We start from the raw sequence: 57,671 nt of genomic DNA on the forward strand, positions 1-57,671 counted from the left end.
CGTCGCAAGCCACTGGCCTCGGTGCCAGGCAGCGGCGGCAGTTGCGAGCTGCCCAGGCCTTCGGCCTTCACCGTGAGACTGCGGGTGAGCGAGTCACCGACCTGAACGTGTTCCGGTTCCGGGTTCCAGCTTTCGCTGAGCGTCAGGCTGCGAGCCGGCAGCCAGGGCAGGTCGGCGGGGTAGGTGACGGGTTTCGCCTTGACCGTCAACAGCAGTTGGCCGGAACTGACGCGCATCAATTTGCCGGATTTCGGCGCCTGGGCGCTGGCGTCCTGGACGGGTTGCGCGTCTACCAGCGCGGCATTGAATATTTGCGCCGGGATGATCAGCTCGCCGCTGTGTTGCGGGTAGATCGCGTAGCGCATCTCGATGACGCCGTGGCGTATGCCGTTGATGTCTTTCTCGTAGGTGCGCGATTCGCCCAATTGCTCGATGCGGGCGTCAGGAATTTGCAAGGGCGGCAGGCTGCTGTCGTCGTACAGCGATACCGAATGGTAGATGCGCAAGGTCAGGATGGCCTGGGCCTGCACATACACGCTGGTTTGATCGAGGCTGGCGTCGATGAACACCGGCGCTTGTTTGTCCGGGTTCGCCTGTGGGTCGCTCTCGATCACTTGCACGGTGATCGGCTGGCTCTGCACGTCGCCCAGCTTGAGCGCGGGGATCACCACGGTGCCATTTTGCAAGGGCAGCAGGGTGATGATCCAGCGGGTAGTAGCCTGGTTGTCGCCATTGAGCGTATTCAGCTGGTTGACCTGGCGGGTGCCGCGTACTTCGAACAGTGGCTCAAGTGATGTGAGGTCGGGCTTGCCGAACTGGGTCACGTCGTTGGATTCCAGGGTCAGCTCGACCGTCTCGCCGGAATTCAGTCGAGCCCGGTCGACACTGGCAACCAGCTCGGCGGCCTGGGTCTGCACGACGCAGAGTAGCAAGGCGGGCAGCGGCACAAGCATGAAGGCGGTGAAGCGGGTCATCGAGTTTTTCCCTGATCCTGATGTTGTTGCTGTTCGTACCAGAATTTGCGCCGGAGCAATTCTCCCGGATCATCCGGAATTTGCCTTAGCCATTGCTCCAGTGCCTGCTGCTGCTCGCCGTCGATGCTGTCGCTGGCCGGGCGCATGGGCGCAACGGTGTGCTGTTCGTCTCCCAGTTCGCTTCCCGGAACCTCATTGGTGCCAGGGCGCGGGGGCGTGGTGGCGGAGGGCTCGGTGGTTGCCTGCGTTGGTTCGCCAGCCGTTTCGGGCTCACCGGCTTTCGACGGTTGCGCAGCGTCACTGGGTGGTGCTTGCTGCTCGAGATCGCTGGTCGCCTCATCGGCGGCTTTGTCAGGGGGTGGCGTTGCGGCCTTCTGCTTGAGCAGGCTCTCCACCAAGGCCTTGTTGGTCAGCGCCGGACGCAGGTCCGGTTGGCGTTCAAGGGCTTGCTCGTAAGCATCCAGTGCCGCTTCCAGCTCGCCACTCCTGGCCAGGGCGTTGCCACGATTGTAGTGGGCATGGGCGTCGTTGCCTTCGGCGAACCGCTGGGCGGCGCCACTGTAGTCGCCGGCTTCGTAGAGGGCAACGCCTTGCCACTGATGATCTTCGAAGTGCCGGGCAGCCTCGGCCGGGCGTTTCTGCTTGAGCAAGTGCAAGCCCTGCTGGTCGGGGCGCAACCACAGGTCCTGAAAGTCGAACGCATAGCCCGGTTGCGGCAGCATCAGCAACAGCGGCAGGCAGAGCAACCAGCCGCGACGACCGGCGCAGGCCGCCAGCAACAGCAGTGGCAAGAGCAACCAGTAGCCCTGGTCGGCCCAGGTATCGAGACGCAGTGTCTGGCCGTCGTTGCGCAAGTTGCGCGGACCGTCGAGCAGGCCGAGGGCGCGCAGGTCAGCGTCGCTCAGGCGTGCGTGGCGGTAGTGTCCGTCCAGGTCATTGAGGAAGGCTTTCAAGCCGGGTTCATCCAGGCGCGACACGAGAATCGCCCCCTGTTCATCCTTGAGGAAACTGCCATCTTCCTGGGTAATGGGCGCACCTTCTGTGGTACCGATGCCGATCATCAGCAATTGCGTCGATTTGCCGCTCAAGGCGCGACTGATGCCCAGGCGCTCCTGTTCACTCAGGCTGGTGCCGATCAACAGGATCCGGCCGTCGCCCAGTGCTGCCTGTTCCAACAGTGCCAGTGCCTTGAGCACCGCCAGGTCGGCACGGTGTCCGGCTTCGGGCATCAACGACGGCTTGAGTGCATCGAGCAGGTTGCGGCTGGTGGACAGGTCGTCCGACAGCGGCACCAGGGTGTGGGCGCTGCCGGCGAAGACGACGATCGCCGTCTGTGCATCGTTGCGGCTCTGCAGCAGGTCGAAGAGTTTGCGCCGGGCCTGTTCCAGGCGGTTTGGCTGAACGTCGGTGGCGAGCATCTGCGGCGTCAGCTCAAGGATCACTACCAACGGATCGGCGGGTTTCTGGCTGATCTGCTCTACGCGGGCAAAGCTCGGCCCGAGCAATGCGAGCACAGCGATCAACCACGCCACGCCCAATGCAACCCACGGCAGTTTGCTTTCGCGGCCGCTGCCGCCACTGAGCAACGCCGCATGGAACGCCGGTGGCAGGATCATCTGCCAGCGCCCGGCGCGCTTCTGCCGATGCCACAGTTGCCAGAGCAACCAGCCAAGCAGTGGCAGCAACAGCAGCCACCACGGGCGGAACCAGTACGGCCAGAGTGCGCTCATCGGCGCCTCCGCAGGCGCAGCCGATTGAGGCGCTGGCGCCAGTCAGGCAATTGCGTTTGCAAGAACAAATCCTTGGTAAACAGTCGTTGCAGCGGGTTGTCCGGCCACAGCACGCGAGCCACCAGCAGCATGCTCAGCAACAACGCCAGCGCCAGTGGCCAGTGATACAACGCCTGGGCCGGGCGGGCCTGGGTCGGTTGCTGGGTCACAGGCTCGAGTTGGTCGAGGGTGGCCTTGATCGATTGCAATTGCTTGCCATCTTGAGCGCGGAAGTACTGGCCGCCGGTGGCATCGGCGATCGCTTTCAAGGTGGGTTCGTCAAGATCCAGGCTCGGATTGATCCCCAGGAAACCCGGTGTGCCGCTTTGTTCCGGGTCCGCGCCAATACCGATCGGGTAGATTTTCACGCCTTCCCTGGCCGCCAGGCGTGCGGCGGTGAGCGGGTCGATTTCGCCACCGTTGTTGGCGCCATCGGTCACCAGGATCAGCACGCGACTTTGCGCCGGACGTTGCCGCAGGCGCTTGACGGCCAGGCCGATGGCGTCGCCGATGGCGGTGTTCTTGCCAGCGATGCCGATGCGCGCTTCGTCGAGCCAGACGCGCACGGTATGCCGGTCAAATGTCAGGGGTGCCTGCACGTACGCCCGGCTGCCAAAGAGAATCAGGCCGACCCGGTCGCCGTCGCGACTTTCGAGGAAATCGCCAAGTAAATGCTGGACCAGCGTGAGGCGGCTGACCTCATCGCCCTGCCACTGCATATCGGGAAAGTCCATCGAACCGGACACATCCACCGCCACCAGCAGATCGCGCCCACTGGCAGCAATCGGTAGTGGTTCGCCGAGCCATTGCGGACGCGCAGCGGCGCTCAGCAATAGCAACCAGAGCAGCAGGAACGGTGCCTGTTGGCGCCAGGCGGGCAGGTTGGCGCGGGCCCGGCGGCGAGCGAGGCCTTCGAGGTCGCTGAGAAAGCTGACCTTGAGCGCCGGTTCGCCACTGTCGGCTACCGGCAACAGCACCCGCATCAGCCAGGGCAACGGCAGCAGGGCGAAGATCCACGGCCAGGCGAACTCAAACATGTTTGCGAATCCAGGTGTCGACTGCCTGGGTCAAGCCGGCGATGGCCTTGTCGTCGAGCTTGCATTCGGGCTTGTAGGCGCCTTCGACCAGCACCATCCAACGGGTCAGGCCGGCAGCGGGGCAGCGGTTATCGAGAAAAGCCAGCCATTTGCGGCCATTGAGGGTATGGCTCTGGCTGTAGGGATAATGGTTGCGGCACAGGCGCTTGAGCAGGCCATTGAGCTGCTGCAGCCAGGCACCGGCGGGCGCACCGTCGTAAGGCTTGGGCATGCGCGCCAGTTCCGCCAGTGCGGCCACGCGCACCGGGTCCAGGGGTTGTTCGACGGGCGCGACCGGCGGCTTGCCTGGCCACAGGTGCCGCAGTTTCCACAGGCCGAAACCGATGGCCGGCAGCAACAGCAGCAGTAACCACCAGCCCGGGGCCGGTGGCCAGAAGTCCACGGGGGGCGGGAAAATCAGTGGCTGCAGTTGCTCGAGACCGTTCATCGACCTTTTCCCGGCTTCTGTGGGTTGAGGTACTCACGCAATTGCTCGACCATTTCACTTTGCGTGCTCAACGGCATCAGCAACACCCGCAGCTTCTGCGCCAGTAACTCCCAGCGGGCGATGCGGTCTTCGGCCTGGGCACGGTACGTTTGGCGCAGGTCGAAGTTGAGCGTGTCGAGTTCCAGTTGTGCGCCACGCTCGGCGAAGCGCAACAGCCCGGCGGCGGGCAGGGCATGGTCCAGCGGATCGGATACTGGCAGCAGCAACAGGTCGCAATGGCGCGACAGCAGGCTCAGCTGCTGTTCGGCGTTGCCGGACAAGGCACGCTCATCGCAGATCACAATCACCAGGCTGCCAGGACGCAATACTTCGCGCGCACGGCGCAAGGCAATGCCAAACGCATCGCGATCAGGCTCGCTTTCGGTGTGCAGCGACTGATTGACCCGTACCAGGCGGTTGAGCAACTGCAGCAGGCTCTGTTTGCTTCGCCTTGGCTTGATTTCGTAATGCTCGTTGTCGCCGAACACCAGGCCGCCGACCCGGTCGTTATGCCCCAGCGCGGCCCAGCCAATCAGGCTCGCGGCCTGGGCGGCCAGCACCGACTTGAACATCAGCCCCGAGCCGAAGAACAAGCGCCGACTTTGCTCGACCATGATGAAGATCGGCCGCTCGCGTTCTTCATGAAACAGCTTGGTGTGGGGTTCCTGGGTGCGCGCCGTCACACGCCAGTCGATGGTGCGCACGTCGTCGCCGGCCTGGTAAACCCGCACCTGATCGAAATCCACCCCACGGCCCCGCAGCTTGGAGTGGTGCAGGCCGATCAGCGGGCTGCGCTGGCTCGGCGTGGAGAACAGCTGCACTTCGCGCACGCGGTGGCGCATCTCGATAAGCTCGGCGAGCGTGACGCGGATGCCCGGCTGGGGCGGCAGGAGGGCGTTCATCGGACTCAAGCGACAGCAACGACGTCGAGAATGCGCTGGACCACCCGATCCTGGTCGATCCCGGCAGCCTCGGCTTCAAACGACAGGATGATGCGATGGCGCAGCACATCGAACAACACTGCCTGAATGTCTTCCGGGCTGACAAAGTCGCGCCCGGCCAGCCAGGCGTGTGCCCGGGCGCAGCGGTCCAGGGCAATCGAGCCGCGAGGACTGGCGCCGTAGGCAATCCACTCGGCCATTTCCGGGTCGAACTTGCCCGGGGTGCGGGTGGCCATGACCAGTTGCACCAGGTACTCCTCCACGGCATCGGCCATGTACAGGCCGAGAATTTCCTTGCGCGCGGCGAAGATCGCCTGCTGGCTGACCCGGCGTTCAGGCTTGGTTTCGCCATTGAGGGCTTCGCCGCGGGCCTGCTGCAGGATTCGTCGTTCGACGGCGGCATCGGGAAAGCCGATTTTCACGTGCATCAGGAAACGATCGAGCTGGGCTTCCGGCAGCGGGTAGGTGCCTTCCTGCTCGATGGGGTTTTGCGTGGCCATCACCAGGAACAGCGGCGACAACTCATAGGTACTGCGTCCGACGCTGACCTGGCGCTCGGCCATGGCTTCGAGCAAGGCCGATTGAACCTTGGCCGGGGCGCGGTTGATTTCGTCCGCCAGCACCAGGTTATGGAAGATCGGGCCTTGCTGGAACACGAAGCTGCCGGTTTCAGGACGGTAGATCTCGGTGCCGGTGATGTCGGCTGGCAACAGGTCGGGGGTGAACTGGATGCGATGGAACTGCGCTTCGATGCCTTCTGCCAATTCCTTGATGGCCTTGGTCTTGGCCAGGCCGGGAGCACCCTCTACCAGCATGTGGCCGTCGGCAAGCAGGGCGATGAGCAAGCGCTCGATGAGTTTTTCCTGGCCGAGAATCTGCGTTGAAAGAAAGGTTCGCAGCGCGAGCAGCGCTTCACGATGTTCCATCGATGACTGTTCCTGGAAAGGGTGACCGAAGACGTTCATATAACGCCAGGGCTGGGGGCGTTACTTTAATCCATCGCGGGGGGCGGCGACTAACGGCATTTTGTGCAAAGAGTGGGAAATGACTGGCAAAACTGTACAGATCGTTCCCACGCTCTGCGTGGGAACGCAGCCCGGGACGCTCTGCGTCCCATTGGAACGCGGAGCGTCCCTCGAGGCATTCTTTTGCTGCGCGTGGGAACGATCAGTGTCGGGAGGGAGGAATCAGCTCAGTTCGCTGATATAGGTCCCGGTCCCCTTGAGGATGTTCTGCAAAGTTTCTTCCACTTCAGCCAGGTCCACCATGTCCGGGTTGAAGGTGATCTCCAGCACATCATCCCCATTCAACGCATCGGCATCCGCAGCGGCGATCTCGATCTTCAGCAGCGTAGGGCTGAGGGTGACTTTCACGCCGTCGAGGGTCGAAGGTTCGCCGTCGAGGGTGATTTCCAGCTCGTCCTCGTCCGGGTAACGGCTCATGAGAAACATCTCACCCTTGTCGCTGTGGCAGCACAGCATCGCCATGTCGTCTTCTTCGTCATCGCACGGGTTGACGATCAAGAGGGCGGTGGTCATTTGCATGGGTAGTTCCTGGCTCGACGAGCGTGATGAAAAAGGCAATTCTGCCATCTCGAATGATTTTCTGCCGACTTGTGTGACTTATAGCAATCTATCGTGGACCTTCCACACTCAAATTTTATACGGATAAACTGAGTAGGAATCAGATCGTTATGTAGTGCTTGGGCGCTTAACTCTGATTGCCTTTGCGGCGCGCGCGATATCCGCGTGGTCCGAACCAACCCCGATCATTTGGGCTCGCAGCATGCCCGAGTACCTGTGTCCGGCGCTCGTCGTAGAGAGATTCAAACTGTCTTCGTTCAGCATTCGTGATGCGTCGCGCGGAGATGATGCGGATGATCTCCATCTCGTCGATATTCTCTTCGATCACGTGCACAACGAGTAGTGCCTTTGCACCGTCGACTATGCCAATGGTCTGCCAGCGAGGGCCATCTTTTTCCAATGAGACGAGTGATGTGATATTTAGCGGGTCATTGATCACTTGGGCGGCGGTCTCGAAACTCACACCATGTTTTGATTGGTTGCTCTCGTTCTTCTGTTCATCCCACACGAACACTGTTTATTCCTCCGCTCTCGGTCCGTCGGCAACCAATGTAATAGAACAACAAACCAACTAACGTCATGCTGATCAAGGCGTAGAACATTGCGCCGGGCATTGCGTGCTTCAATGCTATTCCGCACACAATTGGTCCAATGGCGACGCCCATGTAAACGAGGTTCTGCATGCCAAAGTAGATACCGCGCAAGTGGTTAGGAGCAATCTTGTCGATAAACATATATTCGGCTGGGACGATGATAATCTCTCCGATAGTGAAGATAATGATTGCTATCACCCAAATCCAAAGTTCTTGCGATAGGGAAAGGCCGATAAGCCCTACTACGAAGGCGGCCGATCCTAGCGACACCCAAGCCAGGAGCTTCTCCTCCTTGATCCAGCTTCCAAATAGATACTGCAATGAAATGACGACGACGGCGTTCGCGGCGGAGAGGTAGGCCACCGTTTCGTAGGCGACACTGGCCGTTACCACCACGATGAGATATTGCGACAGGTAGGTCAGCAATGGTCCGTAGACAGCCATGCTGAAAATGCCGCCAAGGGTGAATAATAGAAGGCGTTGGTCCCCCCGTAACACTGCAAGGGTTCCTGCGAACTTCATTCTTTCGGCATCGGCGGGGGCTGCGGGCGTGACGGGAGTGAAGACGTTACGAAAGAATAGAAGGAGTAGCAGAATCAGCAGTGTGAAAGCTGCCGCTATCCAAAAGGGTGCATTGAATACGTAGCGTACCGCCCAAGCGCCCAAAAAGGGTCCAATCGCAGCGCCAATGTTTTGGAGCGCGTAACGCAAGGAGTAAGCCTTGGCCCGAATCTCTTGGGGCAGTTGCTCCGACAGTAAAGCGTTGCCTACTACGGTGATCGTGGCCGAGGCCGTGTTAAGGAGAACGAGCAAGACAAGAAATACAATCGTATTCTGAGTTGGCGGAAGTACCAGATATAGCAACAACAGGCCTAGGTCCAATGCGATCAAGAGTTTAACCTTGTTGATCTTGTCCGCGAGATATCCACCATAAACGCTGGAAATCGTGCCGACCAATAAGCAGAGTCCGAGCAAATAGCCAATCTGCTCTATATCGAATCCAAGCACCTCATGAAGATAAATCGGTAGGAATGGCAGCAATGCAAAAAAGCTCACGGACCGTGCCAGTGAGAGAGTGAGCAAGATCTTGACCGACAAGGGGAACTCGTTGATGGTCTCTAGCAGTGATTTCATGAAACCGTTCCTCTGGTAGAGACGCGTTGGCTTACGTCTTTGGCAATAGCCTCTAGAATTCCGATTAATGCGGTCTTGATCCTCTCGATTTCGAACAGTTTGCTGTGATACCCGATCAGTAACCTCATGCGCTTGTTGGGCAAGACAGTTAGCCCGAGCGGATAATGGGACACGCCCGCAGCTCCGTTGGTCATCTCCGTGACGCGCAGAGGGAATGAATCGCCAAGCGTTACGGTTTGCTCTGGATAGTTCTGGAAGACGAAATAGGTGTCGAATAGATCTCCCATTCCTGCAAGACGCTGAATCTCTGTAAGCCCCAAGTGCTGATGGTGCATGAGATTCAGATGAGTTTTCTGAACTCGAATCAACAGACTCGCAAATGTATCGGACTCCTCAAGTACTACTCGTAGCGGGACGGTGTTGATGAAGAGCCCAACCATACTCTCGATGCCCTCGACCTCAGGTGGGCGTTCGGATACTGTGGCTCCGAAGACGACGTCGGACTTTCCGACAAGGCGCATGAGGAGTAAGCCCCAAGCCGTTTGCACTAGGGTGCTCAGGGTTACGCCAATACGTGCAGCTTGGCGCGTGAGACTCTCGGTCACCTCTGTCGTTAGTTCTATGTTTGTCATGTCTGGAACATCATGCGCAAAATTTGCTTTCGCACAGACTTTCGTCGGGGTATCGAATCCGGCAAGGTATCCCTGCCATGCGGTTCGGGCACTATTTTGATCTTGTTTGACGAGCCAGGCGAGATAGTTTTTGAAAGGGACAACTATGGGCATCGTTTCGATGCCGTACCGATAGAGTGTAAAAATATCTCTTAAAACGATTGGCATTGACCAACCATCAAGGAGGATGTGATGGTCGCTAATAATGAGATGATGCCGGGTGGCGGCAAAGCGGATTAGCATGAACCTCATTAGTGGAGGTTTGCTAAGGTCGAATCGTTGTGACAGGTCTTCTGTCAAAAGTCTTTCCAAGTGCATGTGCTGCTCAACGGGCGCCAAGGAAGACAGGTCATGGATTTTCCACGGTACCTCGAAGTCTTGGGTTACGATTTGCACCGGGTTCTCCAGACCTTGGTAGATGAAAGCTGCGCGCAGATTGGTATGTCTGAGCAGCAGATTATTCACAGCAGTCTTGAGTTGGGTTGTATCGAGCGTTCCCGCCAAGTCGAGGATTGTTTGACCTTGATAGGGGTCACGATGTGTTGAATTGTGGTTCGTATGAAGCAGCAAGCCCTGCTGCAACGGTGCGAGTGGCAGAATCTCTAGAAGTTGAGGGTACTGAGTTTTAATTGCATCGATATCGGACTGTTTTAATTTGATGAGATTGACATCAGACGGCGTCAGCCCCCCTAGAGAGGGGTGATCCGCCAGGCAAGCAAGTGACTGGAGAGTATCCACCCAATAGTTAAGTAACGACGACGTCTCGTCTTTATCGAATTGGGCATCATCCCACCCGATAGTCACAGTCAAGATTGGGGAAGTGAGGTCGCTATTTATGACGCCACTTAGGTCTAATGCGTGAAGCGAACGAGTAATTGGTTTCGGCGCCTTACCATTGGTGTAGAGCGCAAGGCAGACTTGTGAGAACGGAGATCTCTGTTGTGTGGCGTTAAAGCTGCAATCTTCATTGGGTACCGAACTTACTTGTTCTTTTATACGCTTCAACAACCGCGACAGCGCACGGGGATCTCCAAGGTGCTGTGTATTGATTCCGCCAGTATTGAGCTTGAGCGGAATGGTGTGCTGAGTTCGCGGGTTACGCCAATCCAGTCGCAGCAGAGTCTTTGTTTTCGTATCGCGACGAAGACGCCAATCTGCAAAAGCCAGTGCAAAGCCTGCTAGCAAGACAGTGTCTGCGCAGGTATGGTAAAGACGCGGAACAGTGGTAGCCAATATATGTGTGAGTTCGTTCGACAATGAGCGTTTGAAGTGACGGTGTATTCCGCATTCCGCATGTGGCGACTTCAGTGAGAGTCGTGGGTCAGGGATCTGCGATACCTTTAGCCAATATGACTGATCTTCCCCATCTTGCTCCGCAGGTGTCGGTAGCGCGGGGGTGGTGTTTAGAATGCTGATCAGTGCCTCGACACTTTGGTGTTGGAACACTTCACGTGCCGTTATTATGAAACCCTCGACACGGGCGCGGCTGACTAATTGGATTGACCGGATACTGTCACCGCCCAGATCGAAAAAGCGATCATCGAGACCGACTTGCTCTAAGCCTAAGACCTCTGCGAATAGACGAGCGAGTTTTCTTTCTGTCGGTGTACGAGGCAAGCGCACGTCTCGAGAGGTAAAGTTAGGGGTTGGTAAAGCTCTTGTGTCAAGCTTTCCGTTGGGGGTGAGTGGTAGTCGATCAAGTATCACTATTGCTGCGGGAACCATATAGTCCGGCAGCTTCTTTGCGACATAACGGCGTAGTTCAAGGCCCAAACTGCGAGCCTCCTGAGCGCGGTTTGGCGCATTAGAGAGTATGGGAGCTGCGGCAACCGTCTCAGATCGTGGCCGATAGAGATCTGTCAGCAAAAAATGATCATGAAATGAGGAGATAAAAATTGCGTCGAAACAGTCACTGTTCGCTGTGTCCGTCCAAGTGATTTTGGCTCTATATCCCAGTGAAGCTGCCAATGCGTGCATCGATTCTGGATCTACGGCTGCGTTGGTTGGGATCGTGATCGACTGCGCATTGACAGAGAAATCGGTATTGGTTTGCACCCAGATTGTCTGATCCAGGTGTATTGCTGCTGCCACCCGTGCGTTTGGAACACCTGTCACCCGCAATATCGGTGGCCGTTCTTTCGATAAAAAGCGCTGAACGACATTGAGGCCTGAGCCATCGCGGCACCACCCAAGTTCATGCGAGCCTCTTGTGGAGAGGCATGAACTACCGTGTTTATGCAAGACGACATCGAAGCGGAAGTCAGTCAGCTCATTGCGCTGCTTACCGCGCTTAAGCTGAAGGTCCACCCCCACGACTGCTTGCAGTTCTTGGCTGATCGTTGCAAAAAAATCAGGGTCGAGAAGCAACTCGCTCTCAAGGGTGACGGTATTGTCGATAATCTTGCGCAAATCGCAGACGCTCTCGTTGCGATGAAGACCTTTATATATGGCCACTGCTGTGGCGAAGCACCGCATCAACCGGTAATTGCGGATGTCACCCAAGAAGACACGGCCGCCTGGAACCAAGAGCTTCATTGCTTGGCTAAGAACGTCGAGTAGATAACGGCTGCTTGGAAAATATTGCGCTACGGAGTTAATGACAACTGTGTCAAAGCATTCCATAGGTAGTTCACCCAGTTCGTGGGCAGCAAGGTTTTTGAGGACGACGCGTTCACGTAGGAATGGTGTGACGTTTACCCGCTCCTCAAGGGCTCGGATCGCAGAAGGGGAGAAGTCGAGTCCCCAGTATGACTGACAGTGTGGGGCCACTTTCCATAAGATCAGGCCGGAGCCCACACCGATTTCGAGCACGCAACGCGGTTTCAAATCCAGAATTCTGTCGACGGTTGTTGCTTGCCATTCAAGCATGTCCTCAAGCGGGATCGGCTGGTTGTCATAGCTGCTATTCCAACCAGAGAAGTCTTGAGGCGAGGCGAGGTGGGTTTGTTCGCTATAGTCGCGCTCGTGCATGTCCTGCCATATAGAAACACGCTTGATCTCGTTGGCCCGGTCGCTAGCTATTGCATTGAGTTCATGTGGGACTACGTAGCCAATGAGTTGCTTGTGGTTGAGTTGATCCTCGCGAACTATCACCGCCGCTTGCGCAACTGTGGGGTGCGTAGTGAGTGCTGCTTCAATCTCTCCTGGTTCGATACGGAAACCGCGGATCTTGATCTGATCGTCGACGCGGCCGATGAAGTCGACAACACCGTCGTTACGCCATTTGGCAAGGTCACCTGTGCGGTACATACGCGAACCGGGTGGTCCGAATGGACAGGCTACGAAGCGTTCAGCCGTGAGCTTAGGGCGATTTAAATATCCGCGCGCCAATCCGTGTCCGGCGATGTACAGCTCACCAATAACGCCAGGAGGGACAGCCATCAAAACGGGATCTAGTATATAGACGCGTGTATTCCACAATGGATGACCGACAGGGACAGTTTCAGCATTCAAGTGGGGCTGGCATTCCCAATACAATGCGTCGACCGTGGTCTCAGTCGGGCCATAGGCATTAATCATGCGGTGGTTGCGGGACCATTTTTTAGCGAGAGCTGGCGAACACACTTCACCTGCAACCATGAGGTGGGGGCAGCTCCTGAGCGCGTCTTCCGACATGCTGCGGAGGATTGTTGGTGAGAATGTGATGTGCGTTGGCCGGTACTTAGCCATCGTTTGTATTTGTTGATTGGGCGACAGAAGCTCTTCGGGTGAGGCCAAGATAAGAATCGCGCCGGACAGTAGCGTGCAACACATCTCGCAGAAGGTAGGGTCGAAGTTAATCGACGAAAATTGTAGAAAGCGTGAGTGCACGTCTAAGCGGTAGCACTCGATGTATGCGCCGGCAAGATTGGGAATCCCGTAATGTGTAACGACCACTCCCTTGGGTTTCCCGGTCGAGCCCGAAGTGTAGATAACGTACGCGGAATCATTGCGCGATATAGGTCTTTTTCGATCCACATCAGTCGGGTTGCTCGTGGCTATCAGCTTGAAGGCCTCTAGCGCGGCGGCATCGTCCCAAGCGAGATGCGGGATGCTTCGAGCAGATTGCGGTAAATGCTCGAGGATCACATTTGTGGTGATGAGACACCTTGGACAGGCATCCTCTAGCATAAAGGTGAGCCGCTGAGCAGGATAATCGGGATCGAGCGGTAGGTAGGCCGCACCTGCTTTCAATATGCCTAACAGGCTGGCTAACATCGTCGGAGAGCGCCGCATTGAGAGACCTACCAGATCTTCGGCGACGACACCTTGTGAGAGAAGCCAGTGTGCAACTTGGTTTGCGTTGCGATTCAATTCTTCGTACGAGAGTGCCATATCCTCGTGGATCACGGCGGTGGCAAAGGGGGTTTTTGCGACTTGTCGTTCGAAAAGTAAGGGGTAAACCGTGTCTGGGATGCTTCGTTCAGTAGTGTTCCAGTGCTCTAATATCATGCTGCGAGCATCTGAGTCGAGAATGTTGATGGCCGCGAGAGTGCGGTCGGGATTGGCTGCAACTTGTTTGAGTATGTTGACGAAGTAGCGTGCAAAGGCCTCGACTGTGGTTCGGTCGTATAGATCCGTTGCGTATTCAATTTCGCCGCTCATGCCTGCTATCGAACCGTCCTCACATTTTTGCTCAGTCAGTTCAATCGTCAGATCGAACTTGGAAGTATGCGTGGTGGTCGATCCCAGCTCTGCTGTCAATCCAGGCCATTCGAGGTTCGGTGCAGCATTGTTCTGGAGTACAAGCATGATCTGGAACAGTGGATGATGACTGGTCCTGCGGGCTGGGTTCAGCACGTCGACCAAGTAGTCGAACGGTATGTCCTGATTTGCGTAAGCCGCCAGATTCACCTCCTTCACACGCGCTAGCAGCCTAAGAAAACTCGGATCTCCTGAAGTGTCGGTACGCAGTACGAGTGTGTTGACGAAAAGTCCGACCAAGTCGTCCAGTGCACTGTCAATGCGTCCGGCGATAGGGCTCCCCAAGGGAATGTCGGTACCAGCACCCAGCTTGCTCAAAAGTATGGCGGTAGCCGCCTGCAAAAGCATGAACAAGCTAACGCCTGCTTGGCGTGCGAGATTGGAGAGGCGTAGGGTTAAAGCGGCGTCCACATGAATTGGGACGACGTTGCCGTGGAAGCTTGCGACGTGAGGACGGGGGCGATCTGTCGGGAGTTCGAGATGCTCGGGCATGTTTGCCAATGCTCGGCGCCAGTATGACAATTGTTGCGATAGCGGACTTTGCGTTTCGGCATCGGAACCGAGCCAGTCGCGCTGCCATAGTGTGTAGTCAGCATACTGTACTGGCAACGCTGGAAAATCAGCGACCGCACCAACTGTGCGTGCTGCGTAGGCGAAGCTCATGTCGCGAATGAAAGGTGCAAGCGACCAGCCGTCGCCAGCGATGTGGTGGAGGGTCACGAGCAGCACATGATGCTCTTTGCTCAGACGGAAGAGGTCGGCGCAGATTGGGATTTCGCGCTTCAGATCGAAGTGATGGCTGGCTGCTTGAGAGAGAACTTCAGACAGCTCGCCAGCGGAAACCTCGTGTACCACCAACTCGATTTTGACACTTCCCTCCCGCGCAATGTCCTGCTCAGGACCTTGAATGCCTTCGCGCAAACGCGTTCTGAGGACTTCGTGACGCATGAGTAAGTCGTTGAGCGCTTGCTGCAGTGCCTTGCGGTCCAGCTTACCTTTCAAGTCAAGGTAAATAGGCAAGTTGTAGGTTGCGTTCGGTCCTTCCATCTGATGCAAGAACCAAAGGCGTTGTTGCGCAAATGAGAGAGGTAAGTGAGTGGGACGTTCCAATGCACGAATGGGAGGGTGCGCAGGCTCAGCTTCGCTCAACCTGCACGCTAGGTTGGCGGCAGTCGGTGCCTCGAAGATTGATCGGATGGGTAGTTCAATACCGAGCTCCGTACGTAAACGGTTAATCAAGCGTGTGGCCAAAAGCGAGTTTCCGCCCAAATCGAAGAAGCTATCGTGAGCACTGGCGTACTTAATTTTAAGAACGTCGCAGAACAATTCGACTAGTAACAGTTCGCTTGTTGTTGTGGGAGGACGTCGCTCCCGGGAGAGAAAACTAAGAGGCGGCAGACCGTTGCGATTCACCTTGCCGTTGGGGGTCAGTGGGAGCGAGGCCAACGCCATGATACCTGCCGGGATCATGTATTCAGGTAGGTGCGCTGATATCTCGCGGCGTAGGATTGTGGTGTCCAATGAGTGACCCGCTATTGGCACTACGTATCCTGCCAGATGTCGCAGGCCGGGTTGGTCCTCACGTAGGAATACGCGCGCACGAGCGATGCCGGGTTGCTGCATCAGAATAGCTTCGACCTCTCCCAGTTCAATGCGGAAACCGCGGATTTTGACTTGCTCGTCCGCGCGCCCCAGGAACTCAAGCATTCCTCTTTCGTTTAAACGAGTGATGTCTCCCGTGCGGTACATGCGGCTGCCTGCGGCACCAAATGGGCATGCCACGAAGCGTTCGGCTGTGAGTTTTGCATTGCCGAGATAGCCTCGTGCCAAACCGTCTCCAGCGATGTAGAGCTCGCCTTCGATTCCCGATGGTAGGGGGCGAAGTGTAGCGTCGAGCACGTAAACCTCAGTGCTCCATATCGGTTTACCGATTGTGACCTGTTCGCCACGACGAACAGCTACCATTAATGACCAAATAGTCGTCTCTGTTGGTCCATATAGATTCCAAACCTTGTTGGGTGCGATGCTGAGAAAATCTGCAAGATCGGGCGGTAGCGCCTCACCGCCACACAATATCTGCATCGAGCCGTCCGGTATCCAGGACGCTTCTCGCAGGAGTTGCCAAAGGGCAGGAGTTCCCTGCATCAGTGCAGGCTTCGCAGCAGCAATAAAACGGCTTAGGGCTCGGCCGTCTATGGCGATTTCATGGGGCACCAAGTGCAGCTCAGCTCCACTCAAAAGCGGTAAGTACAACTCCAGCCCAGCGATGTCGAAGGAGATCGGAGTCGTCGACACGACAACGTCGCGGCAGGTGATCCAGAAATGATTCATCATGAAGGCCATGAAGTTGGCGAGTGCATGATGGGTCACAATGACGCCCTTTGGCCGGCCGGTTGAGCCTGATGTATAAATAACGTACGCGGGATGCAGTGGTTGCAGCAGTTCGCTGCGGTCTCGGACTAGAGGATTCGTTGTTTTAGTGTTGGCCAACACTTCGTTGAAATCTTCAACATACAAGGTGCTTACAGATTGTATCGCTGTATCGAGACGATCGAGGAGAGACCGCGTTGTAAGGAGGATCGTTGGCTGCGCGTCCTTGATCATGTATTCAAGACGTTCGCTCGGATAACTTGGATCAAGTGGTAGGTACATCGCGCCCGCTTTAAGAATACCTAAAAGGCTCGCCACTAATTCAGGGGAGGGGCGTAATGATACGGCGACAACCATCTCTGGCCCTATGCCTTGGGCTATTAGCCAGTGCGCTACACGGTTGGCGCGCTCGTTCAACTCCACATAGGTCAACGATGACGCTTCGCATACGAGTGCCGTAGCATATGGGGTGCGATCGACTTGCTGTTGGAATAACAGAGGCAGAATGACGCTCATATTAGACTCTTCGGTTTTAGGTCTATCCAGTTCTCGCCAATGAAGGAAAGACAGTTATCCCGACTATCAGGCCCGAAGACGCGTTGCCATCCCGCCGGGGTGGCAACGCAGTCTGGCCACAACGAGTGCTGACCTTCGTTGTTGACCAAAACATAAAAGATGCCGGACTCGATTTCGAATGGATTAGTCATTTCTAACGACATGGTTTAACTCCTCCTTCCCTAGCAGGTAGTTTTCGATCAGCGCAGCAATCGTCGTTGCATGTTGATCTTGCAAAAGACCGTAGTGGGAACCCGCGATGGTGCTTGCAGTCAGTTTTCCCGCACTCAGCTTGTGCCAAGTCTCGATGGAGTCATTCTCTGATACGTGCAAAAGAAGACCGTGTGTCGGCTTCGCTGTTGGCCTGTACTCGACCAAAGCGCGGATATTCGCTCGATACGTCTGAATGAGGCGCTCGACGAACGCTATACTGGAATTACGTTGACTCCTTGCCTGTCCAAACAAAGCCACTGTTATTTGTTGAATGGCGGTCGGAGGACCGGCACCTTCTGATGTGGCGCCGAGTTCCTTATTGTTTGTTGCCACTTGGGCTAGGAGATCGTTGCGTAAATCCAGTAAGAGCGCAGCCTCGTCCCACTTGATGATTGGAACTTCCCAAATATAGCTGTCGATAAGTACTAGTTTCCGCAGATTCAATCCTTTGTCGGCCGCTTTTTTAGCGATCTCGTAACCGATGAGACCTCCGAGCGACCAGCCGACGAGATGAAAATCCTCCTCGCCAAAGTCATCGTAAATCAAATTGGCATAATGTTCGGCAATATCCTGAATGGTTTGCAGTCGCTCGACATTCGCTAGCGCCAAAGGCTGGATGCCGTAGCAACCACGGTCGTGACCGAGGCGTTGGACCAGCTTTGAGTAAGCGAATACTAAACCGCTGACCGGGTGAATGAATATGATGGGTATTTTTGAGCCCCTGTTACTCATTCGTATGATTGCGCGCTCCTGGTTTGCGACCTGTAATTGTGAGCCGTCGGTGGCAAGTTCGCGAATTGTCGGGTAACGCAGTAAGTCACCAAGGCTCAGATTCCAGCCGAGCCGTTGCTTGATTTGTTCTATCGTGGCTAACGCAAGCAGCGAATCACCACCTAAGGCAAAGAAGTTGTCATTCTCTCCAATATCCTTCCGACCCAAAGTAAAACTCCAGATCTCGTTCAAGCTCTGCTCTATGAGACTCGTCACGGCTTGCTTCCCTCAACGTGTTTAGGCTCGATCATGACCCGGTTTCCAAAGGTCTTGAGGCTTGCATGGTGGAGAAGCTGTGCGTAAACAGGATCCTCCATCAAGAGCTCATGAGCTTTGCCAAAGCAATGAACTGGTAGATAAGGGTAGAGGTGGTGAATGAGGTGATAGCAATCGTTGCGTGGGAAGAATAGGGTGCGGAGCACTGGGTTGTGGATGATGAAGTTGCGAGACTTATATATTTCGTCGAGCTCTATTGCATACAGTCCGCCATGATCCACGATGTCAATCAGGTAGCGAAGGAGAGGCAGGAATGCAGCATGGGCCAAGATGAGCGTCCACATGGCATAATTCATTTCTGCTATATATAGAGCCGCGCCGATTCCCACATAGAACGCAAGCCCGAAGCTGTGAGAGGGTTTTTTCATGCTGATCCTAGGAAAGTAAAACCAAACGAAGCGCAGCATTATTAAGTCGTGCAACGCCCGTGACCACGTGATAGGGCGATTGTGGTCGAGGTTCTGGCGTAACTTGAAATCATCGTCCAAGGCGTAGTTACCAAGATGCATGTGATGGCTGCGGTGCTCTTTTTTGTACGCCACAAAGTTTATGAGTAGTGGAATACAAAGCAACTTGCCGACACGATCGTTGTAGCTGTGCGAATCTGAGAAAGAGTTGTGCGAGCATTCGTGTACGATGTTGTTCAGGCCTTTAAGGGTGACGGCGGTTAAGGCTGCGAACACTACCGTTGTAAAAGAATGGTGGGTGGCTTGAGCCAAGGCGAGCAACACGACGATGGAGATCAAGTAAGCAGCTAGAAAAAGTGAGCCTTTCATCATCGATTGCGGGGTGCAAAGGTGCTTCATTCTCAGCGTCATGGCCAACCCCCTGCGAGTTTGATGACTTCACCCGTGATGAAGTCCGCCGAACCGCTCGCTAGAAATGTAATTAGTGCGCCAATCTCGCTCGCCTTGCCGAGCCTGCCTAGTGGGAGCAGCTTGTGCAGTTTCTTCCGGCCAAACTCCGTCTCCCACAGCTCTGACGGATAATAGGTTTCGCTTGCCAGGAAGTTCGGGGCGATTGCATTAACAGTGATTCCGCTGGATGCCAGCTCACGTGCTGCTGCTTGGGCGAGGGCCGAAGCACCAGCTCTGGCTGAACTGTAGGTGGAGAATCCAGGCTCGGGCTTTGACGGCGCGGCGGATGTAACTAGAACTATGTAACCTTTGCCGTATCGCTTCATTTCGGTCGCAGCTCTCGCCAAGAGGGAGAACGGTGTGATGAGTAAAGCCTCGCATGCCCTGCGCATGTCGCAAGCCTCCCCAGCTTCGAGCGGTACGTGTTGTAGGGGGAAGATGTCGTTGCTGACGAGTAGATCGATGCGGCCGAACTCTTTGGCAACATACGCAATGAGGGCACTCGATGTCTTGTTCGGATAGGCTGATGCGCCTGTGTTTTTTGTTTGGAAGTCTTTGCGCAAGTTCTCGTCGGGGAAGCTTTCATCATGGCAAACCACGACGTATCCTGCGGCAAGGAGAGCAGTGACCGCGCCCGGTCCTGCGTATTTGGTAGCGTTCGTGACGACTGCAACGGGGCGTATCATCGAGCCTCCCCAACAAACGTAGTAATCGCAGCGAGAATGTCAGTGTTTATAAGCAGCGCGTCGTGGTGACTGCGAGCCTCGCTCTCTTGCAAACGACTGCCATTTACGAGGCGGTGCAACATGAGGGATGCGCCTGGATGTGTCATACGATCTTTGCCGTTTGTGACAATCAGCATTGGCAACTCTAGTTGTCGTGCGGCGGCCATTGCGTCGTATGCCATTAGCGCGAAATTTATTTTTGCATAGCGATGAAATAGTCCAACGTCAGCATAGGGATAGAGAATGAAGGGCGCCAACTCCGGCGGGACACTGAACAACATAGCCGGATCCATGAAGAGAGAGTGAACCTCTGCCGCACGTTTGAGACTGGTCGAGGCCTCCGACAATAGGCTCTGAAACTGACGCTGGAATGGTGTGCGGGGCGTCTCAGGACCGAAGTTCAAGTCGCCATGAAGAATGAGTATAGAGGCGATGCTATTGGTGCATACAGCTGCTGCGGCGATAGCAGTCGGTGCGCCGCCGCAGATTCCAATAAGGTGGGCGCGGTTGAGGTTATAACCCAACATGATTGACTGGACGTGCCCTATTTCGGTCGTGATCTCGCCGGCTGGTTCTGCAAGTGAGCGCCAATCACCGAAGAGATAGGGACTCTCAAACATGATGACAAAGTGGTTTTGGCTAAGCCCTTTCATCCAGGAATTAAAGAACATTGGAGGCATGCCGCAGGGGAGTACGAAGATGATCGCTTCGTTAGTGGGTGTGCCTAAGGTGAACGTAGTTAAGGCTGGTGAGTCGTTTGGATATAGTGTTCTTCGTCGGCTTTGCTCTGGTATTGCGGCCATACTAAATGCGGCGTCCAATGTATTCGCTTTTTCGATGACTGCGAGTTTCTTCCAGTCGATTAGATTGGCGAGTAAGAACTTGCTAAGCGCAGTTTCCAAGCTTGATGCATTCAAGGGCGTGGGCCATACGAAGTATGGAACGACGAGAGAATAGTGTAGGCCAATCGCGCGCAAGATCTCGTTACAGCGCTCGGAATCTTCTGCGCGAAAGGGGGGGGCATCGCCAGCAGTGGTTGTGACAGGAAAAATTCTGAGCGTCGTACTGCATGCCGCGAGTAATGGTTGGCAGTGACCCAATACCTCTACGAGTTGTACAAGCTGTACGTCATCCGTGAGATGAATCGCTTTAATAGGCATGAGAAGACCTCGTTTTAGTGTTAGAACTTCTTACCGCGTGTTGTATGAGTGACTATTCGGTTGTTCGGACAATTATTCATGCCGCGCACCACGACAATTCCATACTTTTCGAGGCTCACGCTGCCACCGTATTCTTCGACCATATTTGTATCGGGATAAACGTGTACGGATGAGGGCACGTAACGCGTTGCATAACCCATGCGCATTTCCTTGGTCTTCCCGGAGTGAGGGTGCGAGGCATGCATGAGGGTTGACCAGAATATGATGAACTGCCCGGCTTCCATTACTATGGAAGTGGCGTCTTTTTCATTCGGTGACCAGTTCGGATCAATCTGCAGTTCCCGGTAGTCGTAGCCGAAGAAGCCACGTAGTACGCCGTTTTTTTTCATCGAATTGTTTTGCTCACCGCTGTAATGCATTCGTTTGGTTTCGTCATAGAACATTGTCTTGTGAGTACAGGGGATGAACTGGAGGCACCCGTTGTCGGTTGTCGCGTCGGTGAAGGCGCTCCAGACAGTGATTGTGCCTCCGAATTTTGAATCTTCGGGCCAAACGATTTGCGGTGTGCCGGACGCATTGGCAAAGGTATCGGCTTGATGCCAGTCAGTACCTTCTTCACCAGGATGTTTAGGGAAAAACTCCGTGCGCCAACAAATAACGTCCGGACCCAAAATGCTTGACACACGATCGACGATCTCACGTCGGCATATGTGTTCAGCGAGGAAGTCAATGTCGAGGTGGCGATCGTAGTTTGAGATATTGGTGCTGCCTGATACTGCTGCATTTGATTGGTAGACCGCGTGACTGCGATCCAGAGCCTGAAGTCGCGTTTGCCGCCAAAGAGCCTTCATTTCATCCGGTGAATAAAGCGTGAACGGGCCTATGTAGCCTTGATGATGGAATTGTTCAACTTCTTCAGGGGAAAGGTAAAAGTGGCTCTCAGGTGTTTTAATTATATTAGTCATGGAAGTGCCTATAATTATTATTGGGAGGTGAGGGTCTTGATTAGGGTCGAGAGGGTTGCGCCTTTGTTGAAAACGTCTATGCGCAGGTCCGTCTTGAACTTTAAATTGATGCGTTGGAGCATGATAGTCAGGGAGAAAGATGTTCCGCCGAGATCGAAAAATTCAGCATCGGGGTCGATGTCGCTAAGTCCAAGAGTACTTGCCCAGATAGAGTGCAGGTCTTTCTCTATCGACTCACTAGACTTCGTGCCTTCGGATTTGGCTGGGTATGTAAGTTTTTCTCGTAAGAGAGTCACGAGAGCGTCGTTGTCTTGTTTTCCGTTAACTGTAGTAGGGATGCGGTCGACAGCTATGTAGGCCGATGGAACCATATAACTTGGAAGCGCTTTGACCGCTGCAGCATGTAGTTCGGAAGGTAGCGTTTTGTGAGCGCGGCTCCCTGCAACTGCGCCGAGGACAACATAGGCTACAAGTCTTGGATCGTTTTCCCCGAAGTTTACTGCAATAACCTTCGCGTCTTGAACTTCCGCGTGGTGCATGAGGCAGGCCTCAATTTCACTGGGCTCGATACGATAACCGCGAACTTTGACTTGACAGTCTGCGCGACTGATGTATGCGTAAGTATCAAGTCCAACTTCTGCGCCGATATCGCCGGAATTGTACCAACGTCCCCAATTGCCCAAACGGTCGGTACGATATTTGAAACGCTCATGAGTGAGATCGGAGCGCCCGAGGTAACCGCGCGCGAGACCTGGGCCCTGTACATAGATAAACCCAACTTGTCCTCGTGGTACGGTCTGACCGTTTGTGTCAACTATCTCAATCTTCATGCCTGGGATGGGCATCCCAATTGGACTGAACTCTTGGGTCATGAGATCGCTTGGTTCGAGAAACTTCAATGTTGTGTGTACGGTCGTTTCCGTTATTCCGTACATATTGATAAGGCGAGGGCTGTCAAGGCCGTGTCGTGCTATCCATGGTGTTAGTGCCAGCGCGTCCAAGCGCTCTCCGCCAAGTATAACGTAGCGTAACGACAGTTCATCACATGGTCTTGTTGTATCAACGGTTATAAGGTTGCGGAAGGATGAGGGGGTTTGATTGAGTACGGTGACTTTCTCACGTGTCAGTAAGTCGTGAAAATCTTGTGGATCTCGAGCGGTCTGGTTTGACACCAGGACTAGGCTCCCTCCGAACAGGAGCGCGCCCCAGATTTCCCACGCAGAGAAATCGAAAGCGACTGAATGAAACTTGCACCATACGTCGTTTGCGTTAAACCCGAATTTATCGTGTGTTGCGGTGAAAAGGTGCACGATATTTCGATGTTCGACCATCACGCCTTTTGGCTGTCCCGACGAGCCCGATGTGAAAATGACGTAGGCCAGACTCGTCTCATCGTCGCCGGACTCCCTCTCAATGAGGGTGCTCGACACGGAAACAGCGGCAGTGATGTTGACGACGGTCAGGTCTTCAAAGTTTGGAGCGGTCGCATCGTCAGCGACGACGATGTCCATGGTGCTTAACTGAGCGATTTGCTTGCGTCGCTCCTGCGGGTGCGCTGGGTCTAGCGGAACGTAAGCACCGCCAGCTTTTAATATTCCCAGGATACCAATGATCAAGTCACATGTGCATTCAAGGCATAGTCCGACCAACTGATCACGCTTCACGCCGATGTTAAGCAGGGATATCGCCAGCTTTTCTGCGCGCTCGTTTAGATCTCGGTATGTCAGCTGTGTCTGGCCATCGGTAACGGCTATGTTATGAGGAAATTGTTGAGAAACTCTCGCGAAGACGGCGTGAAGTGTCGTCGCTCCAGTGAATTGGGTCGGTAAGCTAAATGTTTTCGTCGGCATCGTGGACACTCGAGGAAATGAAAAAACCTGAAATAAATAATGTCTCGAAACGCTTTAAAAAAGCGATCAAAAATCGAGTAGGTATTTTCCTAAAAAAATGTAGGACGTTTCTCAGGTTTGTTCGGGGTGGATAACAACACTCAGCAATAGGTTGTATCAGGAATAAGCTATTTATTTGCCGAATATCCTGGTCGTCCCGCCAATGTGAAGGATGAAATTTCGAGTGATCAAGTGCCAGTTTGGTTACACGAAAGTCCGCCTCCGAAGCTTGGTGAGAAACACCGCGCAGCGGACCACGTAACGAAAAAGCAATTCTCCCAGCCCACAGGAGATTTCTATGTCTCATGGTGCGGGAACTGAGGGAAAAAACGGTTTGTATTATCAGTTTGATGTATGGAAAAAAGTTAGGTGCTTGACTTTTTGAATTTTGAGAGATGTTTCTCTCGGACTATTCCTAACTTGCCATAGGAAATTTCCGATTGTGCTGCAGGACGTTTGCAAGAGCCAAAAATAACGCTCCGCCCTCCGGTTTTTCACTTGTATTGGCCTCATTCAATCCCTTAGCGTGATCGCCCAGACGCAAAGGATTGCGCAGTCAATCATGAAAAAAGGACCTCTTTCGATGAGTCAGTATTTCGAATGGGCGGATGAGATCAAGCACCTGTCCGGGGAACAAATCGAGCAACTGTACCAGCGCTATCTGAACGGTGAAAAAAGTGCCGATCTGAAAATCGAGTTCAACATTGCGCCTGAAGTCCGCAGTCTGTTGACAATATTGCCACCGATTATCAGCAAGGACCTGACCTGCCCCTACTGCGACCTGCCCATGTGGGTGCGTCGGCACGCCAAGGGTACCCCTGTCTCAATTCGCAACCGTTTCAAGTGCGTTGCGAGCACTATCACCATGAGCCTGGCCACTATGGGTGAAACAAGCCCTGTACTTGCAATGAATGCTACAAGCTGCGCCAGCAGGAAATCGTCGCCCAGGCGCAGCGCGATCGTCTCGAGCTGGAGAAACGCTACCCCACGTCACGTCCGGCGGTGCCTTATGCATCGCTGGGTTTCGTCCAGAAACTGACATTGCTTGCCTTGCTGGACGACGGCCATGTCGCTGGCGCCGAGCGCATTGCCTCGCTCGACGCCGGGTTGCGCAGCGAACCGTTGGCGCCCACTGATGAGGCCAGTGAAGCGCTGGTGAGGAACCTGTACGAGGCCGGCGTGCTGAACGTCGATCCGGATGGCGACATCAAGGCCTTCGATCGAGCGGCCGGCTACCTGATCAAAGACTTTCCTGCGTGCGCTGGCTACCCAATGTCGCGCTGGAAACCGGCGTACGCAGCACTCGCGACGCACTGTACCAGGCGTTGTACCAGGAACTGTCCGGCAGTGTTCAGCCGTCCTGGAAAAGCGAGCTGTATGCCTTGATGTTGAGCCTGGCCCGGGACGAGTCGATTCAGTACATCCAGGTATTGGCCAGCGAAGTGAGCTTCGTGTTCAGTGCCCGAGGGCGTGCCGAAACTGTTGTCGGCCAGCTTCTGCAGGACTTCTCGGTGAGCCATGTCTACTACTTTGCGCGATTGGCGGTGAAGAATGCCGCGCATTTTTATGCCACCGGCAACTCCAAGGGCCGCAACCACGCTTGCAACACCATCCCGGGCAACATGTTGGGCACGGCGCAGGATGCCAAGGCGCGAAACTGGCGCAAAACCGCCTATCGCGATTCGCGAGTGCCGCAGTCGTCCTTGCACCGAATCCTGTACGACGTGGTGCTGAAAGACAGCGGGGCTGGTTTTTCCAAGTCTCCCGGCCTCTACTGGCGTGATGAACTGGTGCCGCGGTTTTTCTCCGGCGATGCTTGTGGGGCAGACCTGGCCGGGCATCTGCAGCTGTTCTGCCGCGAGTGTGAATCGAGCAACGTCGATGCCAGCATGGACCGGATGACGATTCAAATGCTCTGTTACGACTGCGCGACAGTGAGCAAATTTCAGGCGATCGAAGACTTGATCGACTGAATTGGTCGAGGTTCTTTCAACGCGCCCAATAGCGTCCATGGTCGGTTCGGCGATCATGGATGTTGTCAATTTCTGGTTGAGGCGTGGCACATGCGTGCTGGACGGCCGTTCTGGCACGAATGTCCTGCAAAAAACGTGCACTCAGCCCCGAAATCGACTCCGACTGCTAGTGTTGTTCAGTGTGCGCCTGCAGAGCAGCGTACCGTTGACCGAATATGTCGCAGCATCGCAAGCATGGGCCTTGCCGCACTCGTTAAGCTGCGCAACGGATGAGCACCCGTAAAGGCATTGCGTTGCCCGCAGCCCAGTCGCTTTTGCAGATGCCCATTCACGGAAGGTGAATGTGACCCGAGTGTCTCGTTTAGCTTCACCCACCTGTCACCCTGTTTCCTCTGCCCGAGAATCAGGAACAGGGTGACGGGTAGCCCCTGACAGGGGAATAGCACGCGACGCTTCCATCAATAACAAGCCCAAGCGGAGTACCACAGATGGCGTTCTTCACCGCAGCCAGCAAAGCCGACTTCCAGCACCAACTGCAAGCGGCACTGGCGCAGCACATCAGTGAACAGGCACTGCCACAAGTGGCGCTGTTCGCTGAACAATTCTTCGGCATCATTTCCCTGGATGAACTGACCCAACGTCGGTTGTCTGACCTCGCTGGCTGTACTCTTTCTGCGTGGCGCCTGCTTGAGCGCTTCGATCACGCGCAACCGCAAGTGCGCGTCTACAACCCCGATTACGAACGTCACGGCTGGCAGTCGACCCACACCGCGGTCGAAGTGCTACACCATGACCTGCCGTTCCTGGTGGACTCGGTGCGTACCGAGCTGAACCGCCGCGGCTATAGCATCCACACCCTGCAAACCACCGTGCTGAGCGTGCGTCGTGGCAGCAAGGGCGAGTTGCTCGAAATCCTGCCCAAAGGCACCCAGGGCGACGACGTGTTGCACGAGTCGCTGATGTACCTGGAAATCGACCGGTGCGCCAATCCGGCCGAACTGAACGTGCTGAGCAAAGAGCTGGAGCAGGTGCTGGCAGAAGTGCGTGTCGCGGTCGGCGATTTCGAACCGATGAAGGCCAAGGTCCAGGAAATCCTCACCAACCTGGACAACAGCCAGTTCGCCGTCGATGCCGACGAAAAGAGCGAAATCAAGAGTTTCCTGGAATGGCTGGTGGGCAACCACTTTACCTTCCTCGGCTATGAAGAGTTCGTGGTCAGCGATGAAGCCGATGGCGGCCACATCGTCTATGACAAGAATTCCTTCCTCGGCCTGACCAAACTGCTGCGCGCCGGCCTGAGCTACGATGACCTGCGCATCGAAGACTACGCCGTGAACTACCTGCGCGAACCGACCCTGCTGTCGTTCGCCAAGGCCGCACATCCAAGCCGTGTACACCGTCCGGCTTACCCGGACTACGTGTCGATCCGTGAAATCGACGCCAACGGCAAGGTCATCAAGGAATGCCGTTTCATGGGCCTGTACACCTCCTCGGTGTATGGCGAGAGCGTGCGGGTCATCCCGTATATCCGCCGCAAGGTCGCGGAAATCGAACGCCGTTCGGGTTTCCAGGCCAAGGCTCACCTGGGCAAGGAACTGGCGCAGGTGCTCGAAGTCCTGCCACGCGACGACCTGTTCCAGACCCCGGTGGACGAGCTGTTCAGCACCGTGATGTCGATCGTGCAGATCCAGGAACGCAACAAGATCCGCGTGTTCCTGCGCAAGGACCCATACGGTCGCTTCTGCTACTGCCTGGCCTACGTGCCGCGTGATATCTACTCCACCGAAGTGCGGCAGAAGATCCAGCAAGTGCTGATGGATCGCCTCAAGGCCTCGGATTGCGAGTTCTGGACCTTCTTCTCCGAGTCCGTGCTGGCCCGCGTGCAACTGATTTTGCGCGTCGACCCGAAAAACCGCATCGACATCGACCCGCAGCAACTGGAAAACGAAGTGATCCAGGCGTGCCGCAGCTGGCAGGACGATTACTCGGCCCTGACCGTCGAAACCTTCGGTGAAGCCCACGGCACCAACGTGTTGGCCGACTTCCCGAAAGGCTTCCCGGCCGGTTACCGCGAACGATTCGCCGCCCATTCGGCTGTGGTCGACATGCAGCACCTGCTGAACCTCAGCGAAAAAAATCCGCTGGTGATGAGCTTCTACCAGCCACTGGGTCAAGTGGGCCAGCGTGAGCTGCACTGCAAGCTGTACCACGCCGACACGCCACTGGCGCTGTCCGACGTGTTGCCAATCCTGGAAAACCTCGGCCTGCGCGTGCTGGGTGAATTCCCGTACCACCTGCGTCACAACAATGGCCGCGAGTTCTGGATCCACGACTTCGCCTTCACCGCAGCCGAAGGCCTGGACCTGGACATCCAGCAACTCAACGACACCCTGCAGGACGCGTTCGTCCACATCGTGCGTGGCGATGCCGAGAACGATGCGTTCAACCGCTTGGTACTGACCGCCGGCCTGCCGTGGCGTGACGTGGCGCTGCTGCGTGCCTACGCCCGTTACCTGAAGCAGATCCGCCTGGGCTTCGACCTGGGCTACATCGCCAGCACCCTGAACAACCACACCGACATCGCTCGCGAATTGACCCGGTTGTTCAAGACCCGCTTCTACCTGGCGCGCAAGCTCAGCAGCGACGATCTGGAGCAGCGCCTGGAACACGCGATTCTCACCGCGCTGGACGACGTCCAGGTGTTGAACGAAGACCGTATCCTGCGTCGCTACCTGGACCTGATCAAGGCCACCCTGCGCACCAACTTCTACCAGACCGACGCCAACGGCCATAACAAGCCGTACTTCAGCTTCAAGTTCAACCCGCACTTGATTCCTGAACTGCCCAAGCCGGTGCCGAAGTTCGAAATCTTCGTCTACTCGCCGCGCGTAGAAGGCGTGCACCTGCGCTTCGGCAACGTGGCCCGTGGTGGCTTGCGCTGGTCTGACCGTGAAGAAGACTTCCGTACCGAAGTCCTGGGCCTGGTAAAAGCCCAGCAAGTGAAGAACTCGGTCATTGTGCCAGTCGGTGCGAAGGGCGGCTTCCTGCCGCGTCGCCTGCCACTGGGCGGCAGCCGTGACGAGATCGCGGCCGAGGGCATCGCCTGCTACCGCATCTTCATTTCCGGCCTGTTGGACATCACCGACAACCTGAAGGACGGCGCGCTGGTGCCACCAACCAACGTCGTGCGCCATGACGACGATGACCCGTACCTGGTGGTGGCCGCGGACAAGGGCACCGCGACGTTCTCCGACATCGCCAACGGCATCGCCATCGACTACGGCTTCTGGCTGGGTGACGCGTTTGCATCCGGTGGTTCGGCCGGTTACGACCACAAGAAAATGGGCATCACCGCCAAGGGCGCGTGGGTGGGCGTACAACGCCACTTCCGCGAGCGCGGCATCAATGTCCAGGAAGACAGCATCACCGTGGTCGGCGTCGGCGACATGGCCGGTGACGTGTTCGGTAACGGCTTGTTGATGTCGGACAAGCTGCAACTGGTCGCAGCGTTCAACCACCTGCACATCTTCATCGACCCGAACCCGAACCCGGCGACCAGCTTCGCCGAGCGTCAGCGCCTGTTCGACCTGCCACGTTCGGCCTGGTCCGACTACGACACCAGCATCATGTCCGAAGGTGGCGGCATCTTCTCCCGTAGCGCGAAGAGCATCGCGATTTCCCCGCAGATGCAGGAACGCTTCGACATCCAGGCCGACAAGCTGACCCCGACCGAATTGCTGAACGCCTTGCTCAAGGCACCGGTGGACCTGTTGTGGAACGGCGGTATCGGTACGTACGTCAAGGCCAGCAGCGAAAGCCACGCCGATGTCGGCGACAAGGCCAACGATGCATTGCGCGTGAACGGTAACGAACTGCGCTGCAAAGTGGTGGGCGAGGGCGGTAACCTCGGCATGACCCAGCTGGGTCGCGTGGAGTTCGGCCTCAACGGCGGCGGCTCCAACACCGACTTCATCGACAACGCCGGTGGCGTGGACTGCTCCGACCACGAAGTGAACATCAAGATCCTGCTGAACGAAGTGGTTCAGGCCGGCGACATGACCGACAAGCAGCGCAACCAGCTGCTGGCGAGCATGACCGACGAAGTCGGTGGCCTGGTGTTGGGCAACAACTACAAGCAGACCCAGGCACTGTCCCTGGCAGCCCGTCGTGCCTTGCCGCGGATTGCCGAATACAAGCGCCTGATGAACGATCTGGAAGGTCGCGGCAAACTGGATCGCGCCATCGAGTTCCTCCCGGCTGAAGAAGCGATCAACGAGCGCGTCGCGGCGGGCCATGGCCTGACCCGTGCCGAGCTGTCGGTGCTGATCTCCTACAGCAAGATCGACCTCAAGGAGCAGCTGCTGGGCTCCCTGGTGCCGGATGACGACTACCTGACCCGCGACATGGAAACCGCTTTCCCGCCGACCCTGGTGAGCAAGTTCTCCGAAGCCATGCGCCGTCACCGCCTGAAGCGCGAGATCGTCAGCACCCAGATCGCCAACGATCTGGTCAACCACATGGGCATCACCTTCGTGCAACGACTCAAGGAGTCGACCGGCATGAGCCCGGCGAACGTGGCTGGCGCCTATGTGATCGTGCGTGACATTTTCCACCTCCCGCACTGGTTCCGTCAGATCGAAGCCCTGGATTACCAGGTGTCCGCCGACGTACAGCTGGAGCTGATGGACGAGCTGATGCGCCTGGGCCGTCGCGCCACGCGCTGGTTCCTGCGCGCCCGTCGCAACGAGCAGAACGCTGCCCGTGACGTCGCGCACTTCGGTCCGCACCTCAAGGAGCTGGGTCTCAAGCTCGACGAACTGCTCAGCGGCGAGATCCGCGAGAACTGGCAGTCGCGTTATCAGGCGTACGTTGCAGCCGGTGTCCCGGAGTTGTTGGCGCGCATGGTGGCTGGCACCTCGCACCTGTACACCCTGCTGCCGATCATCGAGGCCTCCGACGTGACCGGCCAGAACCCTGCGGACGTGGCCAAGGCCTACTTCGCCGTGGGCAGCGCACTGGACATCACCTGGTACCTGCAACAGATCAGCGCCTTGCCAGTGGAAAACAACTGGCAGGCCCTGGCCCGTGAAGCGTTCCGCGATGACGTCGACTGGCAGCAACGTGCTATCACCATCTCGGTCCTGCAACAGGGCGATGGTTCCCAGGACGTGGAAACACGGCTGTCCCTGTGGATGTCGCAACACGAAAGCATGATCGAACGCTGGCGCGCGATGCTGGTGGAAATCCGTGCCGCCAGCGGTACGGACTACGCCATGTACGCGGTGGCCAACCGTGAGCTGCTGGACCTGGCTCTGAGCGGGCAAGCGGTAGTGCCTGTCACTGCCACTGTCAGCGCCGAGCTGGAACCGGCGGCCTGATCAGGCGTTGAATGAAAAAGCCCCGCATTGAGAGATGCGGGGCTTTTTTTCGGCCGATGTTTTTGTCGTGTCTGTTCGGGCCCCTTCGCGAGCAGGCTCGCTCCCACATGGGTTTGCGGCGAACACAAAACTAATGTGGGAGCGGGCTTGCCCGCGAAGAGGCCTTCGGGGTCAATACAACTTCTGAACCTTGTTATCATCAAGCATCGACACTTTATCTGTCGGCCTGGTCAACAAATTATTGAGCGACTGGTCAAACTTCTGCAATGCCCTTACTTGCACATTCTGTTGTTCGTTAATGTCGGCGACAATCTCTTCGCTGCGTTTAAAGTCTGCCCATACAGGACTTAGCGCCTTCGCATCATGCCCTTTTGCAGTGCCGATATAACTCAGGTTCTTATCGTAGAAGTCCACGCTGACATTGGCCTCGATGTCCGAACTGCGCGAGGTTATCAACTGGCTGCGGCTGTCGACGACGGCCACCACGTCCGGTTTTGCCGCCTGCAGGCTTTGCATGTCCGGGTATACCGTGACTGAGCCGAATTGCCGTTCTAGAGAGGCCTTGACCCAGTCCACCGCCAAATCGGGTTTTGACGTGGCCACATAGGCGTCATGGATCGACTGCACCAGCAGGCTCTGGCCGAAACCGGTGCCGGCATTGGCCTGGTAGTCCTGCAGGTAGGCGCGGTTGGCCTGGGTATTGCGGCTGTAGACAATGCCAAGTGTGACATCGCTGCCGTTGGGTATGCGCGTTGCACTGCTGCGACCCACCGGTTGCGTAAAGATACCCTCCAGCGGAGTCACCGCTGAAGGTGCCGTGGGAATTGAGCAACCGGTTATCAGGACGGCCATGGTCAATGTACTGACGAACGCAAGTTTCATGGTGTTTCTCCAGTGAAACAACTTCGGTCGGAAAGTTACAGTTGCCGTATGAGGACGGCAGTCACTCCAGACTAAACCGTGTGTTGCTGATTGAAATAGCCAATCTATGAACTTATCCAATAGACAATAGTTTTGTTTGGTTTAACGGAGCGCGGTTAATTGCCTGAAGATATAAAGACGCCCAAATCAAGAGTTTGGGCATTTTTATTTATGGCTACAGGTTCGACGATCAGTTTTGCAAGGGGATCAACACTTTCTCGTCAGGTGACAACACCATGAACACCAACAGCTTCGCAGGTTTGGTTTTGCTGGCATTTTTCGAGACCAGATGTTCCGAACCGGCAGGTTCGTACCAATACTCGCCAGCCTTGTAAGTGACCTCTTTTTCGCCCTTCACCTGGGAAGTGATCGATCCCGAAAGCACATAGGCCATGGCGGTACCGTCGTGTTTGTGGGCGATGGACGCTTGGCCTGGCTTGTAGTCGACCTCAATCATCAAGGCCTTTTTCCCTGGGGCGTTTTTCAGCATTTGGTCTTGCAATACCGTGACCTTTTCCGATGGGTCACCGGCTTCATGGGCAAACGCCGAAGCGCCAACGGTCAAGGCAAGGGCAGCGAGAGAGCAGCGCAAAAGGTTCATGGTTCATCACCTGCAGTGGTTGGTTGTCAGGGACCAATCTATTGCGCCAGGGGCGATAAACAAACAGCCAATTTTACCGAAGGCCAGGGGACCAATGTGCGGCGCTGGAATGAAAAAGATCGCAGTCCCCGGAACGTTTGCAGAGGTACCCATACTCTGCAAACGCGGCCAAGGACTGCGATCTTTAACCGTGTCTTATCTGATCGGAAAGCTGTTGAAGTCGACGGCGTTGGCCAGCTGACAATCGATCAGGTCAATGAAGCCTTGCACCTGGGGGTTGTTGAAATGCGATTGCATTGCCGATTCCGATTGCCAGTGGGCGCTGACAGTCCAGCGATTACTGTCCTCAGGGCAGCGGTCGACCATATAGGATTCACAGCCCGGTAGTTCGCGCAGGGTATCGACAATCTTTTGCAATTTCTGACCCAGTTCTTCCGAGCGACCGGCAACGGCCTGCACCTGTACGGTATTGATCACTTTGTAGGACATTGGCTCACACTCCTCATTGAGGGATAACGCCTATGCAGGATAGGCCTGCACCTCCGGACCACCAATAGCCAATCGCGGGATAAAAACGCAGACCAATCCATCAGGCAACCTGCTGCAAAATGTCCCTGAGACGGTCCAGGGCGATGTCGATGTCCAGGGTCTCGATAGCGCCAAAACCCAGGAAAAACCCCGCCTGGGGCGCCTGCTGGTAGAAAAAACTGTCAATGGCATAGAGCCCGACTTCAACCGTTTTCGCCAGCTCGATCACCAGTGGCACGTCGATCGCTACCTTGCACAGCACCACCATGTGAAAGCCCGCTGCGGTCGGCACCGCTTCAAGCCAGGGTGCGAGATCACCGGCCATGCGCGCCAGGATCCGCTCACGCCTGCCCGCGTAGATCGTATGGCAGCGACGAATGTGCTTGAGCAGGCAGCCTTCGGCGATGAATTTGGCCAGCGCCCACTGGGGCAGGGTGGAGGTGTGCAGGTCGGTGAGTTGCTTGGCGCGCACCACCGCCTCGAGAATCGCCGGCGGCAGGATCGCGTAACCCAGGCGCAGTTCTGGCAAAAGTGTTTTCGAGAAGGTCCCCACATAGGCGACGATCCCGCGCTCGTCCATGCTTTGCAGCGAGTCCGTGGGGCGGCCTTCGTAGCGGAACTCGCTGTCGTAGTCGTCTTCGATGATGATCGCCCCCAGTTCATGGGCGCGAGCCAGCAGTGCAGCGCGGCGCTCCTGGCTCATGGGCATGCCCAGCGGGAACTGGTGTGAGGGGGTGACGTAGATCAGCCGCGTACCGAGGGGGATTTTCTCCACGACAATCCCTTCGGCGTCCACCGGCACGCCAATCACCGTGGCGCCATGGGTGCCGAACAACAGGCGCGCCGGCGGATAACCGGGATCTTCCATGGCGACGATGCTGCCCGCTCGTATCAGCACCCGGGCAATCAGATCCAGCGCCTGTTGCGCGCCATTGCACACCACCACGTCCTCGTCCTGGCAATTGACCCCGCGAGAAAAGGCGATGTGCTGCGCGATGGCATTGCGCAGCGCCGGCAGGCCTTCGGGCAGGCTGTAGAAGCCCTTGGACGCGGCGATCTGGCGCAAGGCGTGGGACGTGCAGCGTCGCCAGTCATCCTGGGGAAACTGGCCCTTGCTGGTGGCGCCGCCAATGAAGTCGTAGCGCAGCGAGCCTTCGAGCGTCGGATGACGCAGGAACACCGGCAGGCTACGCCAGGATTCGATCACCTCGAAGCCGGCCAGCTCTTTATGGCTTTGTTTGCGCTCGATTTTGGATACGCGGGCGTTGACGTAGGTGCCTTTGCCGATCACCCCGGTGAGGAAGTTTTCATAGGTCAGCTGGGCATAGGTATCAGAAATGGTTTTGCGCGAAATGCCCAGTTGTTCGGCCAGCAGGCGGCTGGGAGGCAGTTGCGTCCCGGCGGCCAGGCGACCCGATTCGATGGCGCTGCGCAGTTGCGTGTACAACTGGCCCGCCAGGTCCTTGCGTCCGTTAATGACAACGTGTAGTTCCATACAGGCAAGGCTCCATGGCGATTGAGGCGCGTGTGCGTTACGCCAGATTACCCTCAACTGGCGTTTATGCAGTAGTTGCGTGGCGTAAAAACCGCCAATTGGTCTGGGCCCAGGTGGTCCACGGAAATTTCGCGCAATTGGATATGTAACGCAGCGTTAACAACGTCTACCTTGGCGGCATATCGACGCCATATGAGGTCACGCCATGACCCTCCGCCTGGATTATTACAGCGCCTCGCCCAAGGCGATGAAAGCACTGATCGCCATGGAAGCCCTGACCAGCAACCTGAGTATCGAGCCGGCGCTGCTGCACCTGATCAAGATCCGTGCTTCGCAGATCAATGGCTGTGCGTTCTGCACTGACATGCACTCGGTAGACGCCCGGCGCCTGGGCGAAACCGACCGCCGCCTGTACTCCATCGTGGTCTGGCGCGACAGTAACTTCTTCAACCCACGCGAACGCGCCGCCCTGGCCTGGACGGAGGCGGTGACACTACTTTGCGAGAGCCATGTGCCGGACGCCGTCTACGAGCAGGCGCGGACTCAGTTCAGCGAAGGTGAACTGGTGGACCTGACCATCGCTGTCACCACCATCAACAGTTGGAATCGACTGGCCGTGAGTTTTCGCCAGACACCCAGCGCCTGAACGGCTGTCACACGTCGTTCATCTAGCTTGCGCAGGATGGAACTCCCAGTGAAAGATCGACAGGGAGTCATCGATGTCATGCATGGAAACCCGGGGCGTCCAGTCCATAGCGCAGTGCCCCGCACCTCTCGATAAAATCACGTCCTGGCGCTCCCGCGCGGCGCAAATCGATGCGCTGCAGGCGCAGTGCTTCAGCGTGATCGCCCGTTGCGGCTGCTTCATGCAGGCAGCCCGGCGCCTGAACGTCAAGGCGACGCAGTTGCGCAAGCAATTGGCGCAACTGGAAAAGCAGTTGCAGTGCTCGCTGTTCAGCCCTTCGGAGAGCGGCCTGGTGCTCAGTCGCGACGGCCTGGAGCTGCACAGGCAACTGACCGCCCTGGCGCATGAACGCGACCTGCCGGTGCTCGAGCAACCTGTGGTGCGCCTGGCGGTGGCCGAGACGATCCTGCACGACATCCTCGGTCGCGATCTGGTGGCGTTGCTGCGACGCAATGCCAGCGCGCGCCTGGACATCATTACCCTCGACAGCGAATTGTCCCTGCAGGCGGTCAGTGCCGATGTCGTGGTATGGATGACAGGCATCGGCTCGCCAACGCCGGGACCGAGTTTTGCCGTCAACGTGCCCAGATGCCTGGCGCGGCTCGACTATCTACCGCACATCGCCAAACGCTATTCACGAGTCGCCGCGCGGCCGGCCGGTCTCGATGACCTGGCCGATTTCATGCTGGTGCAATGGCAGCATGATCGACAGATCGACAGTTTTCGGCCCTGGAACGACCTGGTCGACCAGCGCCTGGCCGGGGTCTTGCAGTCGCATTCCTATCCACTAATGCTGGAGATGGTCCGTTGCAGCGCCTGCATCGGCCTGTTGCCTGGCTACATGAGCCATTTCGACCGTGGCTTGATCGGTTTGCCGGGGTTGTTCAGCCAGCCGATGCAGCGCCAGGTGTGGCTGGCGGTGAATGCCGAGGCCGAGGGCGATGCGCAGGTGCAGACGATTGTCGAGTTGATCCTCGGCACCTTCGAAGAGCGGCGGGAATGGTTCCTGTAGGAGCGAGCATGCTCCGGGCGGCGTTCCGACGAAAAACCTGGGAGCGCCGCGGGGCATCAGGTATCCCGCGTCATCGTTAACGACCATCGCGAGCATGCTCGCTCCTACAGGGTGTTTTTCCATGTTGGATGCGTTGTAGAGTGAACGGCCATGTTTCTATCAAGGATGAATCACTCATGACCGGGACCGACGCTGTCATCACCCTCGAACGCCTCAACCATTCCCACGTCCCGGGCATCACCGCGCTTTACCACGAACCGGTCGTCGCCCGTCAGACGCTGCAAATGCCGTTTCCATCCTCCGAGACTTGGCAAAAACGCGTGGAGACGGACAATGAGCGGGTCGTGCAATTGGTCGCCCTGCATCAAGGGACGGTTATCGGTAGCATCACCCTGGAACAGTTTCCACGCATCCGCCGCAGCCACGCAGGCAGCTTCGGCATGGGCGTTGCTTCCCAATGGCAGGGCAAGGGCGTGGGTTCGAAACTGTTGGCGGCGGTGCTGGATATTGCTGACAACTGGATGATCCTGCGACGGGTCGAACTCAGCGTGTATGCCGACAACGAAGCCGCCATCAGCCTGTACCGCAAGTTCGGTTTCGAGACCGAAGGGCTGTTTCGCGACTATGCGGTGCGCGATGGCGTCTACGTCGATACCTTGAGCATGGCGCGCTTGCGCCGCATGCCAAAGTGCGATTGATCCATACCACTCGCGCTTTTAGTCGTACGCCGGCGGCGCGCATCTGCCATGCTCAATGTCCGCAGCACCGCTTCAATCAAAGGAACACCGCAATGGACGACGTACGGCAACTGGGCGAGATGCTTCGTCACTACGCAGACAGCGAAGCGCACAAAAAGCAGCTGTTCGAGACACAATCGGCCGAGTGGGCCAAGCGCATTGGGGAGTTGTTCGATCAGATCCAGCAGTGGCTGGAGCCGGTTCTGGCACCGAATCTGCTGGAGGTGAGCCGCGAAGCGTATGTCGCGTCCGGGCCGAGTGTTCCGGTGGAGACGTCTACCTTCAAGACTGAAAAGCTGAGCATTACGATCGCCGGCAAACCGGTGGAGTTCGTGCCGGATGTGATGGGTGCCGGTGGGCAGATTTCCCTGGCAGTGATGGGCTTTACCGCTGCGCGCTACGGCAGTGTTTCACTGGTGTGCATGCCATCGTCCAATGGCTGGCAGTGGCGCAAGACCAATGGTCTTAAAGATCCGGATACCTTTGTCTTCGATGCGGATTTCCTGGCGCAGCAGTTGCAGAGCCTGATTCCGCGCGAACGCGGCTGAGTTTTCGCGACACTGTGAATCCCCCTGTGGGAGCGAGCCTGCTCGCGAAAGCGATGAATCAGTCAATATCGATGTCGACTGTCAGCCCGTCTTCGCGAGCGGGCTCGCTCCCACAATGAATGGGTTGTAGGTCAGATTTCGATTTTGCCCCAACCCGGCTTTGGCTCTTCTGGCGCGACCGCGTTTATCCGCTTGCCGGTAGCGGCCTCCACTCGCCGGGCGACTTCCGGGTCATCGGCAAACGGCACCAGGCTGGCATCGTCCAGGCTTTCGGCGGTCTGATGGCGCAAGCAGTATTCGATGGTGCACCACAGGAACACCACCCCCAGGATATTCAACAGGACTTCAGTCATCAGGCTATCTGCGCCTCACTTTCCGCCATCGCCACTTCGGACACCCGTACGGTACGCCACACGTTGTAAGCCATCACCAGCATGCCCGTGAGGAACAACACGCCACCGGCAAAGCGCACCACGAACCCCGGATGGCTGGCCTGCAAGGCTTCGACGAAGGAGTAGGTCAGCGTGCCGTCATCGTTGATCGCACGCCACATCAGGCCTTGGGTGATGCCGTTGACCCACATCGAGGCGATGTACAGCACGGTGCCGATAGTGGCGAGCCAGAAGTGCAGGTTGATCAGCGGAGTGCTGAACATCTGTGCGCGACCGAAGACCTTCGGCACCATGTGGTAAGTCGCGCCGAAGGTGATCATCGCCACCCAGCCGAGGGCCCCGGCGTGCACGTGGCCAATGGTCCAGTCGGTGTAGTGGGAGAGGGCGTTGACCGTCTTGATCGCCATCATCGGCCCTTCGAAGGTCGACATGCCGTAGAAGGCCAGGGACAGCACCAGGAAACGCAGGATCGGGTCGGTGCGCAACTTATGCCAGGCGCCCGAAAGGGTCATCATGCCGTTGATCATTCCGCCCCAGCTCGGTGCCAACAGGATCAGCGACATGGCCATGCCCAGTGACTGCGCCCAGTCCGGCAAGGCGGTGTAGTGCAAATGGTGCGGACCTGCCCAGATGTACAAAGTGATCAGCGCCCAGAAGTGCACGATCGACAAACGATAGGAATACACCGGCCGGTTCGCTTGCTTGGGCACGAAGTAGTACATCATCCCAAGGAAACCGGTGGTCAGGAAAAAGCCCACGGCGTTGTGCCCGTACCACCACTGGACCATGGCGTCGGTTGCCCCCGAATACACCGGATAGGATTTGAACCAGTCCACCGGAATCGCCAAGTGGTTGACCACGTGCAGCATCGTAATCACCACGATGAACGCGCCGAAGAACCAGTTGCCGACATAGATGTGCCGGGTCTTGCGCTGCACCACAGTGGTGAAGAACACGATGGCGTAGGCCACCCATACCAGGGTCATCCACACCGCGCCGGAGAACTCGATCTCGGCGTATTCCTTGGTGGTGGTGTAGCCCAGCGGCAACGTGATGAGCATCACGACGATGACCGATTGCCAGCCCCAGAACGTGAAGGCTGCGAGCTTGTCCGAGAACAGTCGCACCTGGCAGGTACGCTGCACCGCGTAATAACTGGCGGCGAACTGCGCGCTGCCGGCAAATCCGAAAATCACCAGGCTGGTGTGCAGCGGGCGCAGGCGCCCGAAAGTGGTCCACGGCAGGTCCAGGTTCAACTGCGGCCACACCAGTTGCGACGCGATCCAGACGCCCATCGCCATCCCCACGATGCCCCAGATCACGGTTGCCACGATGAATTGGCGGACGACCTTGTAGTTATAAGCCTGTCCGATAGTTGTTGTGCTCATGCTCAATGCTTCCACGGTTGCAATGACGTGCACTGTAAAAACCGTGGCCAAAACAAAACAGACTCAGGAAAAACTGATTTATGCGGATCAGATCTGCAGCGAGTCAAATTGGACGCCTCTAATTCTGATACGGTTTTTTCATGAATAGCTGAATCTGTAATGAAAACCGGCACGGGTCCATAGTCATTGCCTCGAAACGAGCCGCAGTTAATGCCGCCCAACCTGTGGGAGCGAGCCTGCTCGCGAAGCGTCCGGCACATTCAATATCGATGTCGCCTGGTACTCCGCCTTCGCGAGCAGGCTCGCTCCCACAAGGGTCGCGCCAGGCATTGGCAACAGAGCCCGATCACTCCTGATGAGGTAGCCAGATGTATCAGTACGACGACTATGACCGGGCACTGGTGTTCGAGCGGGTTGCGCAGTTTCGCGATCAGGTCGAACGCTTCATGGCGGGCGAACTGAGCGAGGAAGAGTTCCTGCCGTTGCGCCTGCAAAACGGCCTGTACATGCAAAAACACGCCTACATGCTGCGCGTCGCCATTCCCTACGGCACCCTGAGTGCCCGGCAGATGCGCACGCTGGCGAGCATCGCCCGGGATTACGATCGCGGCTACGGCCACTTCACGACGCGCCAGAACATGCAGTTCAACTGGATCGAACTGGCCCAGGTGCCGGACATCCTCGAACGCCTGGCCCAGGTCAACATGCACGCCATCCAGACGTCCGGCAACTGCGTGCGCAACATCACCACCGAAGCCTTTGCCGGGGTTGCGGCCGATGAAATGATCGACCCGCGGCCGCTGGCGGAAATCCTGCGGCAATGGTCGACCATCAACCCGGAATTCCTCTACCTGCCACGAAAGTTCAAGATCGCCATCTGCTCGGCTGAGCAGGATCGCGCGGCAATCATGATGCACGACATCGGCCTCTATCTTTATCCCGGTGACGACGGGCAAATGCTGCTGCGGGTCATTGTTGGCGGCGGCCTTGGGCGCACGCCGATACTTGGCTTGCAGATTCGCCAAGGCTTGCCGTGGCAGCACCTGCTGTCCTACGTCGAGGCGGTGCTGCGGGTGTATAACCGCCATGGCCGGCGGGACAACAAGTACAAGGCGCGGATCAAGATTCTGGTAAAAGCCCTGGGCATCGAAGCGTTCGCCAGGGAAGTCGAGGAAGAGTGGACGCATATCAAGGATGGTCCGGCACAACTGACCCTTGATGAGTTCGAGCGCGTGGCCAGTGCCTTCGTTGCGCCGCGATATCGCGAACTGGCGGATACCAGCCTTGAATTCGGCACGCAGCTGGCCCAGGACCCGGCGTTCGCCCGTTGGGTGCTGCGCAATGTACAGGCACACAAGGTACCGGGGTATGCCAGCGTGGTGCTGTCGACCAAGCCGGGCGGCAGCGCACCGCCGGGGGATGTCACGGCCACGCAAATGGAGGCGGTGGCGCAGTGGTCCGAGCATTTCGGTTTTGGCGAGATTCGCATCGCCCATGAGCAAAACATCGTGCTGCCGGACGTGCCAAAAGCCGACTTGTTCTCGCTCTGGCGCCTGGCGTGCGAACACAACCTCGGCTGCGCCAACGTCGGTTTGCTCACCGACATCATCGCCTGCCCCGGGGGGGATTTCTGTGCACTGGCCAACGCCAAGTCGATCCCCATCGCCCAAGCCATTCAAGCGCGCTTCGAAGACCTCGATTACCTGCATGACCTGGGCGACATCAGCCTCAACATCTCCGGCTGCATGAACGCCTGCGGTCATCACCACATCGGCAACATCGGCATTCTGGGTGTCGATAAGAACGGCAGCGAGTGGTACCAGATCACCCTCGGTGGCGCCCAGGGCAAGAACAGCGCGTTGGGCAAGGCCATCGGCCCGTCGTTCAGCGCTGCGCAAGTGCCTGCGGTAGTCGAACAGATCGTCGACACGTTCGTGCGTTACCGCGAAAGCGAGGAGCTGTTTGTCGATACCTTGCAGCGCATCGGCCTGGAGCCGTTCAAAGAGGCGGTATATCCGTCAGCGCTGGAGGTGTCGGCATGAACAATCTGTTGTGTTTGCAGGAGGGCGGGGCACGGATTGTCGTGGATGATCCCTGGACGCTGGTTCGGGATCTTGAGGCGCCGTTGCCTGAGGGCCAGGTGATTTTGCCGCTGGCCCGCTGGCTGGAAAATCCGCAGCAAAACGCAATCTGGCTGGGACCGGATGATGAGGTGGAAGGCCTTGAGCGGTGGTTTGGCCAGTTGCGGTTGATTGCCCTGGATTTCCCGAGTTTTCGCGACGGTCGGGCCTATAGCCAGGCCTATTTGCTGCGCACGCGATTGGGCTGGAACGGTGAGTTGCGCGCCGTGGGTGATGTGTTGCGTGATCAGCTCAGTCATATGCGCCAATGTGGGTTCGACAGCTTTGCGGTGCGTGAAGACAAATCCGCCGAGGATGCGCTCAAGGGGCTGGCGGGGATGAGCGTGTCGTATGGGCGCTCGGTGATTGAGCCGCGACCGTTGTTTCGGCGGCGTTGACGTAAATTACGCATTGGCGGGGCTGACGCTTTCGCGAGCAAGCCCGCTCCCACATTTGATCCTTGGCATTCACAAAATCTGTGACCCACACAGATCCAATGTGGGAGCGGGCTTGCTCGCGAAGGGGCCATTGGATCAGCCCCCGATCACTTCAACGCCGGATCCCCCATGTTCATTTTCTTCCAGCCCTGCAACAGCACCTGGGCCTTCGGTTCCTGGCCGTTATCGAGGTAGTACTGGATCAGCGACAACCGCGCATTTCGGTCGGCTGGCTGCACTTTCAACAGCCTTTCCAGTTCTTCGCACGCGGCATCGATCTCGCCGCTGTCATGCAGGGCCACCGCCAGCACATAGCCGTATTGTCCGCTCTGCGGTTCCAGTTGTGCGGCCCTGCGCAGGAAGGGCATGGCCTGTGCGGGTTGGCCGGCACGCACCAGCGCCAGGCCCTGGGTGTGTTGCAGCAGAGCGGCGTCGGGGTGTGCCTTGAGGCTTTGCGCCAGCAGCGCTTGGGCTTCCTGGCCGCGACCATTGGCTTCCAGCCATTGCACCAGTGTCACCAGCGCCGGATAAAAGTCCGGGTCGCGCTTGAGTGAAGTGCGCAGCAAGCCTTCGACTTCGCCACTGCGACCGCTGGCCTGATACAGCATGGCCAGGTTGAGGTTGGCTTCGGCGCGTTCGGCCAGGCTTTTTTGCACGTTCTCATATTCGGTGATGGCCGCGTTCCATTTGTCTTGGGCCGCGCCCAGGCCATTGCGTGCCACGCTGAGCAAATCCCGGGCCGCGGCAATGCGTACAGCCTTCACCGGATCGCTCAGCAACGGTGTCAACAGCGGCGCACGCTCCGGCGGTGGCAAGAAAGCGCTGATCGCCCGTACGGCGCTTTCACGCACTTGCGGCGCCGGGTTGCTCAAGTCCCGGGTGGCCAGTTTCAGCGCCTGTTCGCTGGGGTACAGCGGTAATTCGGCGAGCAGTGTCGCCCGTTGAATCGCCGGCAGGTTGCTGCGTTGCAGCTGCTCGTACAGGGCTTGTGCGGCGCCAGGCTGGCCATTGCGGATCAGCCACAGGCTTTCGTCGTAACGCGGAGCCTGCGCGGCGGTGGAGGTGTTCCAGAGTTTGAACTGCTCGGTGACCTTGTCACCGGCCTTGCCCTGGTGACAAGTCAGGCAGGCGTCCGGCGTACCGAGTTTTTTCGCCCGCTCGGGGTTGGGGATGCTGAAACTGTGGTCGTGCCGAAAGTCATTGCCCATATAAAACTTGCCGGGCATATGGCAATCGATGCACTGCGAACCTGGTTGGCCCATGGTGTGACGGGTGTGTTCGATGGAGTCGTAGTTCTTCGCTTGCAGGCCTTTGCCATCGACACCTTCGACGGAGGTCTTGCCAGCCGTGTTGTGGCATTGCAGGCAAACGCCATTGCCCGGCGCCTTGAGTTCGGTGCTGTGGGGGTTGTGGCAGTTGCTGCAGCGCACGCCCTTGTCGAACATTTTGCTCTGGGCGAACGAGCCGTGTTCGAACACTTCATCCTTGATTTTGCCGTCAAGGGCATACAGTTCACGGGTCAGCGCGCTTGGCAGGTAGTCGTCCATCAGGCGCTTGCCAACGGTAAAACCGTTGCCCAGTGGCGCACGACGCGAGTGACAGCGGGCACAGGTTTCAATCTCGACGGTCGCGTTCTTGTCCTTGAGGTCGACGGCGAAACCCGAGTGGATCAGATCGCCTTTTTTCGCCGTCCATTGCAGATGATTGGAGGCCGGGCCGTGGCAGGCCTGGCAGCCGACGCCAAGGCTGTTCCACTGGCTGTCGAAGGTGTTTTTCGCGGCATCGAAATTGCGCTTGTAGCCGGTGGTATGGCACTCGACGCACATGAAATTGGCGTTCTGGCTCGGCTTGCTCCAATGCAGCGGGTCCTTGAAGGTCACACCCTGGCCTGGATAGAGATGAAACCAGCGATGCTTCTCGGTATCCCAAGCGATGCCGAGGGCTTGCAAGCGACCTTCGCCGACCTCGATCAGGTATTGCTGCAAGGGTGCGATACCAAAGGTGTAGGCGACCTTGAAGTCGGCGTTCTTGCCGTCGATGCCCGGCGTGTTGACCCAGAATCCGTCATCCTTGCGCGAAAACCGGGTGGTTTCGTTTTCGGCCTTGAAGGTGACGTTGTTGAAGTCGCCGAGCATGGTCTGGGCGTTGGCCTCCTGCATCGCCAATTGGTGATGGGAACCTTGCCAGTCCTTGACCTGTGCACTGTGGCAGCCTTGGCATTGCTGTTCGTCGACCATCGTTGCCGGCGCCACGGCGACGGGTTGCGCGACAGGTGTGTTGACCGGCGCATAGGTCAGCGGAGCGGGTTGGCTGTGCAGCAGAAACCAGCCGATGCCCGCGACCGCCAGCAACAAGACGCCGATGGTGACCGGGAACAGGTATCGATGAATCAGGGTCGGTTGCGCATCAGGGTTCGGGTTTGCTGCTTTATTTTTATGTTTCGGCATTACGACTTCCGTAGTCCAGGTGCGTTTGCCGTCAGGCGCGCGTACAAGCTCGATGCAGCTTTGCCGGATGGCCGGCGTCTGTCAAATGGTTGCGTCGGGGCTGATGTCCTCTTCGCGAGCAGGCTCGCTCCCACATTTGGTCTGTGTCGTACACAAAATTCGTTTATGAACGCAATCCACTGTGGGAGCGAGCCTGCTCGCGAAAGCGGTTTGAAAGACAACTGATCACTCCCCGACAAACCAGCGGTAATACGGATTCCCGCCATCCCCGCGCATCACCTCACGCACATCCCTGGCCCAGGCATCCCGGTCACCGTCATAGGCGTGCAGGCTCGCCCGGTAGAACTGCATCAGGCGTTGCCGATGGGCGTTCATTCGCTCGCTGAACCCTTGATCCGCGTTCACCAGCACCGGCGGTTGGTGCAAGTCCAGCAGGGCCGGCAGCACTCGGCTGATTTCCTTGGCCCGCACCCACGGCGCGTATTCGATGCGCGGCTGATCATCCGTCACCGCCGGTGCATCGGCGGCGAAGCGTTCCAGGCCGGCGCGATCAGTGACCCAGGTCGCGAGCAAGGCGGCAGCCGAGCCGATACCGACATCCTGCAAGGTGCTGCGCACACTGTCCTGTTGGAAACGTTGAGTGATCCTGGCGGCATCCAGCTCGATTGGCGCAAGCGACCCCACCAGCAGCATCTCGTGAAACTCGCTGGTCCACAGCGTGGCGTAAGGGAAGGCATCGAGAAAACTGCGCACCAGCGAACGCGAGTCGTCGATGTTCTGCGTGGGCAAAGGCAACCACTGGGCGACCAGGCCCTGTTTCTGCAAGCGGCTGGCGGCCAACTGGTAGAAGTCCCGGGAGTACAGGTTGACCACGCCGGCCGCTGAGGGCGGTGGCGGTTCGAGGGTGATCAGGTCGTAGCGCTGGGGATTGCGCAGGAGTTCCTGGCGACCGTCGCGCAGGCGCACGTCGACACCCGGATCGGCCGCGGCATTGAAGTTGCCCTTGAACAGCGGCGCGGCCTTGACCACCGACGGCAGCAGTTCAGCCACAACGCGGTGTTCCAGGCCCGGATAGCGGGTCAAGGCGCCCACGGTGATGCCCGTGCCGAAACCGATCACCAGCGCCGAACGCGGGTCGCCATTGTGGATCAACAGCGGCAGCAGCGCCTGAATCCGCATGTAGCGCAGCGAAGGCATGGCGTCGCCGGTGTTGGACACACCCTGGATATACAAGCGCTGGAACGCTCGCTGACCCTTGCCCTGGGTGACCACAGCGACAGTGCCGCCGCGCCCCTCCTCGTAGAACGCCAACGTGCCGTTACGCGCGCCGGGCAGCAGGCTGGCCAGCTTGTCCACGGGGGGCAGCAGCGCCAGTGCCACCGAAACCAGGCCGACCGCGATGACGCCCTGGCGCCTTCCCTTTTTCACGCCGTGGCCCTTGCGCACGGCAAAGTAGCCGATACCCGCAGCAATGATCGCCAGCAGTCCCAGGGTTCGAACCAGGCCCAACAGCGGGATCAGCACAAAGCCGCAGAGCATCACCCCGACGATACCGCCGAGGGTATTGAACGCCACCACCTCACCGACGTTGCGTCCTACATGGTCGCGCCCGACGCTCAAGCGCAGGGCCACGGGAAACGCCGCGCCGAGCAGCACCGTGGGTACAAACACGATGCTCAGCGCCGCCACGGCGAAGCGTGCGCTCATGCCGAGCAGTTCACTGGCGCCCCATGACAGCACCCAGGCTTCGACCACGCTTTGTGCGAGCACCAGCCACCGCCCGAGCAGGGCAATCTCGAGCAATGCGATCAAGCCGGCACCGGCGATCAGCAGGCCGAACACACCCCAGGGATCGCGCAGGCGATCAACCCGACGGGCGAGCAGGGCGCTCCCCAGAAATAGCCCGGTGAGGTACGTCGCCAATACCACGGCAAACGCATAAGTGCGCGTACTCATGAATTGCACGATGGATTGCGACCAGACCACTTCGTAACCCAAGGCCACGCCGCCGGCAATCGAATACAGCCACAGGGCCAGGCGGTCCGGGGCTTTGTCGGCGTGATGTCTGGCCGGCGTTTCAACGGGCAGCGAACGCTGGCGCTGGAACCACAAGGCACCTGCTGCAGCCAGCAGATTGAGCATCGCGGCGGCCAGGGCGCTGCCGCGCACGCCGAGGGTGGCAATCAGTATGAAGGCGGCGAGCAGAGTGCCGGCAATGGCGCCCGCGGTGTTGGCCGCGTAGAGGTGACCACCGGCCTTGCCCAGTTGTTGTGGATCGGCGGCCAGGGAGCGCACCAACACCGGCAGCGTGCCGCCCATCAGCAACGCCGGAATGCCCACCAGTGCAAACGGCAACACCCAGGCCAACAGGCCCACCTGTTGCTCCAGCCAGGCAAACGGACTGGCCGCGAGGCTCATGGCGAAGGTCGCGCCGACACCCAGCACCGCCACCAGCACTTCCAGCCCGGCATACAACAGGACCGGTTGCCGCAAGCGGTCCGCCCAGCGGCCGAACAACAAACCGCCCAACGCCAGGCCGGCAAAAAACGCACTGATCCCGGTGGTGATGGCGTACACCTCGACGCCCACCACCAGCGACAGCTGCTTGATCCACAGCACCTGATACACCAGCGCCGCGGCACCGGAGACGAACAGCAACAGGGCGGGGATCAACAGCGCCGGGGAGGCGACGTGAGGGGCAGGTATGGCCGACGATTTGCTGGCGACACGTGAGGACATTGCGGATGGCCTTATGCAAAACTCGAATTAAACACGAATCCTGTTGGAGCTGCGGTGCGGCAATCCGACTTGCCAGCTCCGACAGCGAGTGTGTTCGCATTCCATAAATAAGTCCGCTCGCCGGTAAGGGCGAGCGGCGGTCGAGCGGTATTACTGTGCGGCTTTCATTTTTTCGGCAATTTTGGCATCTACCGCAGCCCGGATCTGATCCACGCTGAAGCTGGCTGGTTTCTGGCTAGGTGGATAATCGATGAAGGTTTGCAGGAACGCCGCCGATTTCATTACTGCAATTTCAGTTAGGTAAACGTTCTTGGTGGTCCAATCGTAGTATTGGTCGGAAACCACGTCGGCCCTTTCAAATGGGTCCATGCGCAGGTTGAAGACTTTCGGTACGCGCAGGCATACGAATGGTTCGCTCCATACCTTGAACCCGCCAGGGGCGCGCTGCTCACAGAACACTGCTTTCCAATTGTCGAAGCGCATCGATACCAGCACGCCGTCATCGTTGAAGTAGTAAAACTCCTTGCGCTCGCTCTTAGGCTGTTGGCCGGTCAGGTAGGGCAACTGGTTGTAGCCGTCCAGGTGCACCTTGAAGTTGTTGCCGCCGGAAGTCGGCGCCCAGCCTTTGAGCAGTTTGTCCTTCACCTCGGGATCGCCAGCCGCCGCGAGCAGGGTCGGGAACCAGTCCATACCCGAGAACATCTCGTTGGACACTTCACCTGGTTTGATCTTGCCCGGCCAGCGGACCATAGCTGGCACCCGATAGGCGCCTTCCCAGTTGGAGTTCTTCTCGTTGCGAAATGGGGTGGTCGCCGCATCCGGCCAGGAGAACTGGTTCGGGCCGTTGTCGGTGGTATAGACGACGATGGTGTTATCGGCGATTTTCAGGTCGTCGAGGGTTTTCAGCAGTTTGCCGACGTCGCCGTCATGCTCGAGCATGCCGTCGGCATATTCGTTGCCGGGCATGCCGCTTTGGCCTTTCATCGAGTCACGCACGTGAGTGAACAAGTGCATGCGCGTGGTATTCATCCAAACGAAGAACGGTTTGTCCGCCTTGGCCTGTTTTTCGATGAACGCCTGGGCGGCAGCGGTGGTTTCGTCGTCGATGGTTTCCATACGCTTGACGGTCAACGCACCGGTGTCTTCGATCTTGCCGTCGGCGAAGCTGTGGATCACGCCCCGCGGGGTATAGGCCTTGGTGAACTCAGGGTTATCCTTGGGCCAATTGGCACGTTCGGGTTCTTCTTCGGCGTTGAGGTGGTACAGGTTGCCGAAAAACTCATCGAAGCCGTGGGCGGTCGGCAAGTACTCATCGCGGTCACCAAGGTGGTTTTTGCCAAACTGGCCGGTGGCGTAACCCTGGGACTTGAGCGCCTGGGCGATGGTGATATCACGCTTTTGCAGGCCAACGGTCGCACCCGGCAGACCGACTTTCGACAGTCCGGTACGCAGTGGGGTCTGACCCGTGATGAACGATGACCGCCCGGCGGTGCAGCTGTTCTCCGCGTAATAGTCAGTGAACATCATGCCTTCCTTGGCGATGCGGTCGATGTTTGGCGTCTTGTAGCCGACTACACCCATGGAATAGGCGCTGATGTTGGTCTGGCCGATATCGTCGCCGAAGATCACCAGAATGTTGGGTTTATCCGCGGCCCCGGCCGTGGCCGAGAACGCCATCACCGAAGCCGCCAGCAAGGCCGCCTTCGGTATCCACTTGCGTATGCCAGTCATATGACTTGCTCCTTTTGCTTGAGTCGCTCGGTGCGACAAACGTTCATTGCGGTCCTGCGTCACGCTTTTTTATTGCACTTGCTCGGGTGTGGCGGCATCGAACGGATAGATCCGGCGCCATTCGGCAGCCATGTCGACAACGGTCCAGCCACGGGTTTTTGCTTCGTCCAGGGCCTTGTCCAGACGGCCGATCTGCGATTGGCGGTCGTAGGCCCATTCGCGCTTGGCGTCGGTGTGATGCACCAGCCCCATGAAACGTTTGCCGGTCCCGGCCGCAGTCCATTGCAGCATTTGCAGGTCGCCGTCGGAGTTGCCGAACGCGAGAATCGGTCGACGCCCGATCACGGCGTCGATGCTCACCGGCTTGCCCGGCCCGTCGTCGTTATGCGCCAGTTTCGGGGTGCGCAGGATCGACGCCTGGCCATCCTTGTACTCAAACGAGGTGACGAATGTGGTGCCGATCACCTGCTCGGGGGGGATGCCGTAGACCTTTTCGGCGAAGGCGCGCATGAAGCCGGTGTCGCCACCGGAAACGATGTAGGTCTTGAAGTCCTGGCTGCGCAGGTAGTCAAGCATTTCCAGCATCGGCTGGAAGATCATTTCGGTGTACGGCTTGCCGGTTTTCGGGTGACGTGCCTGGCTCAGCCACGTCTTGGCGTAATCGTCGAAGGCTTCTGTGGTCATGCCGGTGTGGGTTGCACCGAAGATTTTCATCATGCCTTCAAGGCCACTGGCGGCCAGGGCCTGGTGATCGTTTTCCAGCACGGCCTGGAATGGCTGGGTGGTTTTCCATTCCGGATGCTGCGCCGCCGTACGCTTGACCTCTTCCAGGGCAAACAGCAGTTCGAAGTACATCGGCTGCTCGCTCCACAAGGTGCCGTCGTTATCGAACACGGCGATACGGTCCTCGGGTTTGACGAAGTCCTTGCTACCTTGATCGGTCACCGCCTGGACGAATTCGATGATGTTCTTTTTCGACGGGCCGTCATTCCATGACGGCAATGGTTCAGCGGCCTGGACCAGCATTGGCAGGCTCAGGGCCAATGCCAGCAGCAGCTTTAACCCGTGGAACTGGCGGTGCGCTATCGGGCTCGTCATGGGAAATCCTTCTCGTGAACGGGGTTGAGTGGTCGTAGTGCGCTAGCAACTGATTCTTGATTGTTTTCGGCCTGACTATGCAGCGTAGCCAAGGATTGCCTGAGTTGGAGCAGTGCCTGGTCTTTTGTCGGTTGCCGGCCATAGCACGCACGCAGGAACGCTTGCAGGCGTGCGCCGAAAGCGGTCAGTCTCAAGCCCTTGCGGCGGCGCCGGGTCCACAGGTACAGGGCACTCAACTGCGCGGGCTGGCCCTGCAGTTGTGGCGGGATCTGCCGCCAGGCGTACTCGGCAGATTCAAGCCAGGCTGCGCGAAGTGCAGCGCGTCGAGCCTGCCAGCCGAGGCGCGCACGATGAATCAACGGACGCGCCAACCACACAAGCAGCGCCACGCCCAATAGCAGCGCCAGCAGGCCAAAGGTGTACCCCGAGAGGTGCAGGCGGTTTTGCTGGCCGAGTTTTTTCAGGTCATCGCTGAGGGAGAACACCGGCCGATAACTATTATTGGCTACGGCGTCGAAGTCCACGGCGGGGACGTGCGCGGTGCGGGCCTGCTGGCTGCTTGCGTCCCACCATTTCAATTCGATGGCGGGCAAGCTGTGATGGCCTTCGGAGTCGATCCGGTAAGTCACGCTGTCGATGCGCTGACCACCCGTGAAGTGGCCGCGACCGTCGTCCAGGGTGCTGACCTGGGGATTTTTCGGGTAACGACTGAGACCACTGACATCCCCCAGCGCTGGCGTCGGCAACGAAATGGCGAGGGCGCCGTCGGCTTGCAGGGTCAATTGGCGGGTGAGGCTGTCGCCGACTTTCAACGCAGTGGCCGGCTTGATGATGTTCTGGGTGAAACGCAGCCCCTGTGCCACCAGTACCGGCTCTGCGGGTGCGAACCCCGGCGGTTGTGTCGCAGTGAAGTGCAACGGTTGGCTTTGCGCACTGAGCTCAGTCGTCGCCTGGCCCGGGGTGACCCGTACTGTCAGTGGCGCAATATCGAAAGCCCGCGCGACGTTGGGTGTGATCAAGTAGCTGTAGCGCATGCCGTTGAAGGATTTGCCATCGAGCGTCTGGTTCAGGTGTTCGGCGTGGCCGTCTGGCGGCAACACCAGTGCACCCGGCAACTTCAGGTCGGGCAGGGTGGGGGCGCTGGTAAACCAGGTGTCGGTGAGCACATCCAGGTGCAATTCGATGAGGCTGCCGACCATGGCGGAATCGGCGGGTTGCAGGCTGGCCTGGACGCGAAGCTCGGGTTCGGCGGCGAGGGTGGTGGTGCTGATCATGCAAAGGAGCAAGGCGCCGAACCTTGTGGTGATTGATCTGGCGTCTTCGCGAGCAGGCTCGCTCCCACAGGGAATCTGTGGTGTACAAAGATCCCTTGTGGGAGCGAGCCTGCTCGCGAAGGGCGCGACACGGTTCCGGACATTGATCATGGCTTTGGCCCCATTTGATCCTGCAAACTGAATTTCTGCTTCAGGAACCTGGCTGGCGATGTCGTCAGGTTCTGCAACCACAGCTCATCCGAAGCTGCCTGTTCGGTTTGCAGCGCTTTGCTCTGGCCCTTGCCCGGCGCCTTGTCCATCTTGATTTCGTCCGGTTTGACTTCGGGAGCATTTTGTTCGGCGCTTTCGGTGTCCTTCTGCAACGCAATCGCCAAGGCAAGATTGGCCGTCGCCTCAGGGAATTGCGGCTGCAACTTCAACGCCTGGGTGTAGGCCGCGATGGCCTCGTCGAATTTGAAGCGGCGCACGTAAATGTTGCCCAGGTAGAAATAGGCCTGTGGCGTCTGCAGCCGCGCGAAGCTGGCCAGGGCCAGGTCGAAATCGGCAGCGTTGTAGGCGGCGATGCCTTTCCAGTACGGGTCGACGAAATGCGCGGCGGCCTGGGGGAAATGCTCATGTTCGAAGGCCCAGCGACCTTGCTGGTCCGGAGTGAAAAATGCGTCGACCAGCGCATTCGCCTGCGCCGGAGCAGGTTGCAGGCCAACGCCGATGAGCAGTAGGAAACCGGCCATCCAGTTCAGGCTCCAGCCCTTGCGCACACTGAAAAACGCGATCAACAGCAGCGGCCAGCACAGCCAGTAGCCCGCGTCCTTCCAGTGCAGCTCGCGCTGTTCGTCACTGGCACTCTGGAAATGCTGTTGAGCGTGCAGTTCGATCCAATCCAGGTCGTCGTCATTGAGCGTCAGGCTGCCCAGCGGCGCATCCATGGCTGACGCGAGTTGCTTGAGTGCTGCCTGATCAAAACTGCCCAGTACCGGGCGACCATTGCTGTCGGTGCGTGGCTGGCCGTTGGCGTTGTGGATGAGCCCGCCGTCTTCGCTGCCGACCGCGAGGATCAGCACCTGCAGCGCGCTGTCGGCCAGTTGCTGGTCCAGGCCCGCCAGGCCCGAGGTATCGGCGCCGTCGGTAATCAGCAACAGGGTACCTGGGGTTTTTTCCGCCGCCAGCAGGCGTTTGGCCTGATCGATCACCACCCCGACATTTTTTCCCGGTTTGCCGATCAGGTCGGTGCCCAAGGCCTGAATGAAACTGTCGAGCAGGGCCGGATCGTCGGTGGGCGGCAGTACCAGGTGTGCGCTGCCTGCATAGGCGATCAGCGCATTGCGCGCGCCGGAACGACGCTGGATCAGGTCATGCAGCTTGTGCTTGGCCGCTTCGAGCCGGCTGGGTTGCACGTCGCTGGCGTCCATCGACGGTGACAGGTCAATGGCGATGATCAGCGGCGCACGGTTTTCCAGGAATTCCGGGCGATCCTGTTCCCAAGTCGGCCCGGCGGCGGCAACCGCTCCCAGCATCAAAAGCGCGCAGACCAGATGCACCGGTCTTAGCCGTTGCTGGTCCCGGGGGGTGATCAGCAAGTGCTGCAACAGGTGCTCGGCGATGTTGCTGCGCAAACGCCGTTGCAAGTCGCGGCTGCGGCGCCACAGCAGTGGCAACAGTGCGGCGAAGGGCAGCAGCAACAGCCAAAGCGGACGCAGGAAGTGGAAGTCGCCGAGGTTGATGTCCATCTCAAGCTTCCTGGCGCTGACGCGCGATGGACAAGCGAGGCCGCAGCATGGCGCACAAGTGATAGAGCGCAAGCAAGGCGATCGCGGCCCCGAGCGGCCACCAGAACAGGTCGCGCTTGGGCTGATGACTGAGGGTTTTCACTTGATGTGGGGTGAGTGTGTCGAGGGTGCTGTAGACCTGGTCCAGCGCGTCGCGATCTTCGGCGCGGAAGAACTTGCCACCGGTGGCGTCGGCGATCTGCTGCAAGCCCTGCAAGTTGACCTTGGCCTCACCAGCGGCATCTGGATCGCCAATGCCGATGGTGTGAATCACCACGCCTTTGGCCGCCGCCATTTGCGCCGCGTGGTCCGGGGTGATCGCGCTGCTGGTGTCGTTGCCGTCGGTGAGCAGGATCAGCACTTTTTCCTGTTCATGGGCCTGATCAAGCAGTTTCAGACTCAAGCCAATGGCATCGCCAATCGCGGTGTTGGGGCCGGCCATGCCGATGCCGGTGTCGTCCAGCAACAGCGAAAGACTGGCGTGATCAAGGGTCAATGGTGCTTGCGGGTAAGCGCCACTGCCGAACACGATCAGGCCGAGACGATCTTCTTTGCGCTTGTCGATAAAGCCATGCACGACTTCCTTGACCGCTGCCAGTCGATTGATTTTCTCGCCGTTGGCGGCGGTGAAATCGGTGGTTTCCATGGACTGGGAGATGTCGATGGCCAGCATCAGGTCGCGCACCGGTTGCTGGCGTTCGATGGGTTTTTCCACGTACACCGGCCGGGTCGCCGCCAGCAGCAACAGTGCCCACACCAACAGGTTCAGCAGCAATTGCCAGGGGTTGTTGCGCGTACCGGCCTGACTCGGTGCCTGGCCGACCGCGCGGCTCATGGCGGCGAAAAACGGTACGCGAACGGCGCTGCGCGCCTCACGGTAATCGGGCAGGTAGCGATAACCGATCCACGGCAGCGGCAGCAGGAGCAACAGCCAAGGGTAATCAAGCTGCCACATGATGACATTCCACCCAGTGTCTGCAAGTGTCGAACAGCTGCTGGCGTTGCACGTTCGGCATGGCGCGCAATACCGCATCAGGTGCGTAGGCCAGTTGCGCCAGTTGTTGGCTGAAGTTGGCGGGGAGGGGGTGTTTACTGTGCCGCTGCAAGAAGTTTTGCCAATCCGCATTCCCAAGCGCGCCGGGGTCCTGTAGGAGCTGGCTTGCCAGCGATGGGACCCTTGAATGTTGCGTTGTCCTTGCGGATGCCATCGCTGGCAAGCCAGCTCCCACAGGGTTTCTGGTCGGTAGGGAGATGGCCACACGCTTGAGCAACTCAGGAAGCTCGCGCAGCGCATTCAGGTCATCACTGCGCTTTTGCAACTGTGCCAGCCGCAGCAACGCCTCACGCCGATAACGGTCCCGGCGCCATTGCCAGTAACGCCGTGCACTCAGCAGCACTATTGCCACGACCAACACCGCGAGCAACACCCACCATCCCCAGGTTTGCGGCACGTAGCTGACCCGCGCTGGCAGTGCGATCTCCTTGAGTTGTTCGATGCTCGGGACATTCGGGTTCATCGCCGCGCTCCCGCGTGCTTGCCCAGCTCGGCCCGCAGTTGTTCGTGTGCCTCGGTGGCGGTGCTGAACATCATCAACGGCACCTGGCTGCGCCGCAGCAGCGTGGCCACGTCCTTGAGGCGACCGCTTAGAAAATCGCCCAACGGCTGGTGCACCTGACGCCGTTCCACCGCCAGCTCAACCTGCAACTGGCCTTGGGTGATCAACAGACGGCCATTTTTCGGCAAGTTCAGTGCCAAGGGATCGTAGACCTGCATGGCGATCACATCGTTGTGCGCCGCCAGTTGTCGCATCAACTGCAAGGTGCGCTCGCCGGCACCGGCGAAGTCGCTGACGATGCAAATCAAATGATCATGGCCGGCCAGCGCCAGGCATTGCTGCAAGACCTTGTCGAGCTGATCTTCGCCTTCGGCGTCCGCATTAGCCGCGTTCAGTTCCTGATTCTGCTGGGCGATGCGGCTGCACAGCGCTTCGATTCGCTTGCGGCTGCGCAGGGGGGCTATGGCGTCGATGCGCTGGTCGTTGAACACCAGGCCGCCGACTCGGTCCCCTGAGTTGAACACCATCCACGCTGCCAGGGCGCCGAGTTCAGCGGCCACCGCGGATTTGAAGCTGCGTTGCGAGCCGAAAAACATCGACATGCGCTGGTCCACCAGAATCAACGCCGGACGGTCGCGCTCCTCGGTGAAGGTGCGCACCACCGGTTTGCCGGTGCGCAGCGACGCGCGCCAGTCGAGGTGGCGCAAATCGTCCCCCGGCTGATAGCGGCGCAGTTCATCGAAGTTCAAGCCACGGCCACGCAGGCGCGAGGCATGATTGCCGGCGAGGATGCTGCCTTGCGGCTGACGGGCGAGAAAACTCAGGTCACGGGCCTTGAACTCCAGCGCCATCAATTGCGCCAGAGAGACGTAGACCAGGCCGTCAATGTTCATGCTGGAATCGCGACCTTGTCGAGCAGGCGGTCGAGCACCTGATCGGCCGTTACGCCGTCCGCCACCGCGTCGTAACTCAGCTGCAGGCGATGGCGTAGCACCGGGTGCACCACGGCGCGCACGTTGTCTGGCGAGACGAAGTCCTGGGCCTGCAACCACGCATCGGCGCGGGCACAACGGTCCAGGCCGATGCCGCCGCGCGGGCTGGCACCAAGGGCGATCCAGCGCCCGAGGTCGGCGTCGTAGTCGGCGGGGTGACGGGTGGCGTTGATCAGGTCGATCAGGTAGCGGTCGATGGCGGGGGACACGTGCACGGCACTGACTTCCCGGCGTGCGGCGAAGATCACGTCCTGGGCCAGGGTAAAGCCTGGCACCGCTGCGCTCCTGGCGCCGAGGGCCTGTTCTTCCTCGCGCAACAGGCGCAGCACCTGGCTCTCGTTTTCCGCGCTCGGATAATCCAGCAGTACCTTCATCAGGAAACGGTCCATCTGCGCTTCCGGCAACGGATAAGTGCCTTCCTGTTCGATCGGGTTTTGCGTCGCAACCACGATGAACAGCTCCGGCAGCGCGTGGCTGTTACCCGCCACGGTGATCTGCCGTTCTTCCATGGCTTCGAGCAGCGCGGCCTGGACCTTGGCCGGGGCGCGGTTGATTTCGTCGGCCAGGATCAGGTTGCCGAACAGCGGCCCCGGCTGAAAGCGGATCTCGTTCCGGCCCTCGACCTGGTGCAGCACCTCGGCGCCGGTGATGTCGGACGGCAGTAGATCAGGGGTGAACTGGATGCGGCTCATCTTCGCGTCCAGGTGCTTGGCCAGCGCCTTCACGGTGCGAGTCTTGGCCAGCCCCGGCAGGCTCTCCAGCAACAAATGCCCGTTGGCCAGCAGGCCGACGAGGATCTGCCGAATCACCTGGTCCTGGCCGAGCACCGCTTCAGCGATGCTGGCTTGCAGGGAGTTGAGGTCAGTGAGTGCGCTCATGCTTGCTCCTAGAGAAACGCCAACGTCAGGTTGATCGAAAAACCATTGCCACCCCTTTCAGCCGCCAGCAACAACGGGCTGGCGCCGACCATGCACAAGGCCAACAACGGACGTACAACAAAAGCCCTGACCATCAACAACTCCACTTGCTTGTTTTGTTTGAATCAACCCACGGCGTTATTCCACGGCCGTGATGTCGTCGAGTTTCCAGCTCTTGTCGAAATAGGGCAGGGTCGGGGCATACAGGCGGAAATAGCTGAACCAGTGTTTGCCCGGCAGGGTTTGCACCCAGTTAGCTTCAAAATCTTTGGGTGCGGTGGGGCCGAAATACAGGTCCACCGAGCCATCAGCGTTCATTTTCAGATCCTGGCGCGACGACAGGTCGGCCTTGCGCTGTGGGTTGTCGATCAGGCAGCGGCTGTCGATGTCGTACACGGTCATCGACCAGAACTGCTTGGCCGGCGGGTTGGCGCCGACGTGCAGCCGATAGCGCTTGGCGCCGTCGAGCCAGTTGCCCTTGGCGTCGGTATAGGCACCCAGGTAGGTCTGGCCCAGCCCCGGGGTTTTCGACACCATGCCTTTGGAGTTGCCTACCGCCTCGTAGAACCAGGCGCTGCGTTCCCACAACTGGTCGTAATAGGCCAAGCGCTGGGAAGGGTCGGTGACGTTCAACACCTTGTCCCACTGGCGGTCCGGCCAGTACTGGGCGTCGGGAAAACGCTTGGCGAAGGTATTGGCCTTGGCGATCAGCTCGCCGATTTGTGCACCTTGTTCCAGGGCCTTGCGTTGATGGTCATCAGGGTTGAAGGGCTTGTCCTTCTCGATGCCCAGGCTGGCAAGCATGGCCATGTAGAAACGATCACGTTCATTGACCGGCTCCTTCTGAAGGATCTGGTGCAAGCGCTCCCAGTACGCCATTGCCCGTGGCTGGGTACCGGACCAGGCTTTGCCGCCGGGGGAGAGCAGTCTGGTCTGGCCAGGCTCGGCTCGCTTGGCGTAGGGGTACATCCTGAGTTGCTCGATCAGCGCCTTGCCTTTGGCGGGGTCGGGATCGAGCAAGCGAAATCCGACCAGCACGTTCATGGTTTGCGACTTGGCCAGGTAATACTTGCCAGCATCGGCCGGTGGCTCGGCGCCCGGTGGCAGCACCAGGTAGTTGCCGCCCTTGCCTTTGTCCGGGCCGGTCTGGCCCATGTCGATGATCGCCCGTTGCCAGAAATCGCCAACACCGCCCGCGGTCGGTCCGACGGGCAACTCGATCACCAGCGGACCGGTTTCATTGA

At 58.2% G+C, this 57,671-nt stretch carries 44 protein-coding genes (2 of these 44 only partly in view); 9 read left to right on the top strand and 35 right to left on the bottom strand.

The annotated features are described in order from the left end of the window. The 17 genes from PSUM_RS03460 to PSUM_RS03540 all read right to left on the bottom strand — a co-directional run. A protein-coding gene (locus PSUM_RS03460) for a BatD family protein (RefSeq protein ID WP_020800596.1) crosses the window boundary here: on the bottom strand, positions 1–974 show its 5' portion. 679 nt of this gene lie to the left of the window's left edge; the window shows 974 of its 1,653 coding nt (coding positions 1–974); its start codon is at positions 972–974; the stop codon falls past the left edge of the window. Next, on the bottom strand, positions 971–2,704 hold the full coding sequence (locus tag PSUM_RS03465; RefSeq protein WP_020800597.1) for a vWA domain-containing protein: 1,734 nt from the start codon (positions 2,702–2,704) through the stop codon (positions 971–973). Before PSUM_RS03465 ends, PSUM_RS03460 begins: the two co-directional genes overlap by 4 nt. After that, complete coding sequence (locus PSUM_RS03470; RefSeq protein ID WP_033045343.1) at positions 2,701–3,780, bottom strand: vWA domain-containing protein; 1,080 nt, start codon at positions 3,778–3,780, stop codon at positions 2,701–2,703. The genes PSUM_RS03465 and PSUM_RS03470 overlap by 4 nt, the downstream gene beginning before the upstream one ends. Next, positions 3,773–4,267 carry a DUF4381 domain-containing protein gene (locus tag PSUM_RS03475; protein ID WP_020800599.1) on the bottom strand — a complete coding sequence of 165 codons (495 nt, stop codon included), beginning with the start codon at positions 4,265–4,267 and terminating at the stop codon, positions 3,773–3,775. The genes PSUM_RS03470 and PSUM_RS03475 overlap by 8 nt, the downstream gene beginning before the upstream one ends. Continuing rightward, a complete protein-coding gene (locus PSUM_RS03480) occupies positions 4,264–5,208 on the bottom strand; it encodes a DUF58 domain-containing protein (protein WP_020800600.1) in 945 nt (314 codons plus the stop codon). Before PSUM_RS03480 ends, PSUM_RS03475 begins: the two co-directional genes overlap by 4 nt. Positions 5,209–5,213: 5 nt before the next feature. Further along, positions 5,214–6,173, bottom strand: a complete 960-nt coding sequence (locus PSUM_RS03485) for an AAA family ATPase (protein WP_020800601.1) — start codon at positions 6,171–6,173, stop codon at positions 5,214–5,216. A 261-nt stretch (positions 6,174–6,434) separates the two neighbouring features. After that, positions 6,435–6,791 (bottom strand): hypothetical protein, encoded by a 357-nt coding sequence (locus PSUM_RS03490; protein WP_020800803.1) that lies wholly within the window; start codon positions 6,789–6,791, stop codon positions 6,435–6,437. 166 nt (positions 6,792–6,957) lie between these two features. After that, positions 6,958–7,344 carry a BrnT family toxin gene (locus PSUM_RS03495; protein ID WP_020800802.1) on the bottom strand — a complete coding sequence of 129 codons (387 nt, stop codon included), beginning with the start codon at positions 7,342–7,344 and terminating at the stop codon, positions 6,958–6,960. Continuing rightward, positions 7,328–8,626 (bottom strand): MFS transporter, encoded by a 1,299-nt coding sequence (locus PSUM_RS03500; protein ID WP_225441947.1) that lies wholly within the window; start codon positions 8,624–8,626, stop codon positions 7,328–7,330. Before PSUM_RS03500 ends, PSUM_RS03495 begins: the two co-directional genes overlap by 17 nt. Further along, on the bottom strand, positions 8,554–16,797 hold the full coding sequence (locus tag PSUM_RS03505) for a non-ribosomal peptide synthetase (protein ID WP_083348975.1): 8,244 nt from the start codon (positions 16,795–16,797) through the stop codon (positions 8,554–8,556). Before PSUM_RS03505 ends, PSUM_RS03500 begins: the two co-directional genes overlap by 73 nt. Continuing rightward, positions 16,794–17,000: an MbtH family protein gene (locus PSUM_RS32415; protein WP_346252973.1), complete on the bottom strand. Its 207-nt coding sequence runs from the start codon at positions 16,998–17,000 to the stop codon at positions 16,794–16,796. Before PSUM_RS32415 ends, PSUM_RS03505 begins: the two co-directional genes overlap by 4 nt. Next, positions 16,981–18,012, bottom strand: a complete 1,032-nt coding sequence (locus tag PSUM_RS03515) for a thioesterase domain-containing protein (RefSeq protein WP_162276364.1) — start codon at positions 18,010–18,012, stop codon at positions 16,981–16,983. The genes PSUM_RS32415 and PSUM_RS03515 overlap by 20 nt, the downstream gene beginning before the upstream one ends. Positions 18,013–18,032: 20 nt before the next feature. Further along, the gene (locus PSUM_RS03520; protein WP_042955871.1) at positions 18,033–18,914 is read right to left on the bottom strand and encodes a fatty acid desaturase family protein; all 882 of its coding nucleotides are present in this window, start codon (positions 18,912–18,914) and stop codon (positions 18,033–18,035) included. Beyond that, positions 18,911–19,639 carry an SDR family oxidoreductase gene (locus PSUM_RS03525; protein ID WP_083348978.1) on the bottom strand — a complete coding sequence of 243 codons (729 nt, stop codon included), beginning with the start codon at positions 19,637–19,639 and terminating at the stop codon, positions 18,911–18,913. The genes PSUM_RS03520 and PSUM_RS03525 overlap by 4 nt, the downstream gene beginning before the upstream one ends. Beyond that, positions 19,636–20,838, bottom strand: a complete 1,203-nt coding sequence (locus PSUM_RS03530) for a hypothetical protein (protein WP_020800797.1) — start codon at positions 20,836–20,838, stop codon at positions 19,636–19,638. The genes PSUM_RS03525 and PSUM_RS03530 overlap by 4 nt, the downstream gene beginning before the upstream one ends. 20 nt (positions 20,839–20,858) lie before the next feature. Continuing rightward, entirely contained in the window at positions 20,859–21,803 is a 945-nt protein-coding gene (locus tag PSUM_RS03535; RefSeq protein ID WP_020800796.1) for a chlorinating enzyme, read from the bottom strand. A gap of 17 nt (positions 21,804–21,820) precedes the next feature. Then, complete coding sequence (locus PSUM_RS03540; protein ID WP_083348979.1) at positions 21,821–23,653, bottom strand: amino acid adenylation domain-containing protein; 1,833 nt, start codon at positions 23,651–23,653, stop codon at positions 21,821–21,823. 622 nt (positions 23,654–24,275) lie between these two features. Between PSUM_RS03540 and PSUM_RS32015 the strand changes: the two genes are divergently transcribed. From PSUM_RS32015 to PSUM_RS03550, 3 genes are all read left to right on the top strand, one after another. Then, a complete protein-coding gene (locus PSUM_RS32015; protein ID WP_225441917.1) occupies positions 24,276–24,731 on the top strand; it encodes a hypothetical protein in 456 nt (151 codons plus the stop codon). 217 nt (positions 24,732–24,948) lie between these two features. After that, positions 24,949–25,665: a hypothetical protein gene (locus PSUM_RS32020; RefSeq protein ID WP_225441916.1), complete on the top strand. Its 717-nt coding sequence runs from the start codon at positions 24,949–24,951 to the stop codon at positions 25,663–25,665. Positions 25,666–26,153: 488 nt separating this feature from the next. Then, a complete protein-coding gene (locus PSUM_RS03550; protein WP_020800793.1) occupies positions 26,154–31,043 on the top strand; it encodes an NAD-glutamate dehydrogenase in 4,890 nt (1,629 codons plus the stop codon). 171 nt (positions 31,044–31,214) lie between these two features. Here the strand turns inward: PSUM_RS03550 and PSUM_RS03555 are convergent, their stop codons facing one another. From PSUM_RS03555 to pdxR, 4 genes are all read right to left on the bottom strand, one after another. Beyond that, positions 31,215–31,925 carry a hypothetical protein gene (locus PSUM_RS03555; RefSeq protein WP_033044958.1) on the bottom strand — a complete coding sequence of 237 codons (711 nt, stop codon included), beginning with the start codon at positions 31,923–31,925 and terminating at the stop codon, positions 31,215–31,217. 229 nt (positions 31,926–32,154) lie between these two features. After that, positions 32,155–32,565, bottom strand: coding sequence for a cupin domain-containing protein (locus tag PSUM_RS03560; protein ID WP_083348980.1), 411 nt, complete (start codon positions 32,563–32,565; stop codon positions 32,155–32,157). Positions 32,566–32,760: 195 nt separating this feature from the next. After that, positions 32,761–33,054, bottom strand: coding sequence for an antibiotic biosynthesis monooxygenase family protein (locus tag PSUM_RS03565; RefSeq protein WP_020800790.1), 294 nt, complete (start codon positions 33,052–33,054; stop codon positions 32,761–32,763). Positions 33,055–33,154: 100 nt separating this feature from the next. Beyond that, complete coding sequence (pdxR, locus tag PSUM_RS03570) at positions 33,155–34,588, bottom strand: MocR-like pyridoxine biosynthesis transcription factor PdxR (RefSeq protein ID WP_083348981.1); 1,434 nt, start codon at positions 34,586–34,588, stop codon at positions 33,155–33,157. 205 nt (positions 34,589–34,793) lie between these two features. Between pdxR and PSUM_RS03575 the strand changes: the two genes are divergently transcribed. From PSUM_RS03575 to PSUM_RS03590, 4 genes are all read left to right on the top strand, one after another. Continuing rightward, entirely contained in the window at positions 34,794–35,234 is a 441-nt protein-coding gene (locus PSUM_RS03575) for a carboxymuconolactone decarboxylase family protein (RefSeq protein WP_033044963.1), read from the top strand. A gap of 73 nt (positions 35,235–35,307) precedes the next feature. Continuing rightward, the gene (locus PSUM_RS03580; protein WP_083348982.1) at positions 35,308–36,285 is read left to right on the top strand and encodes a LysR family transcriptional regulator; all 978 of its coding nucleotides are present in this window, start codon (positions 35,308–35,310) and stop codon (positions 36,283–36,285) included. A gap of 176 nt (positions 36,286–36,461) precedes the next feature. After that, positions 36,462–36,983 carry a GNAT family N-acetyltransferase gene (locus tag PSUM_RS03585; RefSeq protein ID WP_083348983.1) on the top strand — a complete coding sequence of 174 codons (522 nt, stop codon included), beginning with the start codon at positions 36,462–36,464 and terminating at the stop codon, positions 36,981–36,983. Between the two features lie 92 nt (positions 36,984–37,075). Then, complete coding sequence (locus PSUM_RS03590; protein ID WP_033044738.1) at positions 37,076–37,570, top strand: hypothetical protein; 495 nt, start codon at positions 37,076–37,078, stop codon at positions 37,568–37,570. Positions 37,571–37,701: 131 nt separating this feature from the next. Here PSUM_RS03590 and PSUM_RS03595 read toward each other — a convergent pair whose 3' ends face one another. Then, the gene (locus tag PSUM_RS03595) at positions 37,702–37,923 is read right to left on the bottom strand and encodes a hypothetical protein (RefSeq protein ID WP_020800755.1); all 222 of its coding nucleotides are present in this window, start codon (positions 37,921–37,923) and stop codon (positions 37,702–37,704) included. Continuing rightward, the gene (gene ccoN, locus PSUM_RS03600; protein WP_083348984.1) at positions 37,923–39,350 is read right to left on the bottom strand and encodes a cytochrome-c oxidase, cbb3-type subunit I; all 1,428 of its coding nucleotides are present in this window, start codon (positions 39,348–39,350) and stop codon (positions 37,923–37,925) included. Before ccoN ends, PSUM_RS03595 begins: the two co-directional genes overlap by 1 nt. Before the next feature lie 368 nt (positions 39,351–39,718). Between ccoN and PSUM_RS03610 the strand changes: the two genes are divergently transcribed. Together PSUM_RS03610 and PSUM_RS03615 are read left to right on the top strand one after the other, a co-directional pair. Then, a complete protein-coding gene (locus tag PSUM_RS03610; RefSeq protein WP_083348985.1) occupies positions 39,719–41,392 on the top strand; it encodes a nitrite/sulfite reductase in 1,674 nt (557 codons plus the stop codon). Then, entirely contained in the window at positions 41,389–41,868 is a 480-nt protein-coding gene (locus PSUM_RS03615; protein WP_083348986.1) for a DUF934 domain-containing protein, read from the top strand. The genes PSUM_RS03610 and PSUM_RS03615 overlap by 4 nt, the downstream gene beginning before the upstream one ends. Positions 41,869–42,014: 146 nt before the next feature. On the opposite strand, the gene PSUM_RS03620 is transcribed toward PSUM_RS03615, so the two are convergent. The 12 genes from PSUM_RS03620 to PSUM_RS03670 form a co-directional block, all read right to left on the bottom strand. Beyond that, on the bottom strand, positions 42,015–44,354 hold the full coding sequence (locus PSUM_RS03620) for a tetratricopeptide repeat protein (protein ID WP_083348987.1): 2,340 nt from the start codon (positions 44,352–44,354) through the stop codon (positions 42,015–42,017). A gap of 225 nt (positions 44,355–44,579) precedes the next feature. Further along, positions 44,580–47,093 (bottom strand): fused MFS/spermidine synthase, encoded by a 2,514-nt coding sequence (locus PSUM_RS03625; protein ID WP_083348988.1) that lies wholly within the window; start codon positions 47,091–47,093, stop codon positions 44,580–44,582. Between the two features lie 150 nt (positions 47,094–47,243). After that, complete coding sequence (locus tag PSUM_RS03630; RefSeq protein ID WP_033042873.1) at positions 47,244–48,824, bottom strand: arylsulfatase; 1,581 nt, start codon at positions 48,822–48,824, stop codon at positions 47,244–47,246. Between the two features lie 69 nt (positions 48,825–48,893). Continuing rightward, a complete protein-coding gene (locus tag PSUM_RS03635; protein ID WP_083348989.1) occupies positions 48,894–49,922 on the bottom strand; it encodes an HAD family hydrolase in 1,029 nt (342 codons plus the stop codon). Then, complete coding sequence (locus PSUM_RS03640) at positions 49,919–51,346, bottom strand: BatD family protein (protein ID WP_083348990.1); 1,428 nt, start codon at positions 51,344–51,346, stop codon at positions 49,919–49,921. Before PSUM_RS03640 ends, PSUM_RS03635 begins: the two co-directional genes overlap by 4 nt. After that, positions 51,343–52,923, bottom strand: a complete 1,581-nt coding sequence (locus PSUM_RS03645; RefSeq protein WP_083348991.1) for a VWA domain-containing protein — start codon at positions 52,921–52,923, stop codon at positions 51,343–51,345. Before PSUM_RS03645 ends, PSUM_RS03640 begins: the two co-directional genes overlap by 4 nt. Before the next feature lies 1 nt (position 52,924). Next, positions 52,925–53,917, bottom strand: a complete 993-nt coding sequence (locus PSUM_RS03650; RefSeq protein WP_083348992.1) for a vWA domain-containing protein — start codon at positions 53,915–53,917, stop codon at positions 52,925–52,927. Continuing rightward, positions 53,904–54,479: a DUF4381 domain-containing protein gene (locus tag PSUM_RS03655; RefSeq protein ID WP_083348993.1), complete on the bottom strand. Its 576-nt coding sequence runs from the start codon at positions 54,477–54,479 to the stop codon at positions 53,904–53,906. The genes PSUM_RS03650 and PSUM_RS03655 overlap by 14 nt, the downstream gene beginning before the upstream one ends. Then, positions 54,476–55,411: a DUF58 domain-containing protein gene (locus PSUM_RS03660; protein WP_083348994.1), complete on the bottom strand. Its 936-nt coding sequence runs from the start codon at positions 55,409–55,411 to the stop codon at positions 54,476–54,478. The genes PSUM_RS03655 and PSUM_RS03660 overlap by 4 nt, the downstream gene beginning before the upstream one ends. Then, on the bottom strand, positions 55,408–56,388 hold the full coding sequence (locus tag PSUM_RS03665) for an AAA family ATPase (RefSeq protein ID WP_083348995.1): 981 nt from the start codon (positions 56,386–56,388) through the stop codon (positions 55,408–55,410). Before PSUM_RS03665 ends, PSUM_RS03660 begins: the two co-directional genes overlap by 4 nt. An 8-nt stretch (positions 56,389–56,396) precedes the next feature. Then, on the bottom strand, positions 56,397–56,522 hold the full coding sequence (locus tag PSUM_RS32325) for a hypothetical protein (protein ID WP_020800091.1): 126 nt from the start codon (positions 56,520–56,522) through the stop codon (positions 56,397–56,399). A gap of 43 nt (positions 56,523–56,565) precedes the next feature. Then, positions 56,566–57,671 carry the 3' portion of a DUF1254 domain-containing protein gene (locus tag PSUM_RS03670; RefSeq protein WP_083348996.1) on the bottom strand. The gene runs 346 nt beyond the window's last position, so the window shows 1,106 of its 1,452 coding nt (coding positions 347–1,452); its start codon lies off the right edge, out of view; it ends in the stop codon at positions 56,566–56,568.

Source organism: Pseudomonas umsongensis (assembly GCF_002236105.1).
Classification (GTDB): domain Bacteria; phylum Pseudomonadota; class Gammaproteobacteria; order Pseudomonadales; family Pseudomonadaceae; genus Aquipseudomonas; species Aquipseudomonas umsongensis.

What these genes read in the sequence shown, in the direction of transcription:
- PSUM_RS03465 (WP_020800597.1), bottom strand. Translation starts at nt 2,704, where the DNA reads ATGAGCGCACTCTGGCCGTACTGGTTCCGCCCGTGGTGGCTGCTGTTG.
- PSUM_RS03470 (WP_033045343.1), bottom strand. Translation starts at nt 3,780, where the DNA reads ATGTTTGAGTTCGCCTGGCCGTGGATCTTCGCCCTGCTGCCGTTGCCC.
- PSUM_RS03475 (WP_020800599.1), bottom strand. Translation starts at nt 4,267, where the DNA reads ATGAACGGTCTCGAGCAACTGCAGCCACTGATTTTCCCGCCCCCCGTG.
- PSUM_RS03480 (WP_020800600.1), bottom strand. Translation starts at nt 5,208, where the DNA reads ATGAACGCCCTCCTGCCGCCCCAGCCGGGCATCCGCGTCACGCTCGCC.
- PSUM_RS03485 (WP_020800601.1), bottom strand. Translation starts at nt 6,173, where the DNA reads ATGGAACATCGTGAAGCGCTGCTCGCGCTGCGAACCTTTCTTTCAACG.
- PSUM_RS03490 (WP_020800803.1), bottom strand. Translation starts at nt 6,791, where the DNA reads ATGCAAATGACCACCGCCCTCTTGATCGTCAACCCGTGCGATGACGAA.
- PSUM_RS03505 (WP_083348975.1), bottom strand. Translation starts at nt 16,797, where the DNA reads ATGAGCGTCATTCTGCCTCTGTTATTCCAACAGCAAGTCGATCGCACC.
- PSUM_RS32415 (WP_346252973.1), bottom strand. Translation starts at nt 17,000, where the DNA reads ATGTCGTTAGAAATGACTAATCCATTCGAAATCGAGTCCGGCATCTTT.
- PSUM_RS03520 (WP_042955871.1), bottom strand. Translation starts at nt 18,914, where the DNA reads ATGACGCTGAGAATGAAGCACCTTTGCACCCCGCAATCGATGATGAAA.
- PSUM_RS03525 (WP_083348978.1), bottom strand. Translation starts at nt 19,639, where the DNA reads ATGATACGCCCCGTTGCAGTCGTCACGAACGCTACCAAATACGCAGGA.
- PSUM_RS03530 (WP_020800797.1), bottom strand. Translation starts at nt 20,838, where the DNA reads ATGCCTATTAAAGCGATTCATCTCACGGATGACGTACAGCTTGTACAA.
- PSUM_RS03535 (WP_020800796.1), bottom strand. Translation starts at nt 21,803, where the DNA reads ATGACTAATATAATTAAAACACCTGAGAGCCACTTTTACCTTTCCCCT.
- PSUM_RS03540 (WP_083348979.1), bottom strand. Translation starts at nt 23,653, where the DNA reads ATGCCGACGAAAACATTTAGCTTACCGACCCAATTCACTGGAGCGACG.
- PSUM_RS32015 (WP_225441917.1), top strand. Translation starts at nt 24,276, where the DNA reads ATGAGTCAGTATTTCGAATGGGCGGATGAGATCAAGCACCTGTCCGGG.
- PSUM_RS03550 (WP_020800793.1), top strand. Translation starts at nt 26,154, where the DNA reads ATGGCGTTCTTCACCGCAGCCAGCAAAGCCGACTTCCAGCACCAACTG.
- PSUM_RS03555 (WP_033044958.1), bottom strand. Translation starts at nt 31,925, where the DNA reads ATGAAACTTGCGTTCGTCAGTACATTGACCATGGCCGTCCTGATAACC.
- PSUM_RS03560 (WP_083348980.1), bottom strand. Translation starts at nt 32,565, where the DNA reads ATGAACCTTTTGCGCTGCTCTCTCGCTGCCCTTGCCTTGACCGTTGGC.
- PSUM_RS03565 (WP_020800790.1), bottom strand. Translation starts at nt 33,054, where the DNA reads ATGTCCTACAAAGTGATCAATACCGTACAGGTGCAGGCCGTTGCCGGT.
- pdxR (WP_083348981.1), bottom strand. Translation starts at nt 34,588, where the DNA reads ATGGAACTACACGTTGTCATTAACGGACGCAAGGACCTGGCGGGCCAG.
- PSUM_RS03575 (WP_033044963.1), top strand. Translation starts at nt 34,794, where the DNA reads ATGACCCTCCGCCTGGATTATTACAGCGCCTCGCCCAAGGCGATGAAA.
- PSUM_RS03580 (WP_083348982.1), top strand. Translation starts at nt 35,308, where the DNA reads ATGTCATGCATGGAAACCCGGGGCGTCCAGTCCATAGCGCAGTGCCCC.
- PSUM_RS03585 (WP_083348983.1), top strand. Translation starts at nt 36,462, where the DNA reads ATGACCGGGACCGACGCTGTCATCACCCTCGAACGCCTCAACCATTCC.
- PSUM_RS03590 (WP_033044738.1), top strand. Translation starts at nt 37,076, where the DNA reads ATGGACGACGTACGGCAACTGGGCGAGATGCTTCGTCACTACGCAGAC.
- PSUM_RS03595 (WP_020800755.1), bottom strand. Translation starts at nt 37,923, where the DNA reads ATGACTGAAGTCCTGTTGAATATCCTGGGGGTGGTGTTCCTGTGGTGC.
- ccoN (WP_083348984.1), bottom strand. Translation starts at nt 39,350, where the DNA reads ATGAGCACAACAACTATCGGACAGGCTTATAACTACAAGGTCGTCCGC.
- PSUM_RS03610 (WP_083348985.1), top strand. Translation starts at nt 39,719, where the DNA reads ATGTATCAGTACGACGACTATGACCGGGCACTGGTGTTCGAGCGGGTT.
- PSUM_RS03615 (WP_083348986.1), top strand. Translation starts at nt 41,389, where the DNA reads ATGAACAATCTGTTGTGTTTGCAGGAGGGCGGGGCACGGATTGTCGTG.
- PSUM_RS03620 (WP_083348987.1), bottom strand. Translation starts at nt 44,354, where the DNA reads ATGCCGAAACATAAAAATAAAGCAGCAAACCCGAACCCTGATGCGCAA.
- PSUM_RS03625 (WP_083348988.1), bottom strand. Translation starts at nt 47,093, where the DNA reads ATGTCCTCACGTGTCGCCAGCAAATCGTCGGCCATACCTGCCCCTCAC.
- PSUM_RS03630 (WP_033042873.1), bottom strand. Translation starts at nt 48,824, where the DNA reads ATGACTGGCATACGCAAGTGGATACCGAAGGCGGCCTTGCTGGCGGCT.
- PSUM_RS03635 (WP_083348989.1), bottom strand. Translation starts at nt 49,922, where the DNA reads ATGACGAGCCCGATAGCGCACCGCCAGTTCCACGGGTTAAAGCTGCTG.
- PSUM_RS03640 (WP_083348990.1), bottom strand. Translation starts at nt 51,346, where the DNA reads ATGATCAATGTCCGGAACCGTGTCGCGCCCTTCGCGAGCAGGCTCGCT.
- PSUM_RS03645 (WP_083348991.1), bottom strand. Translation starts at nt 52,923, where the DNA reads ATGGACATCAACCTCGGCGACTTCCACTTCCTGCGTCCGCTTTGGCTG.
- PSUM_RS03650 (WP_083348992.1), bottom strand. Translation starts at nt 53,917, where the DNA reads ATGTGGCAGCTTGATTACCCTTGGCTGTTGCTCCTGCTGCCGCTGCCG.
- PSUM_RS03655 (WP_083348993.1), bottom strand. Translation starts at nt 54,479, where the DNA reads ATGAACCCGAATGTCCCGAGCATCGAACAACTCAAGGAGATCGCACTG.
- PSUM_RS03660 (WP_083348994.1), bottom strand. Translation starts at nt 55,411, where the DNA reads ATGAACATTGACGGCCTGGTCTACGTCTCTCTGGCGCAATTGATGGCG.
- PSUM_RS03665 (WP_083348995.1), bottom strand. Translation starts at nt 56,388, where the DNA reads ATGAGCGCACTCACTGACCTCAACTCCCTGCAAGCCAGCATCGCTGAA.
- PSUM_RS32325 (WP_020800091.1), bottom strand. Translation starts at nt 56,522, where the DNA reads ATGGTCAGGGCTTTTGTTGTACGTCCGTTGTTGGCCTTGTGCATGGTC.